Below are 57,671 nucleotides of genomic sequence, written 5' to 3'. Positions count from 1 at the left end.
AAGCGCTTGTTGAAGAAGACGTACAAAATGATGAAGACTATTTCAGTCTAATGAGAAGAAATATCGAAGTGTTAGAAACAGCACTTCAGTAAAGAATAGAGAAAGGTCAGGAATGATCTTTCTCTTTTTAATGCAAAAGAATTGGTTTTATTAATTGATCGGGTTACAATAAAAGTAACATATGATTATGAGGTGATGAGTCTATGCAATTTAATTTTTATATGAACGACGTAGTTAAAGTAGCTCGCCAAGAAATGGTGGAAGCTGGTTATGAACAATTACAAACACCTGAAGAGGTTGATGAAGTCCTAAAGAAAGAAGGAACAACTTTAGTCATGATTAATTCTGTTTGTGGCTGTGCCGGTGGGATTGCTCGTCCAGCTGCAGCATACATGAAAAATTACGAAACAAAGCCAGATCGCTTTGTTACTGTATTTGCTGGGCAAGACAAAGAAGCGACTGCAAGAGCAAGAGAGTTTTTCACTGGCTATGCTCCATCTTCACCTTCATTTGCTTTATTAAAAGACGGTGAAATTAAAACAATGGTCGAACGCTTTGAAATTGAAGGACATGAACCAATTCAAGTCGTTCAAAAGCTTGAAAAAGCATTCGACGATTATTGTAAAGATTAAATATCACTTGGCTGGGAAAGAGCTTACAGGAGACTCCTTTAAGCTCTTTTCTATTTGTACGATTTTATAAGAAACGAAAAAAAATTTATGTTATAATGACTTAGAGTGTTCAAAAAGATGGCAATGGCTCACACGCTACACGACTCTAGGAGAAACCCACTCTTAGAGTCGTGTAGCAGTTCCGCTCATTGCAGTATGTTTAAAAAGGGGAAACTCACTCCTTTTTGAACAGAATCCCATAAGAAGTTAAATAAGGAGAGTGCAATACATGCAAGCTTTGTATGATCAAATTCAAGTGTACTTAAATATGGACGAAGAGATTTCTTTTAAAGAGTTCAGCGGGTTTTACCGAAAAGTTCTAGCTGAATTAGGAGAAGTTCACGAGACATTAGATGAAGAAATGGTTTGGAAAAGCTTATTCATCGTTGAGAACGTCATGTCTAACGCAGAAGGCCGTGCTAAGCAAGGTAAAGGGTCTGAATCAAAAAAATATGCGAAAATGGCTCAACGTTTAGAATTATGGGCGAAAAACCTTGCTGCACGTTTAGGTGAGGCAGGCTATACAGAAGAAGACATTAGCGAGCGTTTCAACAAAATGCTTGAAGAAGGAACACCTACTGAAGCAAAATAAAAGCAATCTCTCAAGAGGGATTATGTCTTGACAAAATGTCCCTCTTGAGTTATATTAGAATACGTCGCTTATGATATGTGCGCCTATGGTGAAAGGGATATCATTCAAGATTCCGGTTCTTGCGTTGTAGGTTCGAGTCCTACTAGGCGCGCCAAATTTATATTGACAACACCTTAGTAATTCAGTATATTAATAGATGTCGATACAATATTATCTTGATCCGTTAGCTCAGCTGGGAGAGCGCCACCTTGACAGGGTGGAGGTCACTGGTTCGAACCCAGTACGGGTCATTGTGTTTAAGCCCTTGTGTATCAAGGGTTTTTCTTTTTGTCTATTTTTCTTTCTCTATATCTTCTTCGTTTAAACGGCAAATGAACGGCAAAACCTCAAAATTAAACCTTACATAACCATTTTTAGACTGACCCATCATTCGAATTACCTTACTCTAAAATAGTAGCACCAGGACTTCGGATTGGGTGGGTAGCGGAGGCACCAGAATTTATTACTACTTTGGCATGGTTTAAAAAGGATTTAGACCATCCATTTGCTCAAGCAACAATGGCAACTTATCTTGAAAGTATTAATTTTGAAAAACGACTAAAAACGTTAAGAGGTACTTACCAAACCAAATTTTGGGCATTGCTTTCTGCTTTGGACCAATACTTACCCAAATCAGCTTCCTGGTATATACCAGACGGCGGGTACTTTGTATGGGTCCGCATTGCTGGTATCGATACATCGCAATTATTAATTCAGGCACTCTCAGAAGGGGTCTCATTTGTCCCGGGGAAATATTTTTTCTTGGATCAACAAATAGGATCGGAGTGTCTTAGACTTTCCTTTAGTTATGCTGACCAAGATGAGATAGTTAAAGGAATCCAAAAATTAAGTACTATTGTCAAAAGGAACCTTTCGTTATAATTAATCAAAGTATTTAACCTTTACTGGGTTTGGATGGAAGCCATGATAGAAAACAGTATTTTAATAAATAAAAGCATTCGTTCCAATAGTGAACGAATGCTTTTATTTTCTATCGGATGTTATTAACTTATTAACAAGACTTTTAACCGTTGTTAGATAACATGACAAATTATTTGAAAATTTATACTTTTTCTAATTGACCATCAATAGTTCACTAATGTATTCTGTATACAGGATACAAAATACAATAAAAGGTGAGGGAAATGAAAAAACTTAAACCATCAGAAACACTTGCTGAACAAGCATATAAAGTCATTAAGCAAGCAATTATTGAGAATGATTTCCAACCTTTAGAAATATTAGCGGAAGAGCACCTTGCTAGTAAATTAGGTATTAGTAGAACACCGATTAAAGCTGCATTAAATCAATTGGCTTTTGAAGGTTTAGTTGAAATGAAGCCAGGTCGAAAAGCAAAAGTAAGTATGATTTCAATGCAAGATGTAAGTGAATTTCAAATTATTCGTGAATCTTTAGAGACATTAGCTGTTCGGTTAGCAACAGGGCATATCGATGAAAAAAAGATTTGCCATTTGCAAGATATTTGTGACCAACAAAAAGAGGCAATAAAAGAGTCCGATTATAGCAAGTTTCTGGAGTTAGATAATGAATTTCACTTTACTATCGCTGAGTTTTCAAAGAATGTACAACTGAAAGAATACATTGAAAATCTTATATATCAAGTACAGAGATTTTTAATTTTATCAAATACACTCCAAGAAAGTGCTACTGGGGCAGTTGAAGAACACTTAAGAATTGTTAAAGCTCTATCAACAAAAATCACCTTTGATGCAGAAGAGCAAATGAAGCTACACGTGCAAAATGTAACTAAACGCATTTTGACTTAGCATATAAATAACACAAGGGGGCAACGGAAAGAAGACTATAGTTCTTATATAGCATTGAGGTAATTTAGTAATTCTATAAAGGATGTAAAAGGGAGGAAAAAAGATGAAAAGAATCACTTTTGGTATTGTAAGCACATTACTATTGCTAATAGCTCTTATTGGATGTTCAAGCGAAACTACAGAGGAAGCTACGGCGAATTCAAGTAGTCAAGACAGTCCTGAGCAAGAGTCTATCAGTTTACAATTAGGACATGCTTTATCGGAGGGTACCCCTGCCGCTGATTTAATCCTTGAGATGGCTGGGACAGTTCATGACAAAACAGATGGACGTATAAACTTTGACATCTTTCCTAATAGTCAATTGGGTTCTGAAACAGAAATGTTAGAACAAGTACGGTTAGGTACTATGGAATCTGCAGCTATTATGGTGGGATCTATGCAAGCTTTAGACATGCGTATGGCTATTGAGGATTTACCATATATGTGGAAAGACGTTGAACACGCTCGTGCGGCGTATGAAGGAGAATTTGGTGAGTACTTAGCAAATGTCATGGATGAACAAGGGATGACTAAGGTTTCTTATTTAGAGTGGGGATTTAGACATGTTACAAATAATAAAAAGCCAATTGTTACTCCAGAAGATATGGAAGGCATGAGTATTCGAGTTGCGGAAACAAGTTTACGCGTTGATGCGTTTGAGCAATTAGGAGCCATGCCGACTGTTATGGCGTTTAGTGAGGTTTATGGTGCTTTACAACAGGGTGCTCTAGATGCTCAGGAAAACCCTCTTGCTAATATTGTTGCCCCTAAATTTGACGAAGTACAAGATTATTTATCACTAACAGGACATTTTTATAATACCGTTATGATGGTTATAGATAACGATACGTGGGAGAAAATTTCACCTGAGGATCAGCAAGTTATCCTTGATGAAGGAGACAGAATTTCTAAAGAACTTCAGTTAATTAATAACGACAGTGAAGATGATTATCTTGAGGAGTTGGCTAAAAGAGGGATGATCATTAATGATGACGTAGATACAGAAGCCTTCCGTGAAAAAATGATGCCTGTATATGATAAGTGGGAAAAAGAAACTTTTGGGGAAGAGCTAATGAACATTTATAGAGCTGCCTCTGGTTGGTAAAATTTTTCCTCCCTGTTTATATTATGTTACTAAAACAGGGAGGAACAAAATTGTCTTAATGATAAATTGTTGAATTTCTTTTATTCTAATAGATTGTTAAACTGTTTAAGGCTTTTGGTAGTGCTACTTTTTTATATTCTAAAAACTCTTGGGTTTGCAGGAGTCAACTACAGGAATTGATTCAAATTAAAGGAGAATTTTATGTTGACGAAATTTACGGAAAAGATAGTTAAATTATTAGCCATACTTTGCATAATAGCAATTACAGGATTAACTATTATTGTTTTTATTCAAGTGTTTTCAAGATTTATCAGAGTATCTTTACCTGGAACGGAAGAGTTAGCACGACTTTTAGTTGTTTGGTTAACTTTTTTAGGAGCAAGCTTGGCGCTACACGAGAAGATGCATTTGTCAGTTAATTACTTCGTAAATTTAGTCAATAAAAATCTTCGTAGTAAGATTGGCTTAATTATTCATGGGATTATGATCGTATTTTTTTGTGTACTCATGGTGTATGGCTTCAAACTATCAATCTTATCAATGGGAACGACATCTTCAACATTAAAGTTGCCAATGGGATTATTCTATTGTGTGATACCAATTAGTTCCATATTTTCTATTTATTTTTTATTGGTCAATATGTTGGATTTCTCTAAAAAAGGAGAGACGACAATATGATTTTAATTATTCTAATTTCTTTCTTTGTTCTTCTCTTCCTTGGCATGCCTATTGCCTTTACGATGGGGACTGTTACGATCGGAGTGATGTTTCTACAAGGAATTTCATTTGAGATAATGGTGCAGAGAATGTTTGCTGGGGTAAATTCCTTTTCTCTATTAGCGTTACCACTTTTCATATTAGCAGGAAATATTATGGGAAAAGGTGGATTAACGAAAAGATTAATGCGCTTAGCAAATGCAATTGTAGGTAAGCTGTCAGGTGGTTTAGCTATGACGGGGGTAGTTACTAGTACATTATTTGGTGCTGTGTCTGGTTCAACAGTTGCAACAACTTTTGCTGTAGGTTCAGTACTAGTCCCTAGGATGAAAGAACAGAAGTATAGCAATGCCTTTATTGCTAGTATTATTGGCCCTGCTGGTGTTCTAGGATTAATTATACCTCCCAGTATAACCATGGTTGTCCTTGGGATATCAACAAATATTTCAATTGGAAAACTATTTATCGCAGGCCTTCTACCAGGGATCCTACTAACAATATTTATTTGTATTTATGCAGGATACATGTCTAAGAGGAAAGGTTATGGAGTTGTTGAGCAAACAAAAAGTAGTGGTATAGAATTTTTGCGAATATGTAAAGAGGCCTTTTTACCGTTAATGACTCCCGTTTTTATACTAGGTGGTATTTTTAGTGGGCTAGTGACAGCAACAGAAGCTGCAGTCATAGCAGTATTATACGGATTTATACTGGCTATGTTTTATCGTGAGTTAACCTTTAATAAATTCAAGGAAATAATGATCAATTCTGCAATCACTTCTGCTTCAATACTAGTCATTATTTCAGTTGCAAGTTCATTTAGTTATGTCCTAACTGTTAATAAAATTCCTGATATGATCTCTAATTTCTTTTTACAGTATGCAAGTACGCCTATTCAGTTTTTATTAATGGTTTCGTTGATTTTATTTATTTTAGGAACTCTAACAGAAGTGACGTCTTTAATAATTTTACTTAGCCCAATTTTTATGCCAATAGCTATGCAGTATGGAATAGATCCTATCCATTTTGGAATGGTTTTAATATTGAACTTTGCCTTAGCCAATATTACGCCGCCAGTTGGATTATCCTTAATTGCAGGGTGTAGTATAACTGATAAAAATATGGGAATAGAAAATACACTTCCATATATATTACACATAATTGGTATTGTAGCTCTTATAGTTCTAATCGTTATTTTTGTTCCAAGCATATCTACAATTCTTCCGCAAATTTTTGGATAGAGGGTGAATTAATGGTCAGAAACTCAATAGAAAAAGTACTAATTAATAATCCTCATGGTGGTGTGGGATCCATAGAAATTGAAAAAGTATTAACTATGGATGATAAGTTTGGGGATCTTTCCCTATTCGCAAAAGTAATCATTAAACCACAAACCTCTATAGGCTTTCATCAACATGTTGGAGAAGCAGAGGCTTATTATGTACTGAAAGGTGAAGGATATTTTATTAATAATCAAAAAGAGCGAGTTCGAATTAATCCTGGAACTATCTGTGTAATTGAGGTTGGACAAAGCCATGGATTAGAAAATCCAAATGACAACGAGATGGAAATTATAGCAATAGTTCGTCAAGGGTAATACATAGTTCCATTAGGTGAGGAGCGACCTTTGTGAATTTCCATTCGCATTAAAACTTTTTGGGGGGAGAGGCATTTGATAGTTAGTACAACAGATGAACTTACCGAAGAACATCTTCAAGAGTTTTATAAAAAAAACGGGGAACAAATAGTTAGTTATTTCAATATAGAAGAAATAGACACAGAGGTCTCAAAAAAGGTAGAGATATTAATTACATTTGGAAACGACTTAACAGCTGAAAACTTGGACCGGTTCCCCCGACTCAGGTGGATACAGCTATTAAGTGTAGGGTTAGAGGACTTGCCCTTTGAAGCCATCAAACAGCGGCAAATCTTTGTTACATATGTTCGAGGAATTCATGCCATCCCAATGACTGAATTCGTTATTGGAGGGATGTTACACTTTGCAAAACATTTTCATCGGTATATCGAGCTCCAAAAACAACAAGTTTGGGATCGTGATAATCTTGTTGGTGAACTTAACGAAGGTCAGTTGCTCATTTATGGTACTGGGGCCATTGGGTCAGAGCTTGCTAGAAAAGCAAAGTTATTTAATATGACCGTTCATGGCGTCAATTCGTTAGGTAAACAGGTAGCTCCATTCGACGAGGTATTCACCATGGAGCAGTCCTTTAATAGGATAGGAGATTATGACTATGTTGCGATTATCCTGCCATTGACACCAACGACAAAGGGAATCTTTTCGGAAGATGTCCTTATTCAATTAAACAAAGATGCTGTACTAATTAATGTCGGTCGTGGTGGATTAATGGATGAGGATGCTCTTTACAATATACTTAATGAGAAAAAGATAAAAGGAGCCATTCTTGATGTATTTATCGAAGAACCCCTTCCAAAGGGACATCCGTTTTGGGAACTAGAGAATGTGGTTGTCACACCACATATGTCAGCCAAATCAGGTCGCTATATAGATCGTTGTATGGAAATTTTTAATCAAAATTACACGGAATTTATGACACAAGAACGTTTTAATATGATCAATGTCGTCAATTTGGATCGTTATTATTAAAAGGGGGGAAATCTTTTGAGAGTAGAAGAAAGTTACGCTAACTCAGAGTATGGGCAAGAGGCAATGGCCTTATATGAAGAGATAAAGGACCTTGATAATCCTGAAAAAATTGAAAAAATAACAACTACATTAGTAGGATTAAAAAGTATAAATGGAACAAAAGGCGAAGTCGATATTGCAAACTTTATTAAAGCTTTTTTATATCATATTCCATATTTCAGCAATCATCCAGAATATGTTTGGGAACAAAAGTTAGAAAATGATGAATTGGGAAGAAAAAATATATTTGCTCTTATTATGGGTCCTTCAGATAAAACAGTAATTTATCATAGTCATTCCGATACAGTTGGGATTGAAGACTTTGGAGCCCAGAAAGAAAATGCCTTTAATCCTGAGAAAATAAAAGCTTTTTTTTCTACCTATGAAGAAAATGTAGAAATTCAACAAGCTGCTCTTTCGGGGGACTGGATGTTTGGACGCGGATCAGTTGATATGAAAAGTGGAATAGCTGTTCATCTTACAAATATTCTTCATTTTTCTAAGCATCTAGAGGAATTAACGGGAAATGTACTTTTAATGATTAATCCTGTGGAAGAAAATGAACATACGGGTGTGATTTGCTCCATTAGTGAATTAAATCGTTTAAAAAAAGAAAAAGAACTTGATTACGTTATGGCAATTAATAATGATTTTTGTACGCCGTTATATGATGGGGATCCCAACCGCTATATTCACACAGGAGCCGTTGGAAAGTTATTGCCCTGCTTTTTTATTTATGGAAGAGAAGCTCATGTTGGTGAGACTTTAACAGGGGTGGATCCTACCCATATTTCAGCAGAGATTAATCGCAGGATCAATAATAATATGGAACTTGCAGAAAATATTAAAGATGAATTAGTCTTACCACCTTCTTGTTTATTTCAAAGAGATAATAAAGACTTTTACAATGTACAAACCGCATTAACTAGTTATCTTTATTTTAATTATTTTATTTACGAAGATAATCCGAAAAGTGTGATGGAAAAACTATTAAATATTGCGAAAGAATCCTGTATAGAAGTGGAAAGTAAGTTATTTGAACAATATAGTGAATTTTTGAATATTACAGGACTTCCGTCCTCAAAAATATCATGGAAAACAGAAGTCGATAGCTATAGTGAATTGATTAATGAGTTATCTCAAAAAGGGATAGATACGGAATCTATTTCGAGAAAAGTAGTCGATCAAAATAGTAATTTAGAACCTAGAATGCTTTGTTTTAAGATTATCGAAGAACTATTGAAGCAAGATCCAGAAAAAAAGCCAAGGGTTATCGTATTCTTCGCCCCTCCATACTGTCCTCATAATTACTTGAATATTAAAAATGAAAAAGAGAGAAAAAAATACGAAGTGATTGACAGAGTTCTAAAAGAAACCGAAATAGAAACCGGTGAAAAATTCTCTATGAAAAAGTTCTTTCCTTATTTATCAGATAGCAGCTACTTATCATTACATGATACAGATGAAGAGATTAATAGTTTAGTTAAAAACTTTCCTGAATGGGATAAAATTTATCCTGTCCCCGTAAATGGAATAAGACAATTAAATATTCCATCTATTAATATGGGTGTTTACGGTAAAGATGCTCACCAATGGTCGGAGAGAGTATACAAACCTTATACATTTCACATTTTGCCTAAATTAATTCGTCAAGTTACAAAAGAGATGTTAAATGAGGAGGATCATAATGAATAAAACAAAGGTGTCATTATTTGAAAGAGCAGCAAAGGTTACTCCACCAACAGCTTTGAGAGCTACAGAAATAGGGATTGTTAAAGCAAAGGGGAGTTATGTAACAAGTGAAGATGGGAAAGAGTATCTAGACTTTGCAAGTGGGGTTGCTGTAACGAATGTTGGCCATAACCATCCCAAAGTTGTTGAAGCGGCAAAGAGTCAACTTGAAGAATTAATCCACGGTGGGCATAACGTTGTCTATTATCCTTCCTATATAGAACTAGCAGAGAAGCTAAATGAGTTAAATGGCGGAGATCAAATGGTTTACTTTAGTAATAGTGGTGCTGAAGTAAACGAAGGGGCCATTAAATTAGCAAAGAAAGTGACGAAACGTCCAGCTGTAATTTCATTTAAAAGAGGGTTTCATGGCCGAACGATCGGTACTACATCGATTACTTTCTCCAATTCAGCCTATCGAAAAGATTATGAGGGTTTATTACCAAGTGTTTATTACAGTGAATATCCCTATGCTTACAGAACTGGGTTAACAGAGGAACAAGAGGTTGAAAGATGTTTTGCTCATCTTGAGGAAGTTTTCCAATTCCAAGTTGCTCCTGAAAGTGTTGCTGCCATGATTATTGAACCAGTACAAGGTGAAGGTGGCTATATTGTACCACCGAAGCAATTTTTAGAGCGCTTACGCGAAATCTGTGATCAATACGGAATTCTCTTGGTCTTTGATGAAATTCAAACAGGATTTGGTCGTACTGGAAAAATGTTTGCTTATGAACACTCTGGGGTGAAACCTGATATTTTAACCTTAGCAAAAGGAATTGCTTCTGGCTTTCCGCTTAGTGCACTGGTTGCATCAAGAGAAATTATGGAGCAGTGGCCAGCTGGAACTCATGGTGGTACTTATGGAGGGAATCCAATTGCATGCGCTGCTTCCCTCGCAACTATTCAGGTATTAGAAGAAGACGGACTAGAAAATGCTATGAAACAAGGGGAGTATTTTAAAAACAGATTACTAGAATTGCAACAAACAATTGAAGGTATTGGAGATGTACGTGGACTAGGGTTAATGTTAGCGATGGAACTCGTAACAAAAACAGGTCTACCGGACTCAGAAAGAATCAATAAATTAAGACAATACGCACTTGAAAAAGGACTGATTTTGCTTCCGTGTGGAACTGAGCGTAACGTAATTCGTTTCATTGCACCAACGACAGTGACAAAAGAGGAAATTGACTATGCATTAAAAATTGTCGAAGAAGGATTAACTCAATAGGGGGAGTAGAGACTTATGTTATATATTAATGGCGAATGGACTAATTCAATTTCAGGAAAATCATTAATTGTAAAAAATCCAGCGACGGGAGAAGTTATCGAGGAAGTAGCATCTGCTGGGGCAAAAGATGTAGAAAGTGCGATTGATGCTGCGGATCAAGCTTTTGCTGCATGGAAAAAAAGGCCTGCTAAAGAGCGTTCGGACTTCTTAAAAAGAGCTGCTGATTATTTACGAGAGCATGCCGATGCACTAGCACGTACGGTTACGACTGAAATGGGGAAGCCCTTTACGGAAGCCAAAGGAGAAGTAAACCTTGCTATTGACTATTTAGATTGGTATGCAGAGGAAGGAAAGAGAATTTATGGAGATACCATTCCGGCATCTGCTAAGAATAAACACCTTATGGTTATCCAGGAGCCAGTCGGAGTAGTTGCAGCTATAACTCCATGGAATTTCCCTGTCGCTATGCTTACTCGAAAAATTGCTCCAGCTCTTGCTGCAGGTTGTACGGTTGTTCTAAAGCCAGCATCAGCTACCCCTTTATCAGCACTTAAAGTTATTGAGGCTTTTGATAAACTTGGCTTACCAAAAGGAGTAATAAATCTAGTAAGTGGATCAGCTACAGAAATTGCTGGGGAGATGACAAAAAACTCAAAGGTTAGAAAAATCACATTTACAGGTTCTACTGAAGTTGGGAAGAAACTGATAAGGGATTCTGCGGATACAGTGAAAAAGGTTTCGATGGAACTTGGAGGTCATGCTCCGTTTATTATTTTTGAGGATGCAAACCTCGATTTGGCCATTGATGGGGTGATTGCAAGTAAATTCCGTAATGCTGGTCAAACGTGTATTTGTACGAACCGAATTTATGTTCAAGAGACCATTTCTGAGGAGTTTGGTAAAAAATTAGCTGAGAAAGTATCTAAATTAAAAATTGGAAATGGGCTCGAAGCTGGTGTAGAAATTGGTCCGTTAATTGATGAAAAAGGGATTAACAAGGTAGAAGAACATATTGAAGATGCTCTCAAACATGGAGGAGAGATTCTTTGTGGAGGGAAAAGAGTAAGTATCCAAGGAAAAGGAAATTTTTATGAGCCAACTGTGATAAATTTTGCAAATGATAATATGAAAATCGCCATAGAAGAAACATTTGGGCCGGTAGCACCAATCTTTACGTTTAAGACAGTAGAAGAAGCTATTGAAAAAGCGAACCATCCAGAATACGGATTGGCCTCTTATTGTTTTACGAATGATTTGAGCCGGGCATTTAAGGTAATCGAAGGATTAGAGTACGGTATTGTTGGTATTAATGATCCGATCCCTACAACAGCTCAAGCTCCATTTGGTGGGGTTAAGCAAAGTGGGAATGGACGTGAGGGTGGAAAATACGGAATTAAAGATTATTTAGAAGAGAAGTTTGTATCCATTAATATTGGATAACGGAAGGATGTAATGTTATGTCAAAAGATTGGAAGAAGGCACTAGACAACATCATTACAGATCAGAAAAGAATATTATCAAAAGAAGCAGACCTTCATAGTTATGCTTTTGACGGATCATTTGGGTACTATTTACCCGAACGCGTCGTCCAACCAATCAATAGTGATGAAGTTATAGATATTGTAAAACTTGCCAATCAATATCTAGTTCCAATATATCCAAGAGGGCAAGCGACATGTTTAAGTGGAGGCCCTCTTCCAGTTGATGGTGGAATCGTCATTGACATGGTGAAAATGGATCAAAAGCTTGAAATTGACTCTGAAAATTTAATAGCTATCGTTTCTCCAGGAGTGATAACGGCTTCAATCCAAAAGGCTGCATTAGAAAAAGGTTACTTTTATCCTCCAGATCCTAGTAGTGCTCACGTTTCAACAATAGGTGGAAATGTAGCGGAAAATTCAGGGGGACCTCGTGGCTTAAAATACGGAATCACAGGTGATTATGTAATAGGATTGGAAGTTGTCACACCAGAAGGAAAACTAATTCGTACTGGTGGGCAGACAATTAAAAATGTAACAGGTTATAATCTAACAAAATTAATTGTAGGTTCAGAAGGGACATTAGGGATTGTTACGGAAATAACTTTGCGTTTAATCCCAAAACCAAAGAAGAGTGTATCCCTAATGGCAGTTTTTGATCAACTTGTTGATTCAGGCGCTTCCATTTCCACTATATTGTCATCAGGTATTCTTCCCGCAGCTATGGAGATTATGGATCAGTCATGTATTCAAGCTGTTGAAAATTTCAAACCAAGTGGCTATCCAACAGATGCCGCGGCCATTGTTTTAATTGAATTGGACGGTCATCCTGTAGCAATTGAAGATGAAATTAAAGAAGTTGCTACGATTTGTAAACAATTACATGCTCGTACAGTGAAAGTGGCCACTACTGAAGAAGAAAGAGGAAAGTTATGGGAGGCACGGAAACTGGTTTCTCCAGCAATTACAAAGATAAAACCGACTAAAATCTCTGAAGATGCAACTGTTCCAAGGAGCCAGATTCCTCGAATGTTTGAACGACTTATCGAAATTCGAGAAAAATATGCTATTGACCTTGTTGTTTTTGGTCACGCTGGTGACGGGAACCTCCATCCAAATATCCTTGCTGACAAAAGAGACCAAGAAGAAATGAGACGTGTAGAAGATGCGGTTACTGAAATCTTTGAAGCAGCTATTGAACTTGGGGGCACGTTATCTGGTGAGCATGGGATTGGAACAATGAAAGCCCCTTATATGGAAAAAGAGTTAGGAATCGATGGTTTAGAAATGATGAAACGGGTCAAAGAGGCATGGGATCCCAATAATATTATGAACCCAAAGAAGATATTTCCTACCCCAGGGGTCTCAAAGTTGGTTTTAACAGATGACTAACTTAAACGAATTACAGAAAAAAATAGGGTATGAGTATACTTTTGACTGTGTCCAATGTGGCTACTGTTTACCAGCATGTCCCACGTATGAAACGATGCGAAAGGAAACGCATTCCCCAAGGGGCAGAATTAATCTTGTCAAAATGGCTGCGGAAGGAAAATTAAATTTAGAAGAAATTCGTGATCCAATTGATAAATGTCTAGGGTGTAGAGCCTGTCAAGTAGTATGCCCAACCGGGGTGGAATATGGAAGAATACTGGAGGGCGCCAAAGAGGTTCTTTCCGATAACCAGCAATTGTCATTTTCGAAAAGGGTAGCAAAAAACTTTATATTCAATGATTTGTTTCCGAATCCCTCAAGAATGAACTTATTAGGCAACCTGATGTGGTTTTATCAGGTTTCTGGTTTTCAGAATATTGTACAGAATATAAAAATCCTCAAAATTGCACCGCTTAATTTAGGAAAATTTGAAGCGATTATGCCTAAAATTACGTCACCTAATCAACGGCAGAAACGTAAAGTTGTCGTAAAAGCAGAAGGGAAAAAGAGAATAAAAGTCGCTTTGTTTACCGGCTGTATTATGGATACAATGTTTTATGAGACAAATCAAAATACCATTAATCTATTAAAGAAATCGGGAGCTGAGGTTGTTATCCCTGAAAAGCAGACTTGCTGTGGGGCATTACATTCTCATGCTGGTGATGTATCTGTTGCTAAAAACTTAGCGAGGAAAAATATAGAGGTTTTTGAAAAAGAAGAAATTGATTACGTGATTAATAATGCTGGTGGTTGTGGAGCTATGTTGAAAGAGTATGACCACTTATTCGAAAATGATCCAGAGTGGAGTGGAAGGGCTAAGCGTTTTGTCAATCAATCCAAAGATATTAGCGAAGTACTTTATGAGTTAGATGGATTGACTTTAACTAAATCAGTTAAGGATATCGTTACTTACCAGCCATCATGTCACCTATCCAATGTGCAAAAGGTACATGATGAACCTCTTAAATTATTAAACAGTATACCTGGAATTCGATATAAAGAAATGAAAGACTATAATGGCTGTTGTGGTTCTGCGGGTATCTATAATATCGTTAATTATCAAGAGTCAATGGAGATATTAGATTCCAAGATGGAAAAGTTTAAACCTACACAAGCGACAACAATCGTAACTACGAATCCAGGTTGCCTTCTTCAAATGAAAATGGGAATTAAACGAGAAAAGCTTGAAGGGCGCGTTAGGGTTGTTCATTTAGTCGATTTATTAATGGAAGCAAGTGAATAGTATCAGAATTAGATGAAGGAATAAAAATACTTTAGCTCTATCAACATGAAGAAAAATGCAGCGGCCTATTCCCGATATACTATCGAGAATAGGCCGCTGCTTTGTTTTATAGTTTAGAAAAACCCTGGCTATGCGGGGGGGCAAAAGAGTTTCTAGCGTGGTAATAAAAAAACCTCACTTCATGGTAGGATAAAGTTGATTTCCCGACCGCTTTATCTCACCAAAGAAGGTGGTATGCCCTGTGAAGGACATGAATAGTTTAGCATACACAACATGAAATTGTAAGTATCATATCGTCTTTGTGCACATTTACTTGACTAAAGATTCTTTGAAGAGAAATATGTACTTTTAAATGGGACCGATACTGGAGCTAATGCAGACGATGCCCGCATTCGTTTACCTAATTCCAGCTATCTTTTTCTTTAACATTGGAGTTGTACCTGGAGTGTTTGCATCGGTTATTTTTGCGATGCCACCAACAATCCGGTTAACCATAAGTAGTAACAACTCTCCTAATACGACTCTAATTGCATCACTTCTTCAATATCCCCTACTTGCATGACCAATGACTTGATTTGATCAGTATAAAAACCTTCCCTTTCTAACCGATCTCTGATGCTAGGCAGGTTAATACCCAAATGGCCCTCTTGAAATAACGATTGTTTTAAATCATCAATTAATACGGTAGCACCAGCGTTATTTTCATCAAAATCGTGTGAATCCTTCTTCTCAAAAGGTCCCATCGGCCTAAAATAAATGGTCTGATCCCATGTTAAGTAATCTTCAAATTCTAATACATACCAAATGGGTTTTTCACTATCGTCAATAAAGTCAAAATAAATAGTAGCTCTCAATGTTCTCCTCCGGTTAGTTGAGTATAAAGGCCTCTTCGTCTCTGTATATTGTTCTAAAGGCTATTATATTATCACCAATCTACGTTGAATAGATCTGACCTTGTATGTAATTGTTAAAAAAGTATGTGAATAGTATGTATGTTAGCTCGTATAGTATACACATTATGATGCTGACCACTTCTTAGATGGAGAAGTAATGGCGGAAACAACTAATGCGACGTACTTAGGTTTCTTGAATTAGTGTTATTAAAGTACTCTTTGCAACCATTGGTGGCGTATGGACATATCGCAAAGGTAGATACTGAAGATAATGGTGTAACGCGATGTGAAAGGGGGCGAGTAAATGAAACAGACAGATGAATCGAAATATATACAACAACACTTAGCAAATGAAAGAACCTATCTAGCATGGATTAGAACGGCAATTGCTATTATTGGTGTGGGATTTTTGGCAACAACCTTACATTTTAATACGCCGATCAATGAATATTTAGATCATACCCTAGCAATGTTTCTGAGTTTATTTTCTTTGTTATTGGGACTTTTAACGATTGCTCTTGCAACGTATATTTATTTTCGAAACCGTAAATCGATTAATACTCAGACATTTCATTCGTCATTTAAATTTATTGTTTTCATGACTTCAGTGGTGGTATTTATTTTAATTTTGTTTGCTTTTTACTATTTATATCTTGTAAATTAACATGCAACTTATCCTTTTAGGGGATATGGAGTGAGAAGTTTATTGACAAATAACAAAAAAATAAAAAAGGGGGATTGGCACGAAAACCTATCTAACACCCCCTTATGTGATGAAAAAACTCGTTACAAGAGCCTGATTAATGATGATGGTCCTCTTCAGCAGCCATAGCAATAGCTTTTGTTTCATGGACAGTTCCATGTGGATGCTCGGGAGGGGCGTAAATGGAGTAGAGTTTAAGTGGCTTATTCCCTATGTTAGTGACATTATGCCAAGTTCCAGCAGGGATCATAATAGCGAAGTCATCGAAAGCTTCTGTTTGGAAATCAAGTTGATCTTGGCTTGGCCCCATCTGTACTAGCCCTTGCCCGTCTTCTATACGGAGGAATTGATCTACATGTGGGTGTCTTTCTAATCCAATATCTTCACCTACCTCAATACTCATTAACGTCACTTGCAAATGTTCTCCTGTCCATATAGCGGTTCTGAATGTGGAGTTTTCCTTTGTCGCCTCTTCAATATTAACGACGAATGGCTCTGGTCCATAATCGGTTAAACGATAGTTCTCCTCTTCTTCGTATAAAGAGAGTAATCTAGAAGCATTCTCTTGATCGCTTTGTAGAGCCCACAATAATACATTTTGAATATATGGATCGTTTCGGTGCCAGTAGTTTATCTGATAGTCATTACATCCCTCCACTTCTAAGTTATAGGCCAATTGGAGGCCTTCTTTATAGTGTTGAAAGGGAAGTTTGTCAATTTGGTACTCAGGATGTCTGCCAGTAAGATTACCATAAAATTGAGTAAAGTGTTTCAACTGGGCTTTTTTTGACTCTAACGTTTGAAGAAGATCCGTTTTATGTTTTTGATTGGGCGCTGTATTTGCTAGCCGTCTATAAAGGTCAATAGCTGAAGCTTGTCGTTTCACTCCTGACAGAATCGTTTCTATATGTTGATCCTGTCCATTTCTTACAAGATAGCTTGAGGAACGAGTAGGATGGTTCTTGTAATCAAAAATTGGATGAGGAGAATTTTTAGGCATTTGATACATTTTGTTCAATCCTTTCAATGTGTTATCAAACTTATCATATGCCCAGTTAAATAGAAGGTACTTACATAATGTATCTTTGGTGTGAAATAGGTGTTTGCACTAAAAGAGAACAATTGAGGAATGATAAACATGTAATGGATTGAAACACGTAAACGCAGGCACAATAGAAACATTCATTGCTAACATCTTAGATTACATTAAAGGTGCTAACTTTGTTAAGCTCATCGAGTAAGCTTTTTTATAGTCATACGTCTTTGCATGTGGTAATGTAATGGCAAAAGAACTAAAAAAGGGTGGTAGGTAAGCCATGATGAAACAATTAACAAGTATTGAAGAAATGAATCAATTTATTCAACAACCTGGAAAGCACTTGCTTTTTAAGCATAGTACAACATGTCCAATCAGTGCAAAGGCGAATGAAGAAGTGCTAGCGTTTGTGGAAGAGGCGAATGCGTCTGCTGCGATTGTCCATGTAATTGAAGATCGTCCAGTTTCGAATCAAGTGGCTGAAGACTTTGGCATAAAACATGAATCACCACAAATATTTTTAGTTGAAGATGGAAAAGTTCGTTGGAACACATCCCATTGGAAGATTACAAAAGGAGCAATTAAGGAGGCTTTCGCTGAATGAGTAAGCAAGTCATTGTCTATTCAACAGACGGGTGTGTTGAGTGCAATTATGTAAAACAAATGTTACAAGACAAAGGTGTTTCTTTTGAAGTAAGAGACGTTATGGCTAGTGAAGAATATCAAAAAGAAGTAGAGAAATTTGGATTTATGGGTGTTCCGGTTACAGTCGTTGGTGAACAAGCAATTAAAGGGTTTACTCCGGAACTTGAACAGCTTATCATGAGCATCAAAGGTTGAAGATTTAAACCAAAAGTCATACCAAGCATATGCGGTATGGCTTTTGGTTTATTTTTGTCCATTGAGTAAAACAAAGACATTGTATATCATTAGCTGTATATAAACGTGTGAAAGGAGAGAGTCCTTGTTCATAAAAAAGTTTAAAATGCGCACGATTATTCTTTGGCTCGTATGTATAGTTGTCCTTCTATCCTTATTATTTACTGATCTTTTAGTTAGTCGATCGATAAATGATAATAGTATACGATATGAAGAAGAAAAAGCTCTCACCGTTGCAAGAATTGTTGCGCAGTCAGAGATTGTCCAAAAGGGATTAAATGAAAAAGAGCCAGAACAGGTCCAACAATATGCTAATGATGTTCTGCAAGCAGCTGATGTGCTATTTGTTGTTGTCATGGATATGAACGGGATCAGGTATTCACACCCAAATCATGAGTTAGTCGGGCTTCCATTTGAAGGAGGCGATGAAGCTAGAGTGTTTGAAGATGAGGAATATAGCTCCATTTCTGAAGGGACGCTAACGACTTCTTTACGAACATTTACTCCAGTGATAAATGAGAGGAATGAACAAATTGGTGCGGTTGCAGTAGGGATTTCATTAGAACATATTCAACAAATGATTAATCAAAATCATCGAAATATCATTTTAGGTTCCCTTCTAGGCTTACTGGTCGGACTAATTGGTGCGCTTCTTATTGTTAAATACATAAAGAAAACGCTATATGGTCTAGAGCCTCCTGAAATTGCAAAGATTTTAGAAGAAAGGAATGCGATGCTTCATTCGGTTCATGAAGGAATTATTGCTGTTGATCGAGAGGGGAAAATTGCCCTTGTAAATAAATCAGCCTCAAAATTATTTGAGAAGGCAGGGTTACCGCCTGAACCAATAGGGATGAATGTAACAGAATATTTGCCAATGAATGGTCTAGAACGTGTATTAAAAACAGGAAAACAAGAACTTGGGGAAGAGATAAAAATTAATGATATCTCCATATTAGTCAACCGAGTTCCACTCATTGTTGATAATAAAGTAATTGGTGCGATCTCGACACTAAGGGATAAAACGGAGATTAACGAGCTTGCCCAACAATTAACAGGTGTAAAACTTTATGTAGATGCACTGCGGGCACAGTCCCATGAGGTCAAAAATAATCTTCATGTTATTTTAGGCATGGTGCGAATGGGTGCATATGAACAATTGAAGGCGTTTATTCTTGATTTAGTCGATCATAAGAATCATGAAATTGGTCAAGTAACTGATATTCAAGACGCTGTATTATCAGGGTTTTTGTTAGGTAAATTAAGTTACGCAAGAGAATGTGGAGTGAGGTTATCAATAAAAAGTCAAAACGTCATTCCTAAGTCAAAATCTGTTGATGTGAACCATAAGATCATTACGATTTTAGGTAACTTGATTAATAATTCAATTGAGGCGGTAGAGGACCGTACCATTAAAAGTGTTGACGTTGTATTATCATTTAAGGAATCCCGGTTAACATTAGAAGTGAAAGACACAGGTCCTGGGATTAAAACGAATGACTTAGAGAATATGTTTGAAAAAGGATTTTCAACAAAAGGAGAGGAGCGGGGCTATGGTCTAGCTCTTGTAAAAGCTAGTATAGACGATCTGAAAGGCCGTATAACGATTGATACATTTAGTGGGAATGGCACAACTATTTTGGTTGAGATACCATATGAAACAGAGGAGAATTTTATTGATTAAAGTATTAATATTAGATGATGATCCAATGGTTGCAGAATTTAATAAACGGTATTTACAAGAGGTTGATGGATTTGAATTAGTAGCGATAGCAAAGTCTTTTAATGAAGCTTTGGACGTAATCAAGCAAGAAAAAGTCGATTTATTGTTATTGGATATATACATGGCGGGAAAAAGTGGATTAGATTTGCTGCAACATATTCGAACAAAAGATAAGTGGGAGATTGATGTCATTCTTGTGACTGCAGCTGATGATGTCGACTCAATCCAAACGGCTTTACGTTACGGTGCGGTTGATTACATAATAAAACCTTTTGAATTTGAACGATTTAATCAAGCATTGACAACATATAGAGAAAAGCATTATTTGCTAAACAAGCAAAATTCTTTGAAACAGGAAGAACTAGATCGTAAAATTTTACACAAAAACGAAAAGAAGCAGATGTCATTACCAAAGGGGTTAACCACGAATACACTTCAAGTTATTGTTAGTGCGATACTTCATAAAAAAGAAGAACCCTTTTCAACGGACGAAATTGCTGAAACAGTACAAGTATCGCGTGTTTCCGTCAGAAAGTATATCAAGTATTTGAAAGAAATTGGTGTACTTGGAGAGCGGATGACGTACGGAGCGATCGGAAGGCCGGTTTATTTATATGTCAACAAAGATTTAACGAAATCTACATTTCAGAATTTATTTTAAGCAGCCAATGGCTGCTTTTTTTAATTACAAAAAGTTTCTTAAGTTTCATAAACTGTCACAAATTATTCGAATTTATTAAACTATTGGTTGAAACCGATTACAAATAGGAGGACTGAAAATGAAGCATAAAAACTTAAAAGAACAAGCCATTCAATTACACCGTCAACATGCGGGAAAAATAGAAGTTGTAAGTAAAGTAGAAATTAATAGTGAAGCAGAGTTAAGTCTAGTTTATACGCCAGGAGTAGGGGATGTTTGTAAGGAAATTGAAAAGAACCCACATGAAATCAACCATCTAACTTCTAGAGGAAACATGGTAGCCGTAGTGACAGATGGAACGGCTGTACTAGGTTTAGGCGATATTGGACCAGGTGCTGCGATGCCTGTGATGGAAGGAAAGTGTATGCTGTTTAAGAACTTTGCTAATATTGATGCTTTTCCAATATGCTTAGATACAAAAAATGTAGATGAAATTGTCGCAACTGTGAAAGCGCTACAACCTACATTTGCGGGGATTAACTTAGAAGATATTTCTGCTCCACGCTGTTTTGAAATTGAGGATAGGTTGAAGAAAGACCTTGATATTCCAGTGTTCCACGATGATCAACATGGAACAGCGATTGTTGTGTTAGCTGGGCTCATAAACGGGTTAAAAGTAGTTGGAAAACAAATGAAAGCGGTCAAAATCGTTATAAATGGTGCAGGAGCTGCTGGAATCTCGATTGCTAAGTTACTTTTACATGCAGGATTCACAAATATTACACTTGTTAGTTTAGAAGGAGTTGTTAATCAAAGTGAAGGCTGGTTAAATTCTAGCCAACTGCAGATTGCTAAAGTGACGAATAGAGAGAATGTAAGAGGGACATTGAAAGATGCCATATTACATGCAGATGTATTTATAGGGGTATCTGGACCAGCAGCACTAAAGGCAGAATATGTGAAGAGTATGGCGAAGGATCCGATTGTTTTTGCGATGGCTAATCCAATTCCTGAGATTTATCCTGAAGAAGCTCTTGCAGCCGGGGCAAAAGTTGTTGGAACAGGACGTTCAGATTATCCAAATCAAATCAATAATTTACTAGCATTCCCAGGTATTTTTAGAGGAGCAATAGATTCTCAAGCATCAGATATCACAACAGATATGAAAATTGCAGCGGCATTTGCAATTGCAAACGTGATACCTGAAAAAGAATTAAGCCCGGAATATGTCATTCCGAATGCACTAAATAAAGAAGTTCCAAAGGTTGTTGCAGAAGCTGTTGCAAAATCAGCTTTAGAAAAAGATCGGGTAACAATTAAATCAAGTTAAATAATAGGATTTGTATAGAGGGGAAGTGAGGAGCTTGGAGCAAACAGCTAGAAAGCTAGAGAATAAAGAGATAACAAGTAATGAATCAAAAATATATGATCTGAATCCAAACAAACAAGTAAAAATAATGGGGCTGCCCATTTTATGGTTTGCTATCTTTTTAGTCACTACAATTGTAACCGTTTATACGGGTACGTTGCCAACTGGGATGATTGGGAGTTTGCTAGTAATGGTTGTCTTCGGTGAAGCGCTGGGGTGGCTTGGCGACCGCCTGCCTATTATTAAATCTTACTTAGGCGGTGGAGCGATTGTAGCGATCTTTGGTTCGGCTTACATGGTATACAGTGGGATCTTACCAGAAAGTGTATCTGCTGGTGTTGATGAGTTCATGACAGCAGGTGGCTTCTTAGACTTTTACATTGCCGCGTTAATAACGGGTAGTATTTTAGGAATGAATTCAAAGGTACTTGTGAAAATCGGGGCTCGTTATTTTGTTCCAATCATTGGAGCGGTTATCGGTGCGATGCTAATAGCTGGATTAGTTGGGTTCCTTATTGGCTTTTCGGTTCAAGATGCAGTATTGGTCATTGCCTTACCAATCTTAGGTGGTGGAATGGGGGCTGGGGCGATTCCGATGGCGCAAGTGTATTCCGAATTCTTAGGGAACCCGCCCAGCTATTATATCTCCATCTTAGTACCTGCATTGGCCCTCGGGAATGTATTTGCTATTGTATTTGCAAGCCTTTTAAATAGCTTAGGAAATAAGGTTCCTTCTTTATCAGGGAATGGACAGTTGATTCCTGGGTTTACATTGGAAGAAAAGAAATCAACATTTGATATTTCTAAAATGGGAATAGGATTATTAGCTGCATTGTTATTCTTTGCATGTGGACACTTATTAGGAGCCATAGTCCCGCTTCATCCATATGCATTAATGATTATTTTAGTAGCCATTGCCAAAATTGCTAATCTCATTCCAGGTAACGTCGTGGAAGGGGCAAGCCAGTGGTATCAATTTGTTGCTAAAACGTGGACACTTGCCTTATTATTTGGAATTGGAGTAGCGTTTACGGATCTAAATGCGGTGCTTGCTGCATTAAGTATCCAATATGTATTACTAGTAGCCGGTGTTGTGTTTGGGGCCGTAATAGGTGCAGCACTTCTTGGAAGAATAGTTGGCTTTTATCCAATTGAATCAGCCATTTCAGCTGGTTTATGCATGGCTAATATGGGAGGAACAGGGGATGTTGCCGTATTATCAGCAGCAAAACGAATGCAACTAATGCCATTTGCACAAATTGCATCAAGGCTTGGTGGTGCATTAATCTTATTGTTAGCCGGTTTAATCATACCGTTATTTCTTTAAAAGTGTGGATATAAATAAATGCGCCTTTTCCTTTGGAAAGGCGTGTTATTTGTTTTTAAGGTAGTTAGAATTAGCTTCTTAATTGTGGAGCAATTTGTGAATTTTATCTAATTTCATGGAATACAGGTACATTTCATATTCAGTTCATAATTATTTTTTATACTACAAATGTAGCAACCGATCGAATAATTTCAGAGGATGGTAATCCATGAATATTGCTGATATGACCGATAATAGAAAAAATGAAAAGAGAAATATAATTAGTAGCAGGGCTGACTTTAAGCGTACAAAATCAATTAGAGTAATTGTTGAGGAATTGAATAATCAAGGGATAAATGCCCAGTTGTGTAAAAGGAATCGATATGTAAATCCGTAATTGTCATAAATCCACTTTTTTTTAGTCTAATAAGGGAATGTCGTTATAACGATGACGTGGCTTGGATCTTAAGCTGATGCTAATATGAGAATAACGTTTAATGATTTACGCGCAAACGGTGAGGAGTCAATCAAAATGGCAGCAAAGCCTGAATGGAATATAGAGCAAATCAAATTATTAAAAACAGAACTTACGAGATTTATGATGTCTTATAAATTTGCATTAGATGAACTAAATACAAAAATTGATATTTTAAAGCAAGAGTTTCACTATATTCATGACTATAATCCAATTGAACATGTGAAATCACGAGTGAAGTCACCCGAAAGTATCTTAAAAAAAGTGTATAAAAAAGGGTACCCTCTGTCTCTTAATGTTATTAAAGAAAATATTAAGGACATAGCAGGGATTCGCATCACTTGCTCTTTTATATCAGATATCTATGAATTGAGTAACATGCTTCAAAATCAACAAGATCTAAAAGTGATAGAAGTAAAAGATTACATTAAACACCCGAAACCAAATGGATATCAGAGTTTGCATCTAGTGTTACAGATTCCTATTTTTATGTCTGACCGAGTAGAAGAGGTTTGCGTTGAAGTTCAAATTAGAACGATTGCCATGGACTTTTGGGCTAGTTTAGAGCACAAAATTTATTATAAATACAATCAAACCGTTCCACAGCACTTGGTGGATGAATTGAAAGAGGCAGCTGAATCAGCAGCAAAATTAGATAAAAAGATGGAGGGTATTCACAGGGAAGTGAATAAGTTAAAAGAAGTGACTAGCAATGAAAGTCATATAAAAGAGCTCTTTATTGATAATGAGCGCTTTGATTTGCCATATGAATTACTAACGCCATTTATGAAGAACAATAGTTAGTTGCAATGAAGGGCGAATCTAAATTTATCAGAGTAAAGGGATAAAGTAAGGGAGAAGGGGTGTCTAAAAAGGTCTGAATATTGATCTTTTTAGACATCCCTTCTTTATTAAATAAATGATAAGAAAAATCCACCTAACGCACCAGTCACAACTATTACCCAAGGCGGGAGCTTCCAGAATACCAGCATGCTAAATAGCACGGCTGCAAAAGCAAAATCAACTGCGGACAAAATGGAGCTCGTCCAAATTGGATGATAAAGGGCGGAAATTAAAATACCGACTACGGCAGCATTCACACCCATTAAAGCTCCTTTAATTTTAGGATTTTTGCGCAAGGTATTCCAAAATGGCAATGTTCCTAAAATGAGAAGGAAGGCTGGTAAGAAAATAGCAATGGTCGCAAGCAATCCTCCTTGCCAACCATTAATTACTGTACCAATATAGGCAGCAAATGTAAATAGTGGCCCTGGTACTGCTTGAGCTGCACCGTACCCTGCAAGGAATGCTTCTTCACTTAGCCAACCAGTTGGTACAAATTCACGCTCAAGTAATGGCAACACAACATGACCTCCACCAAATACAAGCGAACCAGCACGGTAGAAACTATCAAACATCGCAATCCAGTTTAGGTTCGTTGCTTCTCTTAGAAGTGGAAGGGCAATAAGCAATCCAAAAAATAAGGTTAAACAAATAACGGCAAATCGATGGGAAATAGGGAAATGGCTCTTATCTGAGTGATCATCTAATGTATGATGTTTGTAAATGAGAAATCCAACCAATCCAGCTACAATAATAACCCCAACTTGTGTAAAAGCCGTTTGCCACAACAACGTGACAACAACAGCAAATAAGGCAATCGTTTTTCTTTTTACATCGGGTGTCAAATTTTTCGCCATCCCTAAAATGGCGTGAGCTACAACCACTACAGCGACAATCTTCAGCCCATGAATCCAGCCAGCATCGGTAATACCAAAGCTGTGAAGCACTAAAGCAAAGATGATTAAAGCAAGGACAGACGGTAAGGTGAACCCTATAAATGAGACAACCCCGCCTAATACTCCAGCACGCATCACTCCTATTCCAATCCCTACTTGACTACTTGCGGGGCCTGGTAGGAACTGACATAGTGCTACCAAATCAGCATAACTTTTTTCATCCATCCATTTTCTTCGACGAACATATTCGTCATGAAAGTACCCTAGGTGAGCAATTGGACCACCAAATGAAGTGAATCCAAGCCTTGTAGAAACAAGGAGTATTTCTAATAAACGTTTTATCCAGCTTCCGTTTTGATTTAATTCGTTAATCGTTACCACCTGCTTTAATCGAGCGAAATTTAGTAGAAAAAATCAATAATATAAACTTATCAAGAAAGCCAGAGATAAGCAATGAACCATTTTAAACTTAATAATTCCTTTACAATGTATGTATAGTTTTCCGGGTCGTGTTTTACTTGTTTGTCTCTGTATGAAATACAACATTCGAAAATTGAGACAATCTCCTATCACCTTCTGTGTGGACATTTATACAATATAAAAACGACTTACCTTTTTGAATGAACTATTGGGAGTGTTTGTTTATAAAAATGTCGAATGTTTATTACAGTGGAAGGAGAATGTCAAATGTATTATGCACGCTTAGTAGAATATCGATTAGGAGTAGAACAACGAAGAATAGCTGAAAGAATTACCCAAAAGTTCGATAAAATGAGTAGGGGGTTAATCGGATTCAGGGGAAATGTGTATTTCTTTGACTCTGATACAGGTGAATACAAAGCCTTGAATTATTGGAACTCAAAATTAGATGCGGAAGAGGCGCAAAAATTATTGTTTCCCAAATTGGTAGAGGAACTACAGAAAGTGACAAATGAGGAGCCAAGTTATAAAATATTTGAAGTGTACGATCCAACCGATGATATAGATTTGTTGTCATCCCATACAAATCTGTAAATAAAAGTTAAAGAAGCCTTATACGTTGGTGTAAGGCTTTTTAAAATCGAAAAAAGGTACGAGATGAAATGATTTACTTTTTACTTACATATATAGCAAAATATTTGTATCGATTCTTTTAAATTTACAAGTAGGTCCTATAATATTAATAAGGGAATAAAACAAATTACGTTTTTAAGTTAGGATGAAGGATGAAACGAATGAAAATCAGTTTACGAGTGAAGATGCTTATTATGTCTTTTGTGATTGTTACTTCTTCTGTTATGACAATTGGTTGGAATATGATTCATAATATTACGGATGCATTTGAAAAAGAAATTGGAGAACGTGCCATTGCTATTGCAAGGACGGTGGCGCAAATGCCTGATATAGTGCAGCATGTTGGGGTAGATGGTGGGGAAGTAACCATTCAACCAATTGCTGAGAGGACAAGAAAAGCAACGAATGTTGATTATATCGTCATTATTGATATGAACAGTATTCGTTACTCTCATCCTAATGAAGAATTAATTGGAGAAACGTTTGTCGGTGGGGATGAATTGGAGGCGTTATCTAATCGTGAATATCTATCGATCGCTCAAGGAACATTAGGCAATGCGACAAGAGCATTTGTACCAATTATGGATGACGAAGAAGCAGAGCAAGTTGGGGTAGCTGTTGTTGGGATTTTAACACCGACCCTTCAGGCGATCATAACAACCTATAGTCGGGATATTTTTACTGCTCTTATTTGGGGGTTACTAATTGGTTTAGTCGGTTCCCTCCTTTTGGCTCGTAGTGTAAAAAAACAAACGTTTGGACTTGAACCATACGAAATTGCAAAATTAGTAGAAGAGCGTTCAGCCGTAATGCAGGCAATGAATATAGGGATTATAGCATTAGATGAAAATGGGCAGATCACTTTTATGAATCGCTTAGCGAAGAGGTATATTCAAGGGGAGAAAAGTAAGTTCTTATCGCTTCTAGAAAAAATATTTCACATACCGTGTGCAGAACAATTGACGAATGATCAACAAGAACTGATGATCAATCGGAATGTTGTTTACTTTGATAAGAACTATCTTATTTCAATGTATCCCATCTATGTAAAAGCAAATTTTACAGGAACATTAGTTACAATGATTGATCGAACGGATGCAACACGTTTAGCAGAGGAGTTAACGGGTGTAAAGGCATTAGTCGATGCGCTCAGAGCACAGAATCATGAATATATGAATAAACTTCATAGTATTGCTGGCCTTATCCAGTTAGAACGTACAGATGATGCACTAGATATTATTATAGATGAAACAGTCGATGAGGAAAGTATAATCTTATTTCTTAAGGAACGCTTTACGGATTATTCTGTTTCTGGTCTGTTACTTGGAAAACGCTCAAGAGCAAAAGAGCTAGGGATTACATTTTCAATTGATTCTAATAGCTATCTAACTGAACAATATGGTAGCCTTAGTTCAGGAGAAATGGTTACAATCATTGGGAATTTAATCGAAAATGCTTTTGAGTCTTTTGGAAATACAGCAGATAAAAAAATAGTTGAATGTCTAATTAAAATAGATAATAACCATCTATTGATTCGAGTAACTGATAACGGCAGAGGAATGACCAAAGAAATTCAAGAAAAGATTCTCATGTATGGTTTTAGTACAAAAGATAAAGAAGGTCGAGGAATTGGACTGGCACTCGTTCAACAAATTGTTTCAGCTCATAACGGCAACATTTCAGTTGATTCAGAAGAAGGGCAGGGAACAGAGATAATGATAGAAGCTAAAAAAGTGAGGGAAATGGATGATTAAAGTCTTTATTGTTGAAGATGATCCAATGGTACTAGAAGTGAATAGTAGCTTTTTAGCAAAGGTTCCACCATTTCATCTATGTGGTACGGCTACAAATGGAGCGGATGCAGAAAATGGGATTCTTGAGAAAAAGCCAGATGTCGTCTTAATGGATATGTTTTTACCCGATAAATCAGGGCTAGATGTGTTAAAGTCGCTTCGCAATCAAGAGGTTGAATGTGACGTCATTATGATTACAGCTGCAAAAGATGCAGCTACCATTCAGGAAGTATTTCGGCTAGGTGCTGTTGATTATTTAGTTAAGCCTTTTCGGTTTGAACGCTTTAAAACGGCATTAGAAACATATCAGAAGATGTGGCATAAGTTAACTCATTTGCCTTCTTTGAGTCAATCAGACATTGATGAATTGAAGCAGATTAAGCAGCGGGATCAGACGTTACCAAAGGGATTAAGTGAGACAACGATGAAGCAGATTTTATTGAAGCTCATAGACCAACCTGAACCAGTAACGGCTGAGCAATTAGCATCTTCACTTGGAATGGCGCGAGTCACTGTAAGGAGATATCTAGAACATTTAGAGCAAATGGAAAAAATCCAAGTACAAATAAAATATGGAAGTGTCGGACGCCCAAGTCATTATTATTTTGTCTAATGATTTGGGTGTTTTTAGTATGGATTTTTAGAAAGGTGCACTGCGGAGATCAAAAAGACCAAAAAGAGCAGTAAGCACTTTTTATTGTTGTAAATTTGAAAGCGCTTTATAATCAGAATAATTAAACAACCAGGTAGTATGTTCTGTTTGGTTGACGATTTAGCTCAAATTTAGATAGGGGGAATTTAGATGAGGTCCAGTATTGTTTCAGTTTGGAACCAATTGTGGCATTCACATAACCAATCCAAAAAGCTTCTTTTGTTTTCTTTACCAGTGAGAACTAATAAAAAATTGAATGTGGTTGAACAGGATAAGAGTGAGTCTGATCAACAAAAACCTCCAAGTTATAAACCCTCGCAAAAGGTGGGGTTGATCCTAGGTCCATTACTCTTTTTCGCTGTTGTTCTTTTCTTCTTTCCGGAAGGATTAAGTTATGAAGGACGAATGGTTTTAGCTACAACTTTATGGGTGGCAACGTGGTGGATCACTGAAGCGATTCCCATTCCAGCTACGTCGCTTTTGCCAATTATTTTATTACCTATTACGGGAGCACTAAATGGGGATACCGTAACCGCTGCTTATGGAAACCCAATTATTTTCTTATTCTTAGGTGGATTTCTTATTGCACTTGCGATGGAGAGATGGAATCTTCATAAACGAATTGCGCTAAATATTATTTCGTTTATTGGTACGAGTCCAGCGCGCATTGTTTTTGGTTTTATGGCTGCGACAGGCTTTTTGTCTATGTGGGTATCAAACACGGCGGCTGTTATGATGATGCTTCCGATTGGAACGGCGATTACGTATCAAGTCGCACAAGCCTTTAAAAATAAAGAACATTTGGCAAAGGAAGAAGAAAAGTTTTCGAAGGTTTTAATTTTTGGTATTGGTTATGCGGGGACTATTGGTGGATTAGGTACGTTAATTGGTACACCGCCTAATATTATTCTTGCAGCAACTGTACAAGAGCTGTTCGGCGTTCAAATTTCTTTTGCTTCATGGTTATTCTTTGCGGCGCCGATTGTAGTTATTTTATTAATTAGTAGTTGGTTGTTCTTGACTAAGGTAGCTCACCCAATGAAGTTAAAGGAGTTACCTGGAGGAAAGTCGCTTATTGAAAACGAAAAGAAGAAGCTTGGAAAAATTAGCTTTGAAGAGACTGCGGTTTTAATTGTATTTATATTTGCTGCTTTCATGTGGATTACAAGAACGTTTTTGTGGGAAGGGCAAATTATGACCATTCCAGGTCTTAATGATACGATGATTGCAATATTTGCCGCAGCGTTATTGTTTCTCATTCCTTCTATTAATAAAGGAGGGCGCATACTAGATTGGAATGTATCTAGAGATGTTCCTTGGGGAATTTTGCTGCTATTTGGTGGAGGTTTAGCCATTGCGGCCGGGTTCCGTGAATCAGGTTTGGCTGATTGGATCGGTGGACAATTAACGGTTTTAGAAGGTGTGAATTTCATCTTAATCATTGCTCTTACAACAGCTCTTGTATTGTTCTTAACTGAAATTACTTCTAATACAGCAACGGCAACGATGATTTTACCAGTATTAGCTGCTTTGGGATTAGCACTTGGAATTCACCCTTTTGCTTTAATGGTTCCAGCAGCAATTGCAGCAAACTGTGCTTTTATGTTACCTGTAGGAACACCACCGAATGCGATTATATTTGCTTCAGGTAAATTGAGAATCATTGAGATGGTGAAAAATGGGTTTTGGATTAACATCTTGTCCATCGTGTTGATCACATTGGCAGTATACTTCTTACTTCCAGTGTTATGGGGTGTTGACTTAACGGTTTATCCTTCGGAGTTTAGATCTTAAGTTACGACCTTAAAAAAGGAAACTACAAAGATAGAAAGGGATAGAGTATAGCTGCTCATAATATGTATGTATTATGAAACTAGAATCTATCCCTTTATGGTTATGGAGGAGAGAGTGCATATGAAAAAGCTAAAAATTTCAGTAATACCTGGGGATGGGATTGGTAAGGAAGTCGTCCCTGAAACGTTACGAGTTCTAGATACATTAGCTGATCTTCATGGGGGAGTAACATTTCAATATGAAAATCATCCGTGGAGTTGTGAATATTACCTTGAACACAGCGTGATGATGCCTGATGATGGGATGGCAAGGTTACATCAAACGGATGCGATTTATTTAGGGGCTGTTGGGAATCCGAAGCTTGTTCCTGATCATGTTTCTCTGTGGGGTCTTTTAATTAAGATTCGCCGTGAGTGTGAACAAGTGATTAACATTCGTCCTGCTCAATATATTGAAGGAGTCAAATCACCATTAGCCGAACCGAACCATTTTGATTTTGTCGTTGTTCGTGAAAATAGCGAAGGAGAATATAGTGAAGTAGGAGGTAGAATTCACAGCGGGGATGACGAGATTGCGATCCAAAATGCTATCTTCACTCGTAAGGCAACGGAAAGAACGATTCGTTATGCGTTTGATTTGGCGCAGAAACGAAGAGGACGGGTTACAAGTGCAACGAAATCAAATGGGATTGTTCATAGCATGCCATTTTGGGATCAAGTTTTTCACGAGGTTGGTCATGATTGGCCAACAATTGAAACGGAAACCAATCATATTGATGCTCTAGCTGCATTTTTGGTTTCAAAACCACAACATTTTGACGTGATTGTAGCGAGTAACTTATTTGGGGATATTCTAACTGATTTAGGAGCCTCGATCATGGGAAGTATCGGAATCGCCCCAGCTGCTAACATTAACCTGAATGGCAAGTATCCATCAATGTTTGAACCCGTACACGGCTCTGCACCGGATATTATTGGAACAGGAACTGCTAATCCAATCGGGCAGCTATGGACAGCACAAATGATGCTTGATCACCTAGGGCTAGAAGAGCTAGGTCAATTGTTATTAAGAGCCATCAAAGAAACAATTGGAGAGGGGATCAAAACAAGAGACCTTGGTGGAACAGCGAATACGAAAGAAGTGGTTGATCATATCATTGAAAAGCTACGATTATATTAAATATCCTTAATAACGCACGCATCTAGCCAAAGATGCGTGTTGTTTTTTGTAGGAAAAGTTAATTGAATTATTCATCATGTCACAATAGTACACCTTATACGTCAATATCGTTACTATTAACTCTTATTGCTTCATTCTATAATAAGAATCAAGAAAGCGGTTACAAAACAAGGTGGTGAGCATTGGTGGAATCAACTGTAGCAACGAAAAAAGCGAAAGCGGATTCAAAGGTAGAGAGTGCATCTACTAGAAAAGTGAAGCTAAAGAAAGTCTTGTCGTATGCGGCATTTGTAGGGCCTGCAATTTTATTTTTTATTGTTATTCAAATCATTCCATTTTTAATGGGCATCTATTATTCATTTACGTCGTGGAATGGAATTAGTTCTTCCATTGAGTGGGTAGGATTTGAGAATTACAAACGAATATTCACGAATGACCAACGGTTTTTTGACTCATTTCTCTTTACGACAAAGTTTATGTTTGCAGCCGTTTTGATTAGTAATATAATAGGTTTTTCGTTTGCATTGATCTTAAATACAGCTTTAAAGACGCGAAACTTATTAAGAACGGCATTCTTTATCCCAAATGTTATTGGTGGTTTATTATTAGGGTTTATCTGGCAGTTTATTTTTGTAAGAGGATTTGCAGCCATTGGAGAATTAACGAATATTTCTTTTTTCCTCAAGCCTTGGTTAGGGGATGCGACGACAGCTTTTTGGGGAATTGTGATCGTATTTGCTTGGCAAATCAGTGGATATATGATGGTTATCTATATCGCAGCATTGCAAGGAGTTGATACATCCTTACTTGAAGCAGCAAAAATCGATGGTGCCAATGCCTTTACGATGTTAAGAAAAATTATTATTCCATTGATACTTCCTGCGTTTACCATTTGTTTCTTTTTAACAATCTCTATGGCGTTTAAGATATTTGATTTGAATTTATCATTAACGGGTGGAGGGCCATTTAACTCTACTCAATCGGTTGCAATTAATATTTATCAAGAAGCCTTTACTAATAATAACTATGGCATAGGTTCCGCAAAGTCGATTTTATTCTTTTTAATTGTTGCCATTTTCACAACGGTTCAAGTTATGATTACGAAGAAGAAGGAGGTTGAGGCGTAGTGAAATATACGAAAAAAACGTTTGTTTTAGAAATTATCGCCATTTGTATCGCTATCGTCTTTCTCGTTCCTTTCTATTTCGTTATTGTTAACTCATTAAAAGGTTTCTCTGAAATTTTAATAGATGCTGCTGCATTACCAAGTGAATGGTTATTCTCAAACTATGTTAAGGTTTGGCAGATTCTAGACTTCCCAAGAGCGTTTTTTAACTCACTTGTTATTACCGTGTTCAGCAATATTGGTCTTGTTGTCATCAGTTCGATGGCTGCTTGGAAAATGGTTCGAACACCAGGGAAATTCAGTAAAATTTTGTTTGTCTTATTTGTATCTGCGATGGTGATCCCGTTCCAAACGGTCATGATTCCACTTGTCAAGCTAGGTGGGATGTTAGGGATTATGAATAGTATACCTGGAATCATTATCATGTACTTTGGCTTTGGAGTCCCGCTCTCCCTTTTCCTTTACCACGGATTTGTGAAAACGGTTCCGATTGAAGTGGAGGAGTCAGCGCGGATTGATGGGTGTTCGCAGTTTGGTCTCTTTTGGAGAATCGTGTTCCCGCTATTAAAGCCGATTACTGTAACAGTCATTATTTTAAATACACTATGGATTTGGAATGATTACTTGTTACCGCTTTTAGTATTACAAGATGCATCGCTAAGAACGATTCCACTTGCAACAAGTTCATTCTTTGCTCAATATACCAAACAGTGGGATATGGGATTAGCAGCATTAGTGCTTGGGATTACACCAGTGATTATTTTCTTCTTATTCTTACAAAAGCACATTATTAAAGGGATTGCTTCAGGTTCGATTAAGTAGAGTTGGTTACTAATTTTGTAGCAACTGCTGCAAAAAAGTATAAATAAGAAATTAAAATGGGGATTAGGGAGGCAATTACAATGAAACGTTTCTTAATGTTATGTGTGTCGATGTTGATGGCAGTTGGTCTGATCGCGGGTTGTTCATCAAATAATCAAGAGAGTTCTACTGATACTGCTGGAGGGGACAATACAGACTCAGGCAGTAGCGATGAGGTTGTAACATTAAATTTCTTCCAATTTAAAGTTGAGATTGCAGATCAGCTACAAGAAATGTTAAATGAATTTGAAGCTGAGCACCCAAATATTAAAGTCAAGCTTGAAACAGTTGGTGGTGGTGCCGATTATGGTGCAGCGTTAAAAGCGAAATTTGCTTCTGGAGAAAAACCAGATATCTTTAATAACGGTGGATTTAATGAGTTAGAACTTTGGAAAGAGCATTTAGCTGATCTTTCGAATGAGCCTTGGGTTGATCATTTATTACCAATTGGAACGGTACCGATGACCGATGAGGATGGAAATCTTTACGGAATGCCTGTTAACTTGGAAGGCTATGGATTTGCTTATAACAAAGATTTGTTTGAACAAGCGGGTATTACCGAAGTTCCAACAACGATGTCTGAATTGCAAGCTGCAGTAGAAAAGTTAGAGGAAAATGGAATTACCGCTTTTGCAGCTGGTTATGGTGAGTGGTGGGTAATTGGTCAACATTTATTAAACATCCCATTTGCACAACAAGATGACCCTGCTGCTTTTATTGAAGGATTATCTGAAGGAACAGAAACATTTGTTGGAAACAAGCATTTTGAAGAATTTAAGCAAGTGATTGACACGGAAATCGCTTATGGAAATGCAAATCCGTTAACAACGGACTATAATACACAAGTTACATTGTTTGCTTCAGGTGAAACAGCCATGCTTCAACAAGGAAACTGGACGGAGAATATGATTTACCAAATCAATCCTGATATGAATATGGCGTTTCTTCCAATTCCATTAAATGATGAAGCAGAAGCACATGCCATTCCAGTTGGCGTTCCAAATAACTGGGCTATTAACAAAAACTCAGAGAATCTAGAAGAAGCAAAATTATTGTTAGACTGGATGGTATCGTCTGAGACTGGTCAACGTTATATGACAGAAGAATTTGCCTTCATCCCTGCATTTGATAATATCGAACCATCAGGATTAGGCGCATTAGGAGAATCGATCCTTGAGTACTCTATGGCAGAGCAAACGATTCCTTGGACATGGTTCATGTGGCCAGATGGTGCCAACCAAGATTTTGCTGCAACGATTCAAGAATATGTAGCAGGACAAATTGAGTATGAAGAAGTATTAGAAAAATTCCAAGCTACATGGGACAGCTTAAAATAAAAAGTAGTTTTATAAATGTATGAAGCATATCTATACGTAGATATGCTTTCTGCTTTATACTCAAGGTAGAAATACAAGCTTCGGGGGAGATATCGTTGTTTAAAACAAGCATAAGAAATAAACTCATTGTTCTATTATTATTAATAACGATTATCCCTTTTGGTAGTTCAATTGTGGTGACCTATATTTATACAAAGGAATCATTGAAGGATCAAACAATAGAGGAAAATGTTAATTTGCTCTATCAAGGAAAGGTAAATATAGAAAACTATTTAAGAGAATTAAATAATTATACGTTGTCTTTTTATAGCAATCCTGATTTTATGAGTTATTTACGAAACACGTATAGTAACAATGATTATCTGTCGATGGGAACAGTGCACAACGTATTACGAGCTCTGTTATATAGTGATGATAGTATTACCCAAGTTAACATGGCTATTGTTAGCGATCAGCAGATGGTTTCATTGTCAAGACGATCTACGCTTGTTTATTCAAAGCAAGTAGATACGAATATCGAGGCTTATGAAAGGGCTAAAAACAACCCAAATAATATATTTATTGAATCAACAGACGATTCTATTTTGATTCACCGGGCATTTCGAAATGTGCCAGCAAGTCAGATTCTCGCCTATATTACGTTAGAGATTAGGCCAGGAAAAATAAATGAAATGAGTCATTACCTTTTTAACAACAGTACGGAAGAATTTTATATTATGACACCTGAAGCTGAATTCATTTATCATTCAACGATAGAAGAACTAAGCGATCAAAATAACAATTGGATTAATGAGATCATTGAGTCTGAGGAACAAAGTGGAACAATAGAGTGGAAAGATTCAACTTTTCAAGGTGTGGTCGTCTTTGATCGCCTTTCTGATGCTACCGGCAGTTGGCTACTGGTCAAAAGAATTCCGCATACTACTTTATATGAAAGCGCATACGGTGTTGCGGCCATTAATATATTATTTGGAGTTATCGGATTGATATTAGTTATTTTGGCAACTTTCTTTGTTTCCTTTAAAATAACGTCACCTATTAGAGTTCTTGTACAAAATATTAAGGAAGTTGAAAAAGGGAATATGCAAGTTCAGTTTCAATCACTTGGTAATGATGAGATTGGTCTATTAGGACAGAGATTTAAAATGATGATTGAAAAGATCAATCAACTCATTAATCGAGAATACAAGCTTGAACTCGAAAATAAAACAAATCAATTAAAAGTGCTGCATTCACAAATAAATCCACATTTTCTATATAACACCTTGCAATCTATTGGAACGATGGCGTTAAAAAGCAAAGTTCCAGAGGTGTATTCTTCTCTAACGGATTTATCACAAATCATGAGATATAGCATGAATATGGATGAAGATATCGTTCCATTAGAGAAAGAGATCAATTATACAAAATCGTACCTTCTCTTACAAAAGCAACGGTTTGGAGAAGATCTACATTATAGTGTAGAGGTAGAAGAAGATGCGCTAAACATTGAAGTGCCGAAGATGATCTTGCAGCCAATCATTGAGAACTATTTCAAGCACGGCTTTGATACGAGAGACAGACTAGGAGAAATTAAGATCATTTGTAAGAAGAAGGAATCTTATTTATTTATAGTTATTCGTGATAACGGTGTGGGAATACCTCAAACACGTTTAAAGGAAATACAGGATCACCTTTATCATAAGGTTCATACTGCAAAAGGCGGGTCGTCAATTGGTCTAAAAAATGTGTACGCTCGTCTCAAGCTTTATTATTCTGATCTGGTGAGTTTCAAAATTCAAAATCGCAGCTCAGGTGGGGTTCAAGTGACAATAAAGCTGCCGTTAGAATTGGAGGGTGATTTACATGAAAGCAATCATCGTGGATGATGAAAAACATGTTCGTGAAGGATTAATGCTCTTAGCAGAATGGGCAAAATTTGGCGTAGACACCATTATGGAAGCTGCAGATGGAAATGAAGCCATTCAATTAATTTCTGAGCATCAACCTGAAATTATTTTTACAGATATGAACATGCCAAGGTGTGATGGAATTAATTTATTAAAATGGATTCACTCATCCAATTTACATGCGAAAACGATCGTAGTAAGCGGCTATGATGATTTTAAATATACAAAACATGCGATTACCTATGGTGGGTTTGATTATCTATTAAAACCGATAAATCAAAATGAGCTGAATGAAGCGTTGGCTCGTGCTGTTACAGAATGGCATAAACAGAATCAAAATAGATTATCTATAAAAGAAAACGACAAAGTGATTTGGGATCACCTTCTTTCCAATGCACTAAACGAGGAGAAACTCTCAAGCCGTTTAATTGAGCAATTGGAAAGAGATTGCGGTCCACATATAGCGAAACAACCTTGTACGATTGCCATTCTACCAATGAAAATAGTTGTGGCATTGCATCATGAACGAGATGAAGAACGTATTTTTTCCTCCGTGTTATCTGTGTGTAATGAGATTCTTGGTCGTAAAGGTATAGCGTTTCGAAACATCAATAAGGAAGAGGAATTAGTCCTGCTGTTATGGGGACAAACAACTGCTAGGAATGTGATTCAAACCATTCATCAAAAATGGGGTTGCAAAATCATCGTTGGAGAGCCACATACTAGTTGCAAACAGGCATATGAATCTGCCAGCAACAAGTTAAAAAGTTATAATCTCTACAAGAATACGATACAAGGAGTGGATCCAATTCCATCAGTCTATCTTTTAGATTATTCAGAGGAAATCAAATGGGCGATTCAGAGTGGAAGTATAGAGCAAATGAACGAAATATTAGAGCGAATATTTTCCATCTTTGAAGAGAACGGATATTTATCCTTTGAACAGCTCCATGTTTGGGAATCACAATTTGCTATACTGAAAGAGCACTGGTTAAAAGAATACGAGCTTAAGAAGCGTGATTTATTGTACAAAGGAATTCATTATTGGAAACAGGGCGGTCGATTTTCCTTTGCGAAATTCAAGGATGAAAAGAAAAAGGAATTTCATCATCTGATCAAGATGGTATCAGGATGTAAGTTTCAAAAAGAAAAAAATAGCGTTCAAATGATTGAAGAATATATAAGAAAGAATTATCAAAAGGATATTAAGCTCCAGGAAATTGCTGAGCGCTTCTTTTTAAGTAGAGAGTATATTTCGAGAAAATTTAAGCAGGAATATGATGAGACGATCACCGATTATTTGATGAAGATTCGAATTGAGAAAGCAAAAGAATTACTCAAGAATCCATACTTAAAAATATATGAAATATCCGATTCGGTGGGTTATCAAAATGATAAATATTTTATTAAGGTTTTTAAAAAGAGGGAAGGGATTACTCCAAGTGAATTTAGGCATTCGTTAAGGTGAAAAGAAGGCAGTTAGAAATCGAACATGATAAAACCTGTGATCGTATTTTGGGAACTCCTAAATACAATCACAGGTTTTAATAATGGATAAGGTCCATCCGTATGTACTAATTGCTAACATGCGGACAATACGGACAAGATTCACTACCTGGTAATTCTTTATATAAACAACAGGTAACGCGTTCATAATTTGTTGCTGCATCTTCAAACGTACGCCCGTTTAGAAACTTTTTGAACATGGAACGTCGAATGTCAGGTTGCCAAATATCATCTTCCAAAAGCATTTCAAGATCCAGTCTCGCTTGCTTGGTTTCCGTTGAGCCATACATCCATAAGACATAACCCCATATATTTTCCCATAAAATAAATTTTGAAATGTTGGCCCTAGATGCCAATTCATTTACAACAGGAAATCCATATTTCTTAACAATCAACTCTAAGTCACCAGGTTGTTCATCTCTAATGTAATGGTCGTCAATTTCAAAAACAAGACCATGAGTTGTTTCTACAAGATGTATGTTATCTAGTGAACCGTCCCACATTTTATTATAAGCTTTCAAGTACAGCAGTGCGGCTATAAAAAAGCCGTATCGACGTAAATAGACGGACGTCGCTACAGCTGTAGTTGGAGAGCCTGTTGAGCATTTGATATTGGAAATGAAGCGATCAAAGCCATCTGAAATGCTGGCACTAACACTCATGGATTCTTGATGTTGATTTCCAAAATATACTTGAAATCGTTCTAGATTAAGCACCTGAAATCGCCTCATTTACTTTAGGTACAACACATCTTCCTTTACCAAAAGGAATACAATGAGGGGTTCCAAAAATTGGATCAGTTGCTACTTGACACTCCATGCCAAAGACCGAACGAACTAGCTCACAATTTATAATTGATTCAGGAGTCCCTTGATTAAAAACAGCTCCATCTTTTATAGCAATAATATTATGTGCATATCTAGAAGCCAAGTTAATATCATGCAAGACCATAATGATGGTTCGACCATCTTGTTCGTTTAACTCAAATAGTAGGTCTAAAATCTCTATTTGGTGAGTCATATCTAAATAGGTTGTAGGTTCATCTAATAAAATGATGTCTGTATCCTGCGCAAGGGTCATAGCAATCCAAGCACGCTGTCTTTGACCGCCTGATAGCTCATCAACAGGACGGTCACGAAGTTCATCTACACGCGTAGCTTTCATGGCTGCTTCGACCTTTTCTGTATCCTCTTGTGACCAACGATTTAACCAAGATTGATGAGGATAGCGTCCTTGTTTTACTAGGTCATGAACGGTTAATCCTTCTGGTGAAATAGGAGATTGAGGGAGGATTCCCATCTTTTTTGCAACTTCACGTGAAGACATCCGTTGAACATCTTTTCCTTCTAATAAGACTGATCCGTTTGTAGGTTTTAGTAAACGTGCGATTGAACGAAGAAGGGTAGACTTCCCACAACCATTGCTTCCTACAAATACAGAGATTTCACCACGTGGGATCGATACATTTAAGTTGTCAAATAGCAAGTGATCATGATACCCGATGGATAATCCGTTTGTTTGAATAGAAGTCTTCATTTCATCATTCCTCCACAATTTACTCATTGATAGTCTCTCTCATTACATCTATCCTACCATAAATAAGAGTATAAGTGAGAATGATTTTTAGTAACAATTGAATTTTTTCTTTACAAAAACAGCAAATCCATATAAACTAACATTGAATTGATAATGATTATCAAGTTCTAAAGAGAGAGGCATCATACTTTATCATTAACTCGGGGGTCCAAAATGAAGAAACTAACAACTGTAGCACTTTTTCTTTTTATTCTTGTATTAGCTGCTTGTTCGTCTGAAAATGAAGAAACGATTGCGAATGAAGAAGAATTAGCAAATGATGAAACAACAAATGAAGAAGTAAGTGAAATAACAATAGAGGGTGTTAATGGTGAAGTGCCATTGGATGGCCCGGCTAAAAAGGTTGTCGTACTTGAATGGACATATGCAGAAAATCTTTTAGCTCTTGGAATGCAGCCAGCAGGAATGGCAGATATTGAAGGGTATGGAGACTATGTAAACATCGAACCGCAACTAGATGATACGGTAGTAGATGTTGGTGGAAGACAAGAACCTAACTTAGAAGCTATTGCTTCTATTGAGCCAGATTTAATCATTGGTGTAAGTTTCCGACACGATGCTATGCTTGATCAACTAGAATCGATTGCGCCAACAGTAATCTTTAATCCTTATCCAGAAGATGAAAGTATCAATCTTTATGAAGAAATGGAAATGACGTTTAACGAAATGGCAAAAGCAGTTGGGAAAGAAGCAGAGGCAACGCAAGTGTTAGCTGATCTTGAAGCCCAATATGAGGAAGCGCAAGCAAAAATTGAAGCTGGAAATCTTGAAACGAACGATGTCATCCTTACTCTTGCTTATTCAGGACCTCAAGCACCTGAAATCAGAGTTTTTACGCCTAATTCAATGGCATCAATTATTTTAGAAAAAATTGGACTAACTAATATCCATGAACCAGATCAATTTGAAATCTTTGGTTCTAGTACGTTTAATGTTGAAGGCTTAGTTAAATATGAAGACGCTAATTATTTATATACAGTGCCAGATACTGATAATATTTATGAAAATCAGTTGAAAGGTAATAAAGTTTGGGAAAATCTAACGTTTGTAGCGGAAGATCGTCTATATGACTTAGGAGCTGATACATGGTTATATGGAGGACCATTATCTGCTGGTACATTGGTTGATCAAATTACGGCTACACTGGTGAATGAGTAATGTCTAAAAAGACGGCGAATAAGTCCTTTGTCATTCTGACAGGGGGCTTCTTCCTGCTTATTCTGTTATCAATAATCCACTTAACACAAGGACAAGCTGAATACTCCATTTCAGAATTATTAAGCGAGGTGTGGGTGGAAGGTCGGATTCAAGATATTGTCCTATCATTTCGTCTCCCTAGGTTAGTAATAGGAATATTAGCAGGGGGAGCACTTGCGGTATCCGGTGCTGCTTTACAAACGTTGACGAAAAACCCATTAGCAGCACCTGGTACGTTAGGCATTAATGCAGGAGCATTTTTCTTTGTTGTTGCGTCAACAATTTTCTTTCCTAGTTTTTTAGGGAATTTTCCATTTTTAACAGCTTTACTTGGAGCGATCGTTTCTTCAATTATGGTTGTTATGTTAGCAGGACGACAAATGGAGCCTGTTCGTGTTGCATTAACAGGAATGATTATTTCCTTAATGTTTGCTTCGGTTACAGGGGCGATGCAATTATTATTTGAAAATAAGACAAATGGCCTTTTCCTATGGGGATCTGGTACCCTTGTTCAATTAAATTGGAACGGCATCATTTTCGCTGCACCTGTCATTGCAATTGCGTTTGTTGGTGCCTTGCTTTTAGCTAAACCGCTTGACACCTTATCTCTTGGTGAAGATATCGCGACTTCGCTTGGGCAAAAGGTTTCAGTGATTAAATTGGCTACGTGGGGTGTAGCAATTGTACTAGCTGCTGTCACAGTTAGTGTTGTTGGCCCTATAGGTTTTATAGGGTTAATGGCACCACATATTGTCCGGATGCTTGGCATAAAAGGGCATGTAATGATATTTGTTCATTCGTTCTTATGGGGAGCAATTATGATGATTGGAGCAGATGTTCTTGGCCGAATCATTCAACCTGGACAAGAAGTGCCAGTTGGAGCTATGACTGCGTTAATTGGTGGACCTTGGCTCCTATATTTAGCGTGGAAGACTGCCCGTTCCATCAAACGTTCAGAACGGCAAATGGGGGGGACGACATCACCTATTCGCTTAAAAGTGATCGTACCGACACTAATAACGATGATTGTTTTAAGCGTTATTATCGCTTTTTCTTACAATGGAACAGAATGGTCAATGAATTGGACAAACACATATATTTGGAACTTCCGGATCCCGCGTGTGTTGACATCGTTTATTGTAGGGGTCATTCTGGCAGTTACAGGAGTTTTGCTACAAGGCGTGTTACGAAATCCATTAGCTGATGCTAGTGTCATTGGTGTCACATCGATGGGTGGGGCAGGGGCAATGCTGTTACTAGTTATGTTCCCAGCCATCCCTGCTGCTTTTATGCCACTAGGTGCTATCTTTGGTTCTGTTGTAGCCCTGCTCATTATTTTAGTTACGGCATGGAAAAATAATTTCCAACCAATGCTTGTCGCTTTGATGGGAATTGCTATTTCTGCTTTCGGTTCAGCAGCGACTCAAGTATTCGTTGTAAAAGCAAAGTTAGCTGTTGCAGCAGCGCTTGTTTGGTTGTCTGGAAGTACGTATGGAAAAGGCTGGGACGATGTGTATTATGCCCTCATCTTACTGGTCATCTTTATTGGTCCTGCTATCTATATGACACGTAAATTAGATACGTTAACTTTTGGAGATGATGTTGCTTCTGGATTAGGAGTTTCAGTCAGATCTGCTCGAGTTTGGTCTTTAGTCATTGGAGTGGCATTAAGTACGATTGCTGTGTGCCTTGTAGGAACAATTGGTTTTATTGGGCTTGTTGCACCGCATATCGCCAGAAGATTAGTTGGGTTTCGCCATCTCCCACTCATTATCGTTTCAGGTTTACTAGGCGGCTTATTACTAGTTATAGCAGATTTATTAGGGAGAATTGTAATTCAGCCAAATGAAATCCCAAGTGGATTGATTGTTGCAGTGATTGGTACCCCATATTTATTGTACTTATTAAGGAAAATGAAATAGTATTTGTTAAATTGGTCGATTACAATAGTAAGAGGAAGGAGAGAGGTAAAATGTCAGTTAACTTTGCTGAAAGTGCGATTACATCCGAAAAGGAGCTTAGGGAAATTGTAGGGGTTCCCCATCAGAATGTCGTTCATAAAACGATATCGATTATTGATGACCATTGCAAAAATTTCATCTCTAAATCTCCCTTATTCTTTCTAGCAACAGCGGGTGCTCATGGTCACTGCGATGTGTCACCGAGAGGGGATAGCCCAGGAAGTGTTTTTGTATTAAATGACAAGCAGTTAGTTATACCGGATCGACCGGGTAACAAAAGATTAGATTCGATAATGAATATTCTAGAAAACCCTCAAGTTGGTTTGCTTTTTGTCATCCCAGGTTTGGACGATGTACTACGGATAAATGGTCAGGCGACGATAATTAAAGACGAAACCATTTTAGATCAAATGAGTTTAAAGGGGAAACCACCTCTTCTTGGTATTGGGGTTGATGTAGAAGAAGCATTCATTCATTGTCCGAGAGCTTTAAAGCAATCAAACATCTGGGACTATGAGTCTTGGGAGGATAAAGCAACACTTCCAACCTTAATGGAAATATTCCAGGCACACTTGAAAATTAATGGAGTAAAAATAAACGGATAAATGTTCTATTAGTATAATAAAAAAGTAGTAAGAGGGATGTTCTAGGAAAGCCAGCCATTTAGAACATCCCTTTTACTATAGCATTAGCAGAAATTTCCCGGTGAATAATGTCGCCAATTGCACTATTCTGTCTCTATAATAGTGATAAGGGCTCTAATATTTGCATAATGAAAGTTTTTTAGGAGGTCTTGTTCAGGTTTAAATCCTCTCGTTTAAGAAAGTAACGTAAGGTTGCCCCAAAAGGTCAAAGTTTGGATCTATTGGAGCAGCCTCTTTTTGTGTTGGATGGAATGGCCTGGATAAGACACTCGAGGGAAGACATTGTATAATAGAACAAGTATAATGAATGTATTAAGTAATAAAAATAGGAGCTAATGTACAATGTATCGTAATTTAGAAGAATGTATTTTAGATTTGGAGAGGGACGGTCAGTTAGTAAGAATTAAAGAAGAAGTTGATCCTCATCTTGAAATGGCAGCTATCCACTTAAAAGTCTTTGAAGCTGGTGGACCTGCATTGTTATTTGAAAATGTGAAAGGCTCTAAGTTTAAAGCCGTTTCCAATTTGTTTGGAACGGTTCGGCGGAGCAAATTTATTTTTCGGAAAACATTAGAAGCAACACAAAGTGTTATTGCTTTAAGAAATGATCCAATGAGCCCATTGAAAAATCCGTTTAAACATATAGGGGCAGGGCTTGCCGCTACAAAAGCTCTACCTTTAAAAAAATCAAGCAGCATTCCAGCTGATTTTCAAGAGATTCAAATTTCTGATCTGCCACTAATTCATCATTGGCCTGATGATGGAGGGGCGTTTGTCACTCTACCTCAAGTTTATTCTGAAGATCCTGAGAAGCCAGGGATCATGAATGCAAATCTGGGGATGTATCGTATTCAGCTTAGTGGTAATGAGTATGATTTGAATAAGGAAATCGGTTTACATTATCAAATACATCGTGGAATTGGAGTGCATCAAGAGAAAGCGAATAGACTAGGAATCCCCTTAAAGGTGAGTATCTTTATTGGAGGACCACCTTCTCATACGTTAGCAGCAGTCATGCCACTTCCAGAAGGGCTAAGTGAAATGACATTTGCTGGGTTGCTAGCGGGACGACGTTTTCGGCATAGCTATGTAGATGGTTATTGTATTAGTCATGACGCTGACTTTGTTATTACGGGAGAGGTTCATCCTCAAGAGACAAAGCCAGAGGGGCCTTTTGGTGATCACTTAGGATACTATAGTCTTACTCATCCATTTCCGGTCATGCGTGTTCATAAAGTATACGCTAAGTCTAATTCGATTTGGCCGTTTACAGTTGTTGGTCGTCCACCACAAGAAGATACAGCTTTTGGAGATCTCATTCATGAGCTTACAGGTGATGCGATTAAGCAAGATATTCCTGGTGTTGAAGAAGTCCACGCAGTAGATGCAGCTGGTGTACATCCGTTGCTTTTTGCAATAGGAAGCGAACGGTATACACCATACCAAAAAGTAAAGCAGCCAACGGAGCTTTTAACTCTGGCTAACCGAATTTTAGGGACAGGCCAATTAAGCTTAGCCAAGTATTTATTTATCACAGCAGAAGAGGAGCAACCTTTAGCTACACGCAAAGAAGAGGAGTTTTTAACATATATTTTAGAACGGATCGATTTACGTCGTGATATCCATTTTCAAACAAACACGACCATTGATACATTGGACTATTCAGGGACGGGTTTAAATACAGGAAGCAAAGTGGTATTTGCTGCTTATGGTGATAAAAAAAGAGAGTTATGCTTAGAGGTTCCTGATACATTAAAAGAATTACAAGGCTTTGATCAACCGCATCTTGTAATGTCAGGGGTTGTCGCCATTCAAGGCCCTAAGTTTACAAGTTATGACCAAGCTAACCAGGAGTTGCAAAAATTAAGTGAGGCAATCCGTAACAACGGTGAACTACCTTCGTGCCCTATGATCATCCTTTGTGATGATAGTCGATTCGTCAGTGAGTCAACAAGCAATTTTCTATGGGCGACATTCACAAGAAGCAACCCTTCTCATGATATATATGGTGTGAATGAGCATTATGAATTTAAGCACTGGGCTTGTGACAATGTGATCATTGATGCCCGCACGAAGCCTCACCATGCTCCACCATTAGTTCCTGATTCAAGTGTTGAGAAAAAGATTGAGCGATTTTTTGTTAAAGGGGCTAGTCTAGGACATCTAGAGTGAAACACGTTTTGGGAGTTGTATGGATTTTTAGGAGGGAATAATCAACTAACATTAGTAGCACAGGCTTAATGCCATGTGCTACTATTTTTTATAAGGTAAACAAAAAGGCGAAATAAAATTCGTTCGTTGAAAAGGGGACAGTAAGACTGATTTGCATTCTGAAGTTTTTCTACCAGCCTTACTGTATTCTTAATAGTAAAAGGTCATCAAAATTAAAGCAGAAGCACACATATCATAATTTTTAAAAACAAATTTTTCTGAATTTTCCAGGGGTCATCCCATCAGTTGACTTAGAAAATGCCTTAATAAAATGACCTATCCCATAAAACCCACAGTCCTCGCTTATTTGCTCGACTGAAAGGTTGGTTTGTACTAATAAATTTTTAGCCTGGTTTAATCGATAATTTAGAGTATATTGATATGGACTAGTTCCCATATATTTTTTAAATGTCCGACAAAAATGAGAAGTACTAAGGTTTGAGATTTCGCTTAGTTTATCGATGGTAATTTTAGAAGAATAGTTTTCATTAATATAGTTTAGAGCTACTTGAATTTCTGGTGGAACTTTGTTCATATTTGCATCTCTGCTTTCAAACGTGTTTCGAGTACTTTCTAGTAGGTTCCCTAGTAACTCATAAATTTCTAAAGAGATGTTAAAGTCAATTTCTTTTTTTGATGCTAAAAGCGATAGAATAGTCGGTATATTGTTTTGGTGGGATGGAAGCTTGAATACACACCCATTTCTTTGGTAAATCTCATTATATAGGTCTTGAGTACCTTTTCCAGTAAAGTGAAAAAACTGGAACTCAGTTTCTTCTGTGACAGAGTAATTATTCTTTTCTTTACAATCTAATAAGACAATATCACCTCTTGTGGCGGTGAAGGACTGATCGAGGTAATGAAAATGCATCGACCCACTTTTAATAAAGAAAATTAAAAAGGAATCCATGTAGTTACGTCTAATACTGTAGGGCGATTCTACAATATATTCTCCACCCCATAGTACATAGAAATATAAGCTCTTTGTTAATTCCGAAGGTTCATAAAAAAATAATCCTTTTTTTAACTTGAGGCCAGGTTCTACTTTTGGAATATAATAATTCAATTTTATCACCCTTAGAATTGTAAGATACATATTACCTATTAAACTAAGTATATTTCAACTATAAAGGGTTGTAAACGCTATAGGAAATTTGGAAGAAGATTATCATTAAAAAGCAAGAATATACAGTTTTTGAGTTGGATTTTGCAATGTCGGAAAGGGGATCATGGATTAAAGTAAAGGTGTAATTGCTAATAAGCAAGAGAATAGGCATGATGTTGAAATCGATTACACTTTGGTTGTTTTAGAAAGAACTTAATCTTATTGTTGAATGTGTAACTTACAATTCACTTGTTTACTAACATTAGAAATTTATCGCCACATTGAAAGGAGAGTTTTTTAATGCGTTTAGCATATGATCCATCACATTATCGCGACAATACAAATTTAAAAGACACAATTGATGCTGTAGCCAGGTTAGGGTATGAATATGTAGAGTTATCTCCACGTAAAGATTTTATTTGGTTTTATGAGTATCCAAAGGTAGATAAGCAGTTAATCAAAGATCTAAAAAGATATTGTGCAGATGCTGGAGTGAAAATCTCTTCAGTACTTCCTGTTCAACAATGGTCCTCTCCAAAAGAAGAAGTGCGTCAAGCAGCCGTTAGGAATTGGAAGCGTTGTATTGAAATTACTTCGGATTTAGAAGTCGACCTAATGAACAGTGAATTTGCAGGAGATATCAGCCGTCCGGTTGAAAGTGAAGCCGCGTTTGTAAAATCGATGGAAGAATTAATGCCAATTTTCGAAAGAGAAGGTATTAAACTTAATTTACAATCCCATCCGAATGATTTTATTGAGTTGAACACAGAAGCGATTCGTATGATTCGTGCATTAGACAAAGATTGGGTTAAGTTAGTATATTCTGTTCCACATGCTTTCTTCTATGATGATGGAATTGGTGATGTAGAGAAACACTTAGACGAAGCCGGAGATTTACTAGCTCATGTTTTAATAGCGGACACTCTAAATCATAAAGCGGCGTTTGGATTACGCTATATTGTGAATCCACCTGATGCAAAAGTGACGATTCATCAGCATTTAAACCCTGGTGAAGGAGAAATTAACTTTGAAGCATTGTATCGAAAACTAAGAGAAATGAACTTTGATGGAATCGTAACCAATTCGGTATTTGCTTATCCTGATCGTCCAGAATGGTCAAATGAGCTAACATTAAAATCTATTAAAGAGGGTTTAAATCTTTAATTTACCTTTATTACGCAAATATTATACTTGTGTTACACTTTATTGGGATTAGCCATTTTATGATTGCAGTTGGGGTGTCTCGGAAAGACTAAGAGAACCTTTTGGGGGCGCCTCTGTTCGTAATAATGAAAACGCTTGTTAGTCGAATGGATATGAAAAAATCGAAATCTTGTTCACTAACATTATAAGTAATTTTTAATTTGAGTTTTATGATAGCGTTTTCGTTAATGTCAATATTCTGAAAAGGTAAAAAACTTGTTCGTTATATCTAGTTGTGGTTCATCTCAAAAGTTCCAATAAAGTAAAGTGGAACTTTAGAGTTTTCTACTAAAGGAATGTTACCTAGCAAACTATGTGAAAACAAAAGGGAGGGAGAAGGAATTTCCTTCAACTTTATGATAAATAACAAACGATATTATATATTATTTGTAGCAGCAGTGGCTTCTTTAGGGGGACTTCTTTTCGGTTACGATACAGCGGTTATTGCAGGAGCAGAACAATCAATCCAATTATATTTAGTGGATAGCTTAGGGTTAAGTTCGTTTGTTCATGGACTTACTGTTTCTAGTGCATTAATTGGTTGTATTATAGGGGCTCTCATTTCTGGGCTTTTGTCTAATCGTATTGGACGACGCAATACACTCGTTATTGCCGCCGCGCTATTTTTTTTATCAGCACTAGGCTCAGCTTATCCAGAGATTCTGTTCTTCACTGCAGGTGAACCTAGCCTTGCATTATTGGTTACGTTTAATATTTATCGAGTCATAGGTGGGATTGGTGTAGGGTTAGCTTCAGCGATTGCCCCAGTCTATATTAGTGAAATGAGCCCTCAAAACATCAGAGGAAAAATGGTTGTTTTATACAGTATGTCTGTTGTATTTGGGCAAACGATTGTATACGTTGTCAATTGGCAAATTGCTTTAGGAAGAACGACTGATTGGATCAATGATATTGGATGGAGATTAATGTTTGCTTCAGAATTAATCCCTGCTGCATTATTTTTCTTCCTGCTCTTATTTATTCCGGAAACGCCAAGGTATATGGCCCTTAAACATGAGTATGATAAGGCATATCAATTATTAGAAAAACTAAATGGTTCTAAACAAGTTGCGAGTGAAACACTTCAACAAATAAAACAGTCTTTAAACACTAAAACAGAAAAAGTAAACCTTTTCTATTATGGAAAGCTAGTTTTAATTGTGGGTATGATGTTGGCAGTTTTACAACAATTTATTGGGATCAATGTTATTCTTTATTATGCTCCTAGAATCTTTGAAAACCTTGGTGCAGATCAGTCAACATCGATGTTCCAAACGATATTTGTTGGAGCGATAGGAGTTCTTGTTTCATTCTTATCTTTTAAGCTAATTGATAAAAAAGGTAGAAAGTTCTTGCTTCTATTAGGTTCAGCAGGTTGTGCCATTTGTTTAACAGCAGTGGCAGCGCTATTCTATGCAGGTGTTGAAGGAATTACTACACTACTATTTATCTTAGCGTTCGTAGCTGTCTTCCAGATGACTTGGGGACCTGTTACATGGGTTATCCTCTCTGAGCTATTCCCTAATAAGATTAGAGGCCAGGCTGTTGCGATTGCTGTAACACTAGTATGGGGCGCGAATTTAGCGGCTTCTTCTACATTTCCCCCCCTAAATGAAGCTTTAGGCACAGGAGTTTTCCTTATTTACGGCCTTATTAGTACGTTCGCCTTTATCTTTGTCTTGAAATTTGTTCCTGAAACAAAGAATAAATCTCTTGAGGAAATTGAAGAGGTTTGGCTTATGAATAGAAAAAGTAGACTTGAAGAAGTGGTAGAGCTTCAAAAAAAAATAAATTAAAATAGGTTTTATATCTGTAAGGATAGCTGGATCTTTATACGGATGATCACTTATGTCAGTGATTCAGAACAGCTTGGAATTCTTCACTACTAGGGGTGCCTGCCATTTGTTGTATTCAACAAGTGGCAGGCATTCATTTTTTAGGTGCGGGAAAAAGAAAGTCGTTCATATGGGAAATGAAGAACCTAAAGTAGGAAATATCTTATGTTTAGCAGTTAGCTTTAATGGTGACGTATTTAGCTTGGTTAAATATCTTTTAATTTGAGTTGGAAAGATAAGTGGAATGTCAAGAGGAGTTTGATATTAAGGTGAATTCAGGATTAATAAAAACAACGGAAGGGAGAATAGGAAGGTGAAATCCAAGGTTTTGAAGCAAACGTCGTAACAGAGATTCACTTCTGATCAGCTGATTGAATGGATTCGTTATTTCAGATTTCGTGGCCTTGTAAATCTTTCGGAATCATAATCACCTTCATAATTCTTCACTTCAAATAGAGAGTTCAATGCAAAGAAAAGCAATAATATACAGTTTTCGAGTAAGAATTTATAGAGGTTTCATCACTAATATGAAATAAACTACAAACAGATACAAATACATCAAAACAAGCCTTTATGGATGGAGGAATAAGCAATGAAAATAGCTTTCAACGAAGGTACAACATGGGAAAGCGCAACTCTAGAACAGAATTTAGAGTACTGCGAAAAGCATGGATATGATTTTATTGAAATTCGTGCAATTGACCAGTTAATTGATTATCTTAAAGAAAATACACTAGATGATTTAAAAGCTTATTTTGATAGCCACAAAATTAAACCGCTTTCACTAAACGCTCTCTGTTTTTTTAACAATCGTACAAAAGAAGACGAAGAAAAAATAATTGAAGAATTCAAAAATTATTTAGAGATATGCCGAAAAATAAATTGTGAATACATCGCTGTTGTTCCTTCAAATATTGATGTAACAGAAAAAGGAAAAACATTTATAAAGGAAGTTAATGAAAGTTGTGTTCGAGTATTAACACATTTATCGGATTTAGCAGAGCCTTATGGTGTTAAGATTGCTTTGGAATTTATCGGAATCCCTGAGAATACGGTTAATACGTTTGCTCAGGCATATGAGATCGTAAAAGAAATTGACCGACATAATGTTGGGCTTGTATATGATACGTTCCAATTCACTGGAATGGGATCAAGGTTTGAGGATGTAACGGAAGAAACAGCAGATAAAATCTTTATTTTCCACATTAATGACGTAGATGGATTGCCAGTGGGGCAAATGAGTGATACAGATCGAGTGTGGCCAGGGCATGGTGTAATTAATTTAGAGGCCCACCTGAAAAAGTTAAAAGAATTAAACTATGATTTTGTAGCATCCGTTGAATTATTCAGACCCGAATATTATCAGATGGATCCTGAAGAAGTCATCAAAAAAGCAAAAGAAACGACGCTAGAAGTATTAGAGAAATATCATTATTCTCAAGTTTAAGTGAAAATTCTAACAAGAAAATGAAATCGTTTTAAATGATTAGGAGGATTGTATTATGTCTTTAAGATTTGGTGTAGTTGGTACAGGTGCAATTGGGAGAGAACATATTGATAGAATTACAAATAAATTATCTGGTGGTAAAGTCGTTGCTGTAACGGATGTTAATCAAGATTCAGCATTACAAACTGTTGAGCAGTATAATTTAGACGCTGTTATTTATCCAGATGATGTAGCATTAATTGCCGATAATAATGTCGATGTTGTGGTAGTAACCAGCTGGGGGCCTGCTCATGAAGCAACGGTTTTAGCAGCTGTAGAAGCAGGAAAATATGTATTCTGTGAAAAGCCTTTAGCAACTACTGCAGACGGTTGTATGCGAATTGTAGAAGCAGAAATGAAACAAGGTAAAAAGCTCGTTCAAGTTGGATTCATGCGTCGTTATGACAGCGGTTATGTGCAACTAAAAGAAGCGATCGATCAAGGTGAAATTGGCCAACCACTTATGGTTCGTGCTGTACACCGTAACCCAGAAGTTGGTGAAAATTACGTAACGGAAATGGCTGTAGTTGATACATTAATTCACGAAATTGATGCACTTCACTGGTTAGTAAATGATGATTACAAATCAGTACAAGTTGTATTTCCAAGAAAGACGAAATACGCACATGATAAAGTTCAAGATCCGCAGTTATTTATGATTGAGACAAACAGTGGAATCGTCATGAATGTTGAAGTTTTTGTAAATTGTAAGTACGGATATGATATTCAATGCGAAGTTATTGGAGAAGATGGTGTCGCTTATTTACCAGAATTCCCAAGTGTTGTTACACGAAAGAACGGTAAATTAAGCTCCGGTATCTTACAAGATTGGAAATACCGATTTATGGATGCATACGATGTGGAAATTCAAGACTTTATCGATTCCATTGGTAAAAAAGGTGAGCCTCAAGGACCAACATCATGGGATGGATATATTGCAGCTGTAACTGCTGACGCATGCGTGAAAGCACAGAAAACAGGAGAGAAAGAAGCTATTAGACTTCAAGAAAAGCCTGTATTTTATAGCAAAGATACTGTTTGTGAAACGGTTTAATTGGAAATGAGTAAACTTTCATAAAGTATAGCGAAATAAAAATAGAGAACCCATGTTAGGTGAAAAACTGTCTAACGTGGGTTCTTTGTAATACAAATCGATTAAATACTGAGATTTCGAAAATTAGATGGGGTAAAGCCTACTTTTTTATAGAAAATATTAATAAATCCTGAACTGCTACTATAGCCAACCTGGTAAGCTATATCAGCTATAGAAATAGTTGTTGTTTTTAATAAAGTTTTAGCTGTATCAATCCGATTTTTCGTAGCAAATTCAATAGGGGCGTACCCTGTTTCTATTTTAAAAATATGCGAAAAATAATATGGACTTAAGTTCACATAGCTAGCTATTTCTTTTAGTGTGATTTGCCTATCTAGATTTGCTTTTATAAACGTTATGGCCTCGTCAACTGGAGATGGTTCGTCTTTTGGTTTTTCTTGTTTGAAGGTGAGGCTATTTATCATGGTATATATCATGCAGGTAGAATCAGAAATGGACATGTCCTCCTTGTGATAAAACGTATAGATCATTTGGTATAGTTGTTTTCCTATCTCTATATTTCGTTTACTTTGAAAGAAAAACCCGTGTTGTTTAATAATATAGCTACATAATTCATGTGAATGAGGTCCGTCAAAATGTATATAGATAAATTCGAGTCCATCAGTACCGTAATAATGGTGAGGTTCACGACAGTCAAGTAACAAGATATCCCCTTTTTTTGCCGTCACAAATTTTTCTTGATAATTTACGTGAAGCTCTCCATTTCGAATATAGACTAATAGAAAGTAAGGAAAAAAATCACGTTTAATATGGTAATCGGCATTGCAATAATAATGACCGCAGCAGATCAAATGATAATAATACTTTTTAATTGTTTCAGACGGTGTGAAAAAATAATAATGGGAGCCTTCTAGTACTCCAGGTTCATTAAGCAACATGTTTTTTCTCCTTTAACAGTCTTTGAATTTATTATATGGTCACGCTTTCATAAAAGCAAGAATGATGAACGAAAAAGCAACGTTATGTATTTTTGTTTTTTGTGTTTAGCGATATACTTAGATTAATCATAGAATCTAACAAAATATCTCATATGTAACTATCTAATTCTAAAAAGCAATATTAAGATACTAAACGGAGAAAGGGAGGAATTGATATGTTGAATGGAGAGAGAAAAATTGTAAGACCACTACGTTGGGCAATGGTAGGTGGAGGAAGACTTAGCCAAGTAGGCTATAAACACCGGACTGGAGCACTTAGAGACAATACAGCTTTTCAATTAGTAGCTGGTGCATTCGACATTGATCCAGAAAGAGGGAAAGATTTTGGTGTCAATATAGGTGTGGAGGAAAGCCGATGCTATTCAGATTATAAAACAATGTTCAATGAGGAAAAGAAGAGAGAAGATGGAATTGAAGTTGTTTCGATTGCAACACCAAATGGTACACATCATGAAATTTGTAAGGCTGCACTTGAAGCGGGTCTTCATGTCGTCTGTGAAAAACCCTTATTTTTCACTACTGAAGAGGTCATAGAGATTAAGCAGCTAGCAGAAGAAAAAGAGAAAATCGTCGGAGTTACATATGGATTTTCTGGCAATCAAATGCTGCTTCAAATGCGAGCAATGATTGAAAAGGGCGATATTGGTGATATTCGTATGGTAGAGCTTCAGTATACACATGGTTTTAGTGCTACAGATGAAGCGGATAAATACAGTGCTGCACAGAAGTGGCGGGTTGATCCGAAAATAGCTGGTCCGAGTTTTGTTTTAGGTGATTTGTCGACTCACACCTATTATATGTCACAATTGATTATGCCTGATTTGAAAATCAGTAAATTGCTTTGTGATCGTCAAAGTTTTATTGAGAGCCGTGCTCCACTAGAAGATAATGCCTATGTATTAATGCATTTCGAGAATGGTGCGGTAGGAAGAATGTGGACGTCGTCTGTAAATGCAGGGTGTATGGATGGACATCGAATTCGCATTGTCGGTTCAAAAGCTAGTTTAGAATGGTGGGACAGCAAGCCTGGTGAGTTATCCTATGAAATCCAGGGCAAGCCAGCTCAAACGTTAATTCGTGCTATGCCTTACCTGGATGAAAGCTGCAATGCAGATGAAAGGTTAGGAGCTCTGCATGTTGAAGGCCTATCTGATTCATGGGCAAATATTTATCTCAAATTTGCTATTGCTATTGATGCCAAAGATCGTGGCGATCAAGAGACGTTAGATAATCTTGTTTATCCTGATATTAACGCAGGGCTTGAGGGAGTTCGTTGGATTGAAAATTGCGTACGTTCAGCTGACCAAGGATCTGTTTGGGTGGACTTTGAGTATGAACAAAAAACACATCTATTATAGGACCAGTTAGCCAATGTCTAACAACTGAATACAAAGGTTTTTTATTTATATAAAAGATATTATTGCCTATTTTAGGGTAGTCGCATTCTGTTAATTTTTTGGCTATAGGTAGATGATAAGCTAGTTTAAAAGCGTTTTATGTCTTTTATTAATGGTAAAAGTCATTTAGTAATAGATTCAAGGAATTGAGAGGTAGTGTGTATGAGTATAAAAATATCAGGTGCCCCTTGTTGTTGGGGAGTAGATGACCCCAACAACCCTTATCTTCCACCATGGGAGAGGGTACTGCAAGAAGCAGCTCAAGCAGGTTATAAAGGAATTGAGTTGGGGCCTTATGGTTACATCCCAATGGACATAGAGAGAGTTCAAGAGGAACTTTCTAAAAATAATTTAACGATTATAGCTGGTACAATTTTTGATGATTTGGTGTCTGAATCCAATCTAGAAAACTTATTAAAACAAGTCGATGATATTTGTTCTCTTATTACAAAACTTCCACCAGCTCCACAGGAAGAAGGGCAAAACTTCCCTAGTCCGTATCTAGTAATCATAGACTGGGGACATGACGAACGAGATTACAAAGCAGGTCATCCAGATCAAGCTGAACGTTTACCTGCAGAAGATTGGAATAGGATGATGGATCATATTCGCGCTATTTCTGAGAAAGCATGGAAGCAATATGGAGTCCGCCCTGTTATTCATCCACATGCAGGAGGCTATATTGAGTTTGAAGATGAAATTAATAAACTTATGGAAGATATACCATATGAAACAGCAGGGCTTTGTTTAGATACAGGGCATTTATATTATTCAAAAATGGACCCGGTACAATGGCTGCGTGACTGTGCAGAACGAATTGATTACATTCATTTTAAAGATATAGATTTACAAATGTATGAAGAAGTAATGAACGAACACATTCGCTTTTTTGAAGCTTGTGGCAAAGGTGTGATGTGTCCGATTGGACAAGGAATCATTGATTATAATTCCATCCATCAATTACTTAAGGACATAAACTACCATGGCTACATCACGATTGAGCAAGAGCGTGACCCTAGAAATGCAGATACTAGTTTACAAGATGTTAGTCAAAGTTTGGCCTATCTAAAAAGTGTTGGTTATTAAGAAGAAAAGAAAAGAGGAATAGATTATGATTAATGGTGAAAAGAAAATTGAGAATCCTATCCGTTGGGCAATGGTAGGTGGTGGACGTGGAAGTCAAATTGGATATATCCATCGTTCTGCCGCTTTAAGAGATCATAATTTCCAATTGGTTGCCGGGGCGTTTGACATTAATGCTGAACGTGGGTTAGATTTTGGAGTTAATTTACATGTAGAACCAGAGCGTTGCTACCCTGATTATAAAAAGATGTTTGAAGAAGAAGCAAAGCGTGAAGATGGAATTCAAGCTGTATCTATTGCTACTCCAAATGGTACACACTATGAAATTTGCAAGGCAGCCTTAGAAGCTAATTTGCATGTAGTTTGTGAAAAGCCACTTTGCTTTACAACGGAAGAAGCGAAAGAATTAGAGGCGCTAGCTAAAGAAAAAAATCGTGTTGTTGGAATTACGTATGGATACTCAGGTCATCAGGCGATTGAGCAAGGACGTCAGATGATTGCAAATGGAGATTTAGGCGAAATAAGAATTATTAATATGCAGTTTGCTCACGGGTTTCATTCTGAAGCTGTTGAATTAGATAACCCAAGTACAAAATGGCGGGTTGATCCAAAGTTTGTTGGCCCAAGTTATGTATTAGGCGATTTAGGAACACATCCACTTTATTTATCTGAGGTTATGCTGCCAAACCTTAAAATTAAAAAGCTTATGTGCACTCGCCAAAGCTTTGTCAAAACACGTGCTCCTTTAGAGGATAACGCTTATACGATAATGGAATACGATAATGGTGCGGTTGGAACAGTTTGGTCTTGTGCCGTGAATGCTGGTTCTATGCATAGCCAGAAAATCCGAGTTATCGGTTCAAAGGCAAGTATTGAATGGTGGGATGAACAACCGAATCAGCTTCGCTATGAAGTACAAGGGAAACCAGTTCAAATTCTAGAACGTGGAATGAATTACCTTTATCCAGAGGCTTTAGTAGATGATCGTATTGGAGGAGGTCATCCTGAGGGGTTGTTTGAAGCATGGTCAAATCTGTATACACGTTTTGCGCTGGCAATGGAAGCTGCTGATCAAGGAAGACAGTCAGATGATATCTGGTACCCTGGAATTGAAGCCGGTGTAGAGGGGGTTCGTTGGGTAGAAAATTGTGTTCGTTCTGCTGAAAATGGTGCTGTGTGGGTGGATTATTTTTAAATTGAGCTTTTAATATTGATTTAATAG

General features: G+C 37.0%; 52 protein-coding genes, 2 tRNA genes and 1 pseudogene (1 of these 55 running past the window's edge). 48 read left to right on the top strand and 7 right to left on the bottom strand.

Annotation, left to right across the window (positions count from 1 at the left end):
• From LQ50_RS13810 to LQ50_RS24990, 18 genes and pseudogenes are all read left to right on the top strand, one after another.
• Nucleotides 1–92, top strand: partial view of a metal ABC transporter solute-binding protein, Zn/Mn family gene (locus LQ50_RS13810; RefSeq protein ID WP_034630377.1) — the 3' portion only. Its footprint begins 1,087 nt before the window's first position; only the last 92 of its 1,179 coding nucleotides appear in the window; the start codon falls outside the window, past its left edge; the stop codon is at nucleotides 90–92.
• 111 nt (nucleotides 93–203) lie between these two features.
• The gene (locus LQ50_RS13805; RefSeq protein WP_034630374.1) at nucleotides 204–632 is read left to right on the top strand and encodes a BrxA/BrxB family bacilliredoxin; all 429 of its coding nucleotides are present in this window, start codon (nucleotides 204–206) and stop codon (nucleotides 630–632) included.
• Nucleotides 633–900: 268 nt separating this feature from the next.
• A complete protein-coding gene (locus tag LQ50_RS13800; protein WP_034630371.1) occupies nucleotides 901–1,263 on the top strand; it encodes a hypothetical protein in 363 nt (120 codons plus the stop codon).
• A 79-nt stretch (nucleotides 1,264–1,342) separates the two neighbouring features.
• Nucleotides 1,343–1,417 (top strand) — tRNA-Arg (locus tag LQ50_RS13795).
• 63 nt (nucleotides 1,418–1,480) lie between these two features.
• Nucleotides 1,481–1,553, top strand: a tRNA-Val gene (locus LQ50_RS13790).
• Between the two features lie 160 nt (nucleotides 1,554–1,713).
• Nucleotides 1,714–2,184, top strand: a complete 471-nt coding sequence (locus LQ50_RS13785; protein WP_152608217.1) for an aminotransferase class I/II-fold pyridoxal phosphate-dependent enzyme — start codon at nucleotides 1,714–1,716, stop codon at nucleotides 2,182–2,184.
• Between the two features lie 263 nt (nucleotides 2,185–2,447).
• Nucleotides 2,448–3,089, top strand: a complete 642-nt coding sequence (locus LQ50_RS13780) for a GntR family transcriptional regulator (protein WP_034630368.1) — start codon at nucleotides 2,448–2,450, stop codon at nucleotides 3,087–3,089.
• A gap of 103 nt (nucleotides 3,090–3,192) precedes the next feature.
• Nucleotides 3,193–4,233, top strand: coding sequence for a DctP family TRAP transporter solute-binding subunit (locus tag LQ50_RS13775; RefSeq protein WP_034630365.1), 1,041 nt, complete (start codon nucleotides 3,193–3,195; stop codon nucleotides 4,231–4,233).
• A gap of 204 nt (nucleotides 4,234–4,437) precedes the next feature.
• The gene (locus LQ50_RS13770) at nucleotides 4,438–4,911 is read left to right on the top strand and encodes a TRAP transporter small permease (protein ID WP_237563714.1); all 474 of its coding nucleotides are present in this window, start codon (nucleotides 4,438–4,440) and stop codon (nucleotides 4,909–4,911) included.
• A complete protein-coding gene (locus LQ50_RS13765; RefSeq protein ID WP_034630361.1) occupies nucleotides 4,908–6,188 on the top strand; it encodes a TRAP transporter large permease in 1,281 nt (426 codons plus the stop codon). The genes LQ50_RS13770 and LQ50_RS13765 overlap by 4 nt, the downstream gene beginning before the upstream one ends.
• Nucleotides 6,189–6,199: 11 nt before the next feature.
• Complete coding sequence (locus LQ50_RS13760) at nucleotides 6,200–6,544, top strand: cupin domain-containing protein (protein WP_034630358.1); 345 nt, start codon at nucleotides 6,200–6,202, stop codon at nucleotides 6,542–6,544.
• A 75-nt stretch (nucleotides 6,545–6,619) separates the two neighbouring features.
• Nucleotides 6,620–7,573, top strand: coding sequence for a D-2-hydroxyacid dehydrogenase (locus LQ50_RS13755; RefSeq protein ID WP_034630355.1), 954 nt, complete (start codon nucleotides 6,620–6,622; stop codon nucleotides 7,571–7,573).
• A 63-nt stretch (nucleotides 7,574–7,636) separates the two neighbouring features.
• Nucleotides 7,637–9,307 (top strand): M20/M25/M40 family metallo-hydrolase, encoded by a 1,671-nt coding sequence (locus LQ50_RS13750; protein WP_034630479.1) that lies wholly within the window; start codon nucleotides 7,637–7,639, stop codon nucleotides 9,305–9,307.
• On the top strand, nucleotides 9,300–10,574 hold the full coding sequence (locus LQ50_RS13745; protein WP_034630352.1) for an aspartate aminotransferase family protein: 1,275 nt from the start codon (nucleotides 9,300–9,302) through the stop codon (nucleotides 10,572–10,574). Before LQ50_RS13750 ends, LQ50_RS13745 begins: the two co-directional genes overlap by 8 nt.
• Before the next feature lie 15 nt (nucleotides 10,575–10,589).
• Nucleotides 10,590–12,014, top strand: coding sequence for an NAD-dependent succinate-semialdehyde dehydrogenase (locus LQ50_RS13740; RefSeq protein WP_034630350.1), 1,425 nt, complete (start codon nucleotides 10,590–10,592; stop codon nucleotides 12,012–12,014).
• Between the two features lie 17 nt (nucleotides 12,015–12,031).
• Nucleotides 12,032–13,444, top strand: a complete 1,413-nt coding sequence (locus tag LQ50_RS13735; protein WP_052144764.1) for an FAD-binding oxidoreductase — start codon at nucleotides 12,032–12,034, stop codon at nucleotides 13,442–13,444.
• Nucleotides 13,437–14,726 carry a (Fe-S)-binding protein gene (locus LQ50_RS13730; RefSeq protein WP_034630348.1) on the top strand — a complete coding sequence of 430 codons (1,290 nt, stop codon included), beginning with the start codon at nucleotides 13,437–13,439 and terminating at the stop codon, nucleotides 14,724–14,726. Before LQ50_RS13735 ends, LQ50_RS13730 begins: the two co-directional genes overlap by 8 nt.
• 358 nt (nucleotides 14,727–15,084) lie before the next feature.
• Nucleotides 15,085–15,222 (top strand): annotated as a pseudogene (locus tag LQ50_RS24990) (glycine/betaine ABC transporter); the annotation flags it as partial.
• 16 nt (nucleotides 15,223–15,238) lie between these two features.
• Here LQ50_RS24990 and LQ50_RS13725 read toward each other — a convergent pair.
• Complete coding sequence (locus LQ50_RS13725; protein WP_034630346.1) at nucleotides 15,239–15,580, bottom strand: hypothetical protein; 342 nt, start codon at nucleotides 15,578–15,580, stop codon at nucleotides 15,239–15,241.
• 343 nt (nucleotides 15,581–15,923) lie between these two features.
• Here LQ50_RS13725 and LQ50_RS13720 point away from each other — a divergent pair, with 343 nt between their 5' ends.
• The gene (locus tag LQ50_RS13720; protein WP_034630343.1) at nucleotides 15,924–16,283 is read left to right on the top strand and encodes a YidH family protein; all 360 of its coding nucleotides are present in this window, start codon (nucleotides 15,924–15,926) and stop codon (nucleotides 16,281–16,283) included.
• 136 nt (nucleotides 16,284–16,419) lie between these two features.
• On the opposite strand, the gene LQ50_RS13715 is transcribed toward LQ50_RS13720, so the two are convergent.
• The gene (locus LQ50_RS13715; RefSeq protein WP_034630341.1) at nucleotides 16,420–17,331 is read right to left on the bottom strand and encodes a cupin domain-containing protein; all 912 of its coding nucleotides are present in this window, start codon (nucleotides 17,329–17,331) and stop codon (nucleotides 16,420–16,422) included.
• Between the two features lie 310 nt (nucleotides 17,332–17,641).
• On the opposite strand from LQ50_RS13715, the gene ytxJ reads away from it, so the two are divergent.
• The 8 genes from ytxJ (at nucleotide 17,642) to LQ50_RS13680 (ending at nucleotide 24,554) form a co-directional block, all read left to right on the top strand.
• Nucleotides 17,642–17,962, top strand: coding sequence for a bacillithiol system redox-active protein YtxJ (gene ytxJ / locus LQ50_RS13710; RefSeq protein ID WP_052144770.1), 321 nt, complete (start codon nucleotides 17,642–17,644; stop codon nucleotides 17,960–17,962).
• Nucleotides 17,959–18,198 (top strand): glutaredoxin family protein, encoded by a 240-nt coding sequence (locus LQ50_RS13705; RefSeq protein ID WP_034630337.1) that lies wholly within the window; start codon nucleotides 17,959–17,961, stop codon nucleotides 18,196–18,198. Before ytxJ ends, LQ50_RS13705 begins: the two co-directional genes overlap by 4 nt.
• 124 nt (nucleotides 18,199–18,322) lie before the next feature.
• Nucleotides 18,323–19,921, top strand: a complete 1,599-nt coding sequence (dcuS, locus tag LQ50_RS13700) for a DcuS/MalK family sensor histidine kinase (RefSeq protein WP_202595381.1) — start codon at nucleotides 18,323–18,325, stop codon at nucleotides 19,919–19,921.
• Nucleotides 19,914–20,621: a response regulator gene (locus tag LQ50_RS13695; RefSeq protein ID WP_034630336.1), complete on the top strand. Its 708-nt coding sequence runs from the start codon at nucleotides 19,914–19,916 to the stop codon at nucleotides 20,619–20,621. Before dcuS ends, LQ50_RS13695 begins: the two co-directional genes overlap by 8 nt.
• Nucleotides 20,622–20,739: 118 nt before the next feature.
• Nucleotides 20,740–21,930, top strand: a complete 1,191-nt coding sequence (locus LQ50_RS13690) for an NAD(P)-dependent malic enzyme (RefSeq protein WP_034630333.1) — start codon at nucleotides 20,740–20,742, stop codon at nucleotides 21,928–21,930.
• Between the two features lie 34 nt (nucleotides 21,931–21,964).
• Entirely contained in the window at nucleotides 21,965–23,296 is a 1,332-nt protein-coding gene (locus LQ50_RS13685) for a 2-hydroxycarboxylate transporter family protein (protein ID WP_202595380.1), read from the top strand.
• Between the two features lie 208 nt (nucleotides 23,297–23,504).
• Entirely contained in the window at nucleotides 23,505–23,672 is a 168-nt protein-coding gene (locus tag LQ50_RS25455; protein ID WP_161784684.1) for a hypothetical protein, read from the top strand.
• A 135-nt stretch (nucleotides 23,673–23,807) separates the two neighbouring features.
• Nucleotides 23,808–24,554 (top strand): GTP pyrophosphokinase, encoded by a 747-nt coding sequence (locus tag LQ50_RS13680; RefSeq protein ID WP_034630331.1) that lies wholly within the window; start codon nucleotides 23,808–23,810, stop codon nucleotides 24,552–24,554.
• 107 nt (nucleotides 24,555–24,661) lie between these two features.
• Here the strand turns inward: LQ50_RS13680 and LQ50_RS13675 are convergent, their stop codons facing one another.
• On the bottom strand, nucleotides 24,662–25,870 hold the full coding sequence (locus LQ50_RS13675) for a chromate transporter (RefSeq protein ID WP_237563713.1): 1,209 nt from the start codon (nucleotides 25,868–25,870) through the stop codon (nucleotides 24,662–24,664).
• 306 nt (nucleotides 25,871–26,176) lie between these two features.
• On the opposite strand from LQ50_RS13675, the gene LQ50_RS13670 reads away from it, so the two are divergent.
• The 10 genes from LQ50_RS13670 (at nucleotide 26,177) to LQ50_RS13625 (ending at nucleotide 38,641) form a co-directional block, all read left to right on the top strand.
• Nucleotides 26,177–26,503 carry a hypothetical protein gene (locus LQ50_RS13670; RefSeq protein WP_034630328.1) on the top strand — a complete coding sequence of 109 codons (327 nt, stop codon included), beginning with the start codon at nucleotides 26,177–26,179 and terminating at the stop codon, nucleotides 26,501–26,503.
• 200 nt (nucleotides 26,504–26,703) lie between these two features.
• Nucleotides 26,704–28,296, top strand: coding sequence for an ATP-binding protein (locus LQ50_RS13665; protein WP_237563712.1), 1,593 nt, complete (start codon nucleotides 26,704–26,706; stop codon nucleotides 28,294–28,296).
• Nucleotides 28,289–28,948, top strand: a complete 660-nt coding sequence (locus LQ50_RS13660; RefSeq protein ID WP_034630322.1) for a response regulator — start codon at nucleotides 28,289–28,291, stop codon at nucleotides 28,946–28,948. Before LQ50_RS13665 ends, LQ50_RS13660 begins: the two co-directional genes overlap by 8 nt.
• Before the next feature lie 189 nt (nucleotides 28,949–29,137).
• Nucleotides 29,138–30,781, top strand: coding sequence for an SLC13 family permease (locus LQ50_RS13655; RefSeq protein ID WP_034630319.1), 1,644 nt, complete (start codon nucleotides 29,138–29,140; stop codon nucleotides 30,779–30,781).
• 120 nt (nucleotides 30,782–30,901) lie between these two features.
• Nucleotides 30,902–31,960 (top strand): tartrate dehydrogenase, encoded by a 1,059-nt coding sequence (locus tag LQ50_RS13650; RefSeq protein ID WP_034630317.1) that lies wholly within the window; start codon nucleotides 30,902–30,904, stop codon nucleotides 31,958–31,960.
• A gap of 254 nt (nucleotides 31,961–32,214) precedes the next feature.
• Nucleotides 32,215–33,087 carry a carbohydrate ABC transporter permease gene (locus LQ50_RS13645; RefSeq protein ID WP_373279206.1) on the top strand — a complete coding sequence of 291 codons (873 nt, stop codon included), beginning with the start codon at nucleotides 32,215–32,217 and terminating at the stop codon, nucleotides 33,085–33,087.
• The gene (locus LQ50_RS13640) at nucleotides 33,087–33,908 is read left to right on the top strand and encodes a carbohydrate ABC transporter permease (RefSeq protein WP_034630311.1); all 822 of its coding nucleotides are present in this window, start codon (nucleotides 33,087–33,089) and stop codon (nucleotides 33,906–33,908) included. Before LQ50_RS13645 ends, LQ50_RS13640 begins: the two co-directional genes overlap by 1 nt.
• An 80-nt stretch (nucleotides 33,909–33,988) precedes the next feature.
• Nucleotides 33,989–35,284 carry an ABC transporter substrate-binding protein gene (locus LQ50_RS13635; protein WP_034630308.1) on the top strand — a complete coding sequence of 432 codons (1,296 nt, stop codon included), beginning with the start codon at nucleotides 33,989–33,991 and terminating at the stop codon, nucleotides 35,282–35,284.
• A gap of 95 nt (nucleotides 35,285–35,379) precedes the next feature.
• Nucleotides 35,380–37,152, top strand: a complete 1,773-nt coding sequence (locus LQ50_RS13630; RefSeq protein WP_034630306.1) for a cache domain-containing sensor histidine kinase — start codon at nucleotides 35,380–35,382, stop codon at nucleotides 37,150–37,152.
• A complete protein-coding gene (locus tag LQ50_RS13625; protein ID WP_034630305.1) occupies nucleotides 37,130–38,641 on the top strand; it encodes a response regulator transcription factor in 1,512 nt (503 codons plus the stop codon). The genes LQ50_RS13630 and LQ50_RS13625 overlap by 23 nt, the downstream gene beginning before the upstream one ends.
• 106 nt (nucleotides 38,642–38,747) lie before the next feature.
• On the opposite strand, the gene LQ50_RS13620 is transcribed toward LQ50_RS13625, so the two are convergent.
• Both LQ50_RS13620 and LQ50_RS13615 read right to left on the bottom strand, forming a co-directional pair.
• Nucleotides 38,748–39,395: a hypothetical protein gene (locus tag LQ50_RS13620; protein WP_052144763.1), complete on the bottom strand. Its 648-nt coding sequence runs from the start codon at nucleotides 39,393–39,395 to the stop codon at nucleotides 38,748–38,750.
• On the bottom strand, nucleotides 39,388–40,215 hold the full coding sequence (locus tag LQ50_RS13615) for an ABC transporter ATP-binding protein (RefSeq protein ID WP_034630300.1): 828 nt from the start codon (nucleotides 40,213–40,215) through the stop codon (nucleotides 39,388–39,390). Before LQ50_RS13615 ends, LQ50_RS13620 begins: the two co-directional genes overlap by 8 nt.
• A gap of 213 nt (nucleotides 40,216–40,428) precedes the next feature.
• Here LQ50_RS13615 and LQ50_RS13610 point away from each other — a divergent pair, with 213 nt between their 5' ends.
• The 4 genes from LQ50_RS13610 (at nucleotide 40,429) to LQ50_RS13595 (ending at nucleotide 46,249) form a co-directional block, all read left to right on the top strand.
• Nucleotides 40,429–41,433, top strand: a complete 1,005-nt coding sequence (locus LQ50_RS13610) for an ABC transporter substrate-binding protein (RefSeq protein WP_034630297.1) — start codon at nucleotides 40,429–40,431, stop codon at nucleotides 41,431–41,433.
• Nucleotides 41,433–43,394: an iron ABC transporter permease gene (locus LQ50_RS13605; RefSeq protein WP_034630296.1), complete on the top strand. Its 1,962-nt coding sequence runs from the start codon at nucleotides 41,433–41,435 to the stop codon at nucleotides 43,392–43,394. Before LQ50_RS13610 ends, LQ50_RS13605 begins: the two co-directional genes overlap by 1 nt.
• A 50-nt stretch (nucleotides 43,395–43,444) precedes the next feature.
• A complete protein-coding gene (locus LQ50_RS13600; RefSeq protein ID WP_034630295.1) occupies nucleotides 43,445–44,038 on the top strand; it encodes an MSMEG_1061 family FMN-dependent PPOX-type flavoprotein in 594 nt (197 codons plus the stop codon).
• Between the two features lie 381 nt (nucleotides 44,039–44,419).
• Nucleotides 44,420–46,249 carry a UbiD family decarboxylase gene (locus LQ50_RS13595; protein WP_034630293.1) on the top strand — a complete coding sequence of 610 codons (1,830 nt, stop codon included), beginning with the start codon at nucleotides 44,420–44,422 and terminating at the stop codon, nucleotides 46,247–46,249.
• 241 nt (nucleotides 46,250–46,490) lie between these two features.
• Here the strand turns inward: LQ50_RS13595 and LQ50_RS13590 are convergent, their stop codons facing one another.
• Nucleotides 46,491–47,354, bottom strand: coding sequence for a helix-turn-helix domain-containing protein (locus LQ50_RS13590; protein WP_034630292.1), 864 nt, complete (start codon nucleotides 47,352–47,354; stop codon nucleotides 46,491–46,493).
• Nucleotides 47,355–47,693: 339 nt separating this feature from the next.
• Between LQ50_RS13590 and LQ50_RS13585 the strand changes: the two genes are divergently transcribed.
• From LQ50_RS13585 to iolG, 4 genes are all read left to right on the top strand, one after another.
• Nucleotides 47,694–48,557, top strand: a complete 864-nt coding sequence (locus tag LQ50_RS13585; RefSeq protein WP_034630291.1) for a sugar phosphate isomerase/epimerase family protein — start codon at nucleotides 47,694–47,696, stop codon at nucleotides 48,555–48,557.
• 395 nt (nucleotides 48,558–48,952) lie between these two features.
• Complete coding sequence (locus LQ50_RS13580; RefSeq protein WP_034630289.1) at nucleotides 48,953–50,392, top strand: sugar porter family MFS transporter; 1,440 nt, start codon at nucleotides 48,953–48,955, stop codon at nucleotides 50,390–50,392.
• A gap of 631 nt (nucleotides 50,393–51,023) precedes the next feature.
• Nucleotides 51,024–51,878 (top strand): sugar phosphate isomerase/epimerase family protein, encoded by an 855-nt coding sequence (locus LQ50_RS13575; protein ID WP_034630288.1) that lies wholly within the window; start codon nucleotides 51,024–51,026, stop codon nucleotides 51,876–51,878.
• A 55-nt stretch (nucleotides 51,879–51,933) separates the two neighbouring features.
• The gene (iolG, locus tag LQ50_RS13570) at nucleotides 51,934–52,971 is read left to right on the top strand and encodes a bifunctional inositol 2-dehydrogenase/D-chiro-inositol 1-dehydrogenase (protein ID WP_034630286.1); all 1,038 of its coding nucleotides are present in this window, start codon (nucleotides 51,934–51,936) and stop codon (nucleotides 52,969–52,971) included.
• Between the two features lie 101 nt (nucleotides 52,972–53,072).
• Here iolG and LQ50_RS13565 read toward each other — a convergent pair whose 3' ends face one another.
• Nucleotides 53,073–53,909 carry a helix-turn-helix domain-containing protein gene (locus LQ50_RS13565; RefSeq protein ID WP_034630285.1) on the bottom strand — a complete coding sequence of 279 codons (837 nt, stop codon included), beginning with the start codon at nucleotides 53,907–53,909 and terminating at the stop codon, nucleotides 53,073–53,075.
• A 215-nt stretch (nucleotides 53,910–54,124) separates the two neighbouring features.
• Here LQ50_RS13565 and LQ50_RS13560 point away from each other — a divergent pair, with 215 nt between their 5' ends.
• The 3 genes from LQ50_RS13560 (at nucleotide 54,125) to LQ50_RS13550 (ending at nucleotide 57,644) form a co-directional block, all read left to right on the top strand.
• Nucleotides 54,125–55,327, top strand: a complete 1,203-nt coding sequence (locus tag LQ50_RS13560; protein ID WP_034630283.1) for a Gfo/Idh/MocA family protein — start codon at nucleotides 54,125–54,127, stop codon at nucleotides 55,325–55,327.
• A 201-nt stretch (nucleotides 55,328–55,528) separates the two neighbouring features.
• The gene (locus tag LQ50_RS13555) at nucleotides 55,529–56,452 is read left to right on the top strand and encodes a sugar phosphate isomerase/epimerase family protein (RefSeq protein WP_034630282.1); all 924 of its coding nucleotides are present in this window, start codon (nucleotides 55,529–55,531) and stop codon (nucleotides 56,450–56,452) included.
• Between the two features lie 25 nt (nucleotides 56,453–56,477).
• Nucleotides 56,478–57,644 carry a Gfo/Idh/MocA family protein gene (locus tag LQ50_RS13550; RefSeq protein ID WP_034630279.1) on the top strand — a complete coding sequence of 389 codons (1,167 nt, stop codon included), beginning with the start codon at nucleotides 56,478–56,480 and terminating at the stop codon, nucleotides 57,642–57,644.
• The last annotated feature ends 27 nt before the right edge of the window (nucleotides 57,645–57,671 follow it).

Origin of the sequence: Halalkalibacter okhensis, from assembly GCF_000787375.1 — a bacterium.
Lineage (GTDB): Bacteria > Bacillota > Bacilli > Bacillales > Bacillaceae_D > Halalkalibacter > Halalkalibacter okhensis.
The sequence above is the reverse complement of the archived record's forward strand: the minus strand, read 5'-3'. Positions and strand labels throughout refer to the sequence as shown.

Coding starts and splice junctions, on each gene's coding strand:
- LQ50_RS13805 (WP_034630374.1), top strand. CDS start 204: ATGCAATTTAATTTTTATATGAACGACGTAGTTAAAGTAGCTCGCCAA.
- LQ50_RS13800 (WP_034630371.1), top strand. CDS start 901: ATGCAAGCTTTGTATGATCAAATTCAAGTGTACTTAAATATGGACGAA.
- LQ50_RS13780 (WP_034630368.1), top strand. CDS start 2,448: ATGAAAAAACTTAAACCATCAGAAACACTTGCTGAACAAGCATATAAA.
- LQ50_RS13775 (WP_034630365.1), top strand. CDS start 3,193: ATGAAAAGAATCACTTTTGGTATTGTAAGCACATTACTATTGCTAATA.
- LQ50_RS13765 (WP_034630361.1), top strand. CDS start 4,908: ATGATTTTAATTATTCTAATTTCTTTCTTTGTTCTTCTCTTCCTTGGC.
- LQ50_RS13760 (WP_034630358.1), top strand. CDS start 6,200: ATGGTCAGAAACTCAATAGAAAAAGTACTAATTAATAATCCTCATGGT.
- LQ50_RS13750 (WP_034630479.1), top strand. CDS start 7,637: ATGGCCTTATATGAAGAGATAAAGGACCTTGATAATCCTGAAAAAATT.
- LQ50_RS13745 (WP_034630352.1), top strand. CDS start 9,300: ATGAATAAAACAAAGGTGTCATTATTTGAAAGAGCAGCAAAGGTTACT.
- LQ50_RS13740 (WP_034630350.1), top strand. CDS start 10,590: ATGTTATATATTAATGGCGAATGGACTAATTCAATTTCAGGAAAATCA.
- LQ50_RS13735 (WP_052144764.1), top strand. CDS start 12,032: ATGTCAAAAGATTGGAAGAAGGCACTAGACAACATCATTACAGATCAG.
- LQ50_RS13730 (WP_034630348.1), top strand. CDS start 13,437: ATGACTAACTTAAACGAATTACAGAAAAAAATAGGGTATGAGTATACT.
- LQ50_RS13720 (WP_034630343.1), top strand. CDS start 15,924: ATGAAACAGACAGATGAATCGAAATATATACAACAACACTTAGCAAAT.
- LQ50_RS13715 (WP_034630341.1), bottom strand. CDS start 17,331: ATGTATCAAATGCCTAAAAATTCTCCTCATCCAATTTTTGATTACAAG.
- ytxJ (WP_052144770.1), top strand. CDS start 17,642: ATGAAACAATTAACAAGTATTGAAGAAATGAATCAATTTATTCAACAA.
- LQ50_RS13705 (WP_034630337.1), top strand. CDS start 17,959: ATGAGTAAGCAAGTCATTGTCTATTCAACAGACGGGTGTGTTGAGTGC.
- LQ50_RS13690 (WP_034630333.1), top strand. CDS start 20,740: ATGAAGCATAAAAACTTAAAAGAACAAGCCATTCAATTACACCGTCAA.
- LQ50_RS25455 (WP_161784684.1), top strand. CDS start 23,505: ATGAATATTGCTGATATGACCGATAATAGAAAAAATGAAAAGAGAAAT.
- LQ50_RS13680 (WP_034630331.1), top strand. CDS start 23,808: ATGGCAGCAAAGCCTGAATGGAATATAGAGCAAATCAAATTATTAAAA.
- LQ50_RS13670 (WP_034630328.1), top strand. CDS start 26,177: ATGTATTATGCACGCTTAGTAGAATATCGATTAGGAGTAGAACAACGA.
- LQ50_RS13665 (WP_237563712.1), top strand. CDS start 26,704: ATGAAAATCAGTTTACGAGTGAAGATGCTTATTATGTCTTTTGTGATT.
- LQ50_RS13660 (WP_034630322.1), top strand. CDS start 28,289: ATGATTAAAGTCTTTATTGTTGAAGATGATCCAATGGTACTAGAAGTG.
- LQ50_RS13655 (WP_034630319.1), top strand. CDS start 29,138: ATGAGGTCCAGTATTGTTTCAGTTTGGAACCAATTGTGGCATTCACAT.
- LQ50_RS13650 (WP_034630317.1), top strand. CDS start 30,902: ATGAAAAAGCTAAAAATTTCAGTAATACCTGGGGATGGGATTGGTAAG.
- LQ50_RS13635 (WP_034630308.1), top strand. CDS start 33,989: ATGAAACGTTTCTTAATGTTATGTGTGTCGATGTTGATGGCAGTTGGT.
- LQ50_RS13625 (WP_034630305.1), top strand. CDS start 37,130: ATGAAAGCAATCATCGTGGATGATGAAAAACATGTTCGTGAAGGATTA.
- LQ50_RS13615 (WP_034630300.1), bottom strand. CDS start 40,215: ATGAAGACTTCTATTCAAACAAACGGATTATCCATCGGGTATCATGAT.
- LQ50_RS13610 (WP_034630297.1), top strand. CDS start 40,429: ATGAAGAAACTAACAACTGTAGCACTTTTTCTTTTTATTCTTGTATTA.
- LQ50_RS13605 (WP_034630296.1), top strand. CDS start 41,433: ATGTCTAAAAAGACGGCGAATAAGTCCTTTGTCATTCTGACAGGGGGC.
- LQ50_RS13600 (WP_034630295.1), top strand. CDS start 43,445: ATGTCAGTTAACTTTGCTGAAAGTGCGATTACATCCGAAAAGGAGCTT.
- LQ50_RS13595 (WP_034630293.1), top strand. CDS start 44,420: ATGTATCGTAATTTAGAAGAATGTATTTTAGATTTGGAGAGGGACGGT.
- LQ50_RS13585 (WP_034630291.1), top strand. CDS start 47,694: ATGCGTTTAGCATATGATCCATCACATTATCGCGACAATACAAATTTA.
- LQ50_RS13580 (WP_034630289.1), top strand. CDS start 48,953: ATGATAAATAACAAACGATATTATATATTATTTGTAGCAGCAGTGGCT.
- LQ50_RS13575 (WP_034630288.1), top strand. CDS start 51,024: ATGAAAATAGCTTTCAACGAAGGTACAACATGGGAAAGCGCAACTCTA.
- iolG (WP_034630286.1), top strand. CDS start 51,934: ATGTCTTTAAGATTTGGTGTAGTTGGTACAGGTGCAATTGGGAGAGAA.
- LQ50_RS13565 (WP_034630285.1), bottom strand. CDS start 53,909: ATGTTGCTTAATGAACCTGGAGTACTAGAAGGCTCCCATTATTATTTT.
- LQ50_RS13560 (WP_034630283.1), top strand. CDS start 54,125: ATGTTGAATGGAGAGAGAAAAATTGTAAGACCACTACGTTGGGCAATG.
- LQ50_RS13555 (WP_034630282.1), top strand. CDS start 55,529: ATGAGTATAAAAATATCAGGTGCCCCTTGTTGTTGGGGAGTAGATGAC.
- LQ50_RS13550 (WP_034630279.1), top strand. CDS start 56,478: ATGATTAATGGTGAAAAGAAAATTGAGAATCCTATCCGTTGGGCAATG.